General features: G+C 70.7%; 57 protein-coding genes (2 of these 57 only partly in view). 39 read left to right on the top strand and 18 right to left on the bottom strand.

Annotated features, from left to right (window positions below; translation table 11 throughout):
• From ACTOWY_RS06630 to ACTOWY_RS06620, 3 genes are all read left to right on the top strand, one after another.
• On the top strand, positions 1–845 hold the 3' portion of the coding sequence (locus ACTOWY_RS06630; RefSeq protein ID WP_441308706.1) for an amidohydrolase family protein. Its footprint begins 289 nt before the window's first position; 845 of the gene's 1134 nt are visible here — the last part of the coding sequence; its start codon lies off the left edge, out of view; its stop codon occupies positions 843–845.
• A 91-nt stretch (positions 846–936) separates the two neighbouring features.
• On the top strand, positions 937–2817 hold the full coding sequence (locus ACTOWY_RS06625) for a Xaa-Pro dipeptidyl-peptidase (RefSeq protein ID WP_441308705.1): 1881 nt from the start codon (positions 937–939) through the stop codon (positions 2815–2817).
• 226 nt (positions 2818–3043) lie between these two features.
• The gene (locus ACTOWY_RS06620; protein ID WP_441308704.1) at positions 3044–4813 is read left to right on the top strand and encodes a Xaa-Pro dipeptidyl-peptidase; all 1770 of its coding nucleotides are present in this window, start codon (positions 3044–3046) and stop codon (positions 4811–4813) included.
• Positions 4814–5142: 329 nt separating this feature from the next.
• Here the strand turns inward: ACTOWY_RS06620 and ACTOWY_RS06615 are convergent, their stop codons facing one another.
• The 5 genes from ACTOWY_RS06615 to ACTOWY_RS06595 form a co-directional block, all read right to left on the bottom strand.
• Complete coding sequence (locus ACTOWY_RS06615) at positions 5143–5838, bottom strand: HAD family hydrolase (protein ID WP_441308703.1); 696 nt, start codon at positions 5836–5838, stop codon at positions 5143–5145.
• Complete coding sequence (locus ACTOWY_RS06610; RefSeq protein WP_441308702.1) at positions 5838–6584, bottom strand: hypothetical protein; 747 nt, start codon at positions 6582–6584, stop codon at positions 5838–5840. Before ACTOWY_RS06610 ends, ACTOWY_RS06615 begins: the two co-directional genes overlap by 1 nt.
• A 213-nt stretch (positions 6585–6797) precedes the next feature.
• The gene (locus ACTOWY_RS06605) at positions 6798–7481 is read right to left on the bottom strand and encodes a hypothetical protein (RefSeq protein ID WP_441308701.1); all 684 of its coding nucleotides are present in this window, start codon (positions 7479–7481) and stop codon (positions 6798–6800) included.
• Positions 7482–7610: 129 nt separating this feature from the next.
• On the bottom strand, positions 7611–8915 hold the full coding sequence (locus ACTOWY_RS06600) for an MFS transporter (RefSeq protein ID WP_441308700.1): 1305 nt from the start codon (positions 8913–8915) through the stop codon (positions 7611–7613).
• Positions 8916–9028: 113 nt separating this feature from the next.
• Positions 9029–9439: a secondary thiamine-phosphate synthase enzyme YjbQ gene (locus tag ACTOWY_RS06595; RefSeq protein ID WP_441308699.1), complete on the bottom strand. Its 411-nt coding sequence runs from the start codon at positions 9437–9439 to the stop codon at positions 9029–9031.
• 38 nt (positions 9440–9477) lie between these two features.
• On the opposite strand from ACTOWY_RS06595, the gene ACTOWY_RS06590 reads away from it, so the two are divergent.
• Complete coding sequence (locus ACTOWY_RS06590; RefSeq protein WP_441308698.1) at positions 9478–10509, top strand: aminotransferase class V-fold PLP-dependent enzyme; 1032 nt, start codon at positions 9478–9480, stop codon at positions 10507–10509.
• Here ACTOWY_RS06590 and ACTOWY_RS06585 read toward each other — a convergent pair.
• Entirely contained in the window at positions 10502–11443 is a 942-nt protein-coding gene (locus tag ACTOWY_RS06585) for a DUF222 domain-containing protein (protein ID WP_441308697.1), read from the bottom strand. The genes ACTOWY_RS06590 and ACTOWY_RS06585 overlap by 8 nt on opposite strands.
• A 132-nt stretch (positions 11444–11575) precedes the next feature.
• Here ACTOWY_RS06585 and ACTOWY_RS06580 point away from each other — a divergent pair, with 132 nt between their 5' ends.
• Together ACTOWY_RS06580 and ACTOWY_RS06575 are read left to right on the top strand one after the other, a co-directional pair.
• Positions 11576–12640, top strand: a complete 1065-nt coding sequence (locus ACTOWY_RS06580; protein ID WP_441308696.1) for a DNRLRE domain-containing protein — start codon at positions 11576–11578, stop codon at positions 12638–12640.
• A gap of 137 nt (positions 12641–12777) precedes the next feature.
• Positions 12778–13398: a hypothetical protein gene (locus ACTOWY_RS06575; RefSeq protein ID WP_441308695.1), complete on the top strand. Its 621-nt coding sequence runs from the start codon at positions 12778–12780 to the stop codon at positions 13396–13398.
• A 294-nt stretch (positions 13399–13692) separates the two neighbouring features.
• On the opposite strand, the gene ACTOWY_RS06570 is transcribed toward ACTOWY_RS06575, so the two are convergent.
• A complete protein-coding gene (locus ACTOWY_RS06570; RefSeq protein ID WP_441308694.1) occupies positions 13693–14163 on the bottom strand; it encodes a ferritin-like domain-containing protein in 471 nt (156 codons plus the stop codon).
• Positions 14160–14657 carry a hypothetical protein gene (locus tag ACTOWY_RS06565; protein ID WP_441308693.1) on the bottom strand — a complete coding sequence of 166 codons (498 nt, stop codon included), beginning with the start codon at positions 14655–14657 and terminating at the stop codon, positions 14160–14162. The genes ACTOWY_RS06570 and ACTOWY_RS06565 overlap by 4 nt, the downstream gene beginning before the upstream one ends.
• A gap of 214 nt (positions 14658–14871) precedes the next feature.
• Between ACTOWY_RS06565 and rimP the strand changes: the two genes are divergently transcribed.
• The 7 genes from rimP (at position 14872) to ACTOWY_RS06530 (ending at position 22067) form a co-directional block, all read left to right on the top strand.
• Positions 14872–15417 (top strand): ribosome maturation factor RimP, encoded by a 546-nt coding sequence (gene rimP, locus ACTOWY_RS06560; protein WP_441308692.1) that lies wholly within the window; start codon positions 14872–14874, stop codon positions 15415–15417.
• Positions 15414–16448, top strand: coding sequence for a transcription termination factor NusA (nusA, locus tag ACTOWY_RS06555; protein WP_441308691.1), 1035 nt, complete (start codon positions 15414–15416; stop codon positions 16446–16448). The genes rimP and nusA overlap by 4 nt, the downstream gene beginning before the upstream one ends.
• Positions 16375–16755: a YlxR family protein gene (locus ACTOWY_RS06550; RefSeq protein ID WP_441308690.1), complete on the top strand. Its 381-nt coding sequence runs from the start codon at positions 16375–16377 to the stop codon at positions 16753–16755. Before nusA ends, ACTOWY_RS06550 begins: the two co-directional genes overlap by 74 nt.
• A gap of 156 nt (positions 16756–16911) precedes the next feature.
• The gene (gene infB / locus ACTOWY_RS06545; RefSeq protein WP_441308689.1) at positions 16912–20025 is read left to right on the top strand and encodes a translation initiation factor IF-2; all 3114 of its coding nucleotides are present in this window, start codon (positions 16912–16914) and stop codon (positions 20023–20025) included.
• A 74-nt stretch (positions 20026–20099) separates the two neighbouring features.
• A complete protein-coding gene (locus ACTOWY_RS06540; protein WP_247760428.1) occupies positions 20100–20399 on the top strand; it encodes a DUF503 domain-containing protein in 300 nt (99 codons plus the stop codon).
• Between the two features lie 36 nt (positions 20400–20435).
• Positions 20436–20945, top strand: coding sequence for a 30S ribosome-binding factor RbfA (rbfA, locus tag ACTOWY_RS06535; protein ID WP_441308688.1), 510 nt, complete (start codon positions 20436–20438; stop codon positions 20943–20945).
• 126 nt (positions 20946–21071) lie between these two features.
• The gene (locus ACTOWY_RS06530; protein ID WP_441308687.1) at positions 21072–22067 is read left to right on the top strand and encodes a DHH family phosphoesterase; all 996 of its coding nucleotides are present in this window, start codon (positions 21072–21074) and stop codon (positions 22065–22067) included.
• 550 nt (positions 22068–22617) lie between these two features.
• Here ACTOWY_RS06530 and ACTOWY_RS06525 read toward each other — a convergent pair.
• Entirely contained in the window at positions 22618–23142 is a 525-nt protein-coding gene (locus ACTOWY_RS06525; protein WP_441308686.1) for a CGNR zinc finger domain-containing protein, read from the bottom strand.
• 72 nt (positions 23143–23214) lie between these two features.
• Here ACTOWY_RS06525 and ACTOWY_RS06520 point away from each other — a divergent pair, with 72 nt between their 5' ends.
• From ACTOWY_RS06520 to ACTOWY_RS06470, 11 genes are all read left to right on the top strand, one after another.
• On the top strand, positions 23215–24528 hold the full coding sequence (locus ACTOWY_RS06520) for an MATE family efflux transporter (protein WP_441308685.1): 1314 nt from the start codon (positions 23215–23217) through the stop codon (positions 24526–24528).
• Between the two features lie 179 nt (positions 24529–24707).
• The gene (locus tag ACTOWY_RS06515) at positions 24708–26045 is read left to right on the top strand and encodes an MFS transporter (protein ID WP_441308684.1); all 1338 of its coding nucleotides are present in this window, start codon (positions 24708–24710) and stop codon (positions 26043–26045) included.
• An 11-nt stretch (positions 26046–26056) separates the two neighbouring features.
• Positions 26057–26965, top strand: a complete 909-nt coding sequence (gene truB / locus ACTOWY_RS06510) for a tRNA pseudouridine(55) synthase TruB (protein ID WP_441308683.1) — start codon at positions 26057–26059, stop codon at positions 26963–26965.
• 48 nt (positions 26966–27013) lie between these two features.
• Positions 27014–27973 (top strand): bifunctional riboflavin kinase/FAD synthetase, encoded by a 960-nt coding sequence (locus ACTOWY_RS06505; protein ID WP_441308682.1) that lies wholly within the window; start codon positions 27014–27016, stop codon positions 27971–27973.
• Between the two features lie 125 nt (positions 27974–28098).
• The gene (locus ACTOWY_RS06500; RefSeq protein ID WP_247760421.1) at positions 28099–28578 is read left to right on the top strand and encodes a helix-turn-helix transcriptional regulator; all 480 of its coding nucleotides are present in this window, start codon (positions 28099–28101) and stop codon (positions 28576–28578) included.
• Between the two features lie 41 nt (positions 28579–28619).
• On the top strand, positions 28620–29099 hold the full coding sequence (locus ACTOWY_RS06495) for a 2'-5' RNA ligase family protein (RefSeq protein ID WP_441308681.1): 480 nt from the start codon (positions 28620–28622) through the stop codon (positions 29097–29099).
• Positions 29100–29232: 133 nt separating this feature from the next.
• Positions 29233–29502, top strand: coding sequence for a 30S ribosomal protein S15 (gene rpsO / locus ACTOWY_RS06490; RefSeq protein WP_185008807.1), 270 nt, complete (start codon positions 29233–29235; stop codon positions 29500–29502).
• A gap of 284 nt (positions 29503–29786) precedes the next feature.
• Positions 29787–32042, top strand: coding sequence for a polyribonucleotide nucleotidyltransferase (locus ACTOWY_RS06485; protein ID WP_441308680.1), 2256 nt, complete (start codon positions 29787–29789; stop codon positions 32040–32042).
• Positions 32043–32155: 113 nt separating this feature from the next.
• Entirely contained in the window at positions 32156–33418 is a 1263-nt protein-coding gene (locus tag ACTOWY_RS06480) for a M16 family metallopeptidase (protein ID WP_441308838.1), read from the top strand.
• Positions 33415–34200, top strand: a complete 786-nt coding sequence (dapB, locus tag ACTOWY_RS06475) for a 4-hydroxy-tetrahydrodipicolinate reductase (protein WP_441308679.1) — start codon at positions 33415–33417, stop codon at positions 34198–34200. The genes ACTOWY_RS06480 and dapB overlap by 4 nt, the downstream gene beginning before the upstream one ends.
• Complete coding sequence (locus ACTOWY_RS06470; protein ID WP_441308678.1) at positions 34197–34637, top strand: hypothetical protein; 441 nt, start codon at positions 34197–34199, stop codon at positions 34635–34637. The genes dapB and ACTOWY_RS06470 overlap by 4 nt, the downstream gene beginning before the upstream one ends.
• A gap of 136 nt (positions 34638–34773) precedes the next feature.
• Here ACTOWY_RS06470 and ACTOWY_RS06465 read toward each other — a convergent pair whose 3' ends face one another.
• Positions 34774–35253, bottom strand: a complete 480-nt coding sequence (locus tag ACTOWY_RS06465; RefSeq protein WP_441308837.1) for a VTT domain-containing protein — start codon at positions 35251–35253, stop codon at positions 34774–34776.
• A 56-nt stretch (positions 35254–35309) separates the two neighbouring features.
• Complete coding sequence (locus tag ACTOWY_RS06460; RefSeq protein ID WP_441308677.1) at positions 35310–35870, bottom strand: GNAT family N-acetyltransferase; 561 nt, start codon at positions 35868–35870, stop codon at positions 35310–35312.
• A gap of 91 nt (positions 35871–35961) precedes the next feature.
• On the opposite strand from ACTOWY_RS06460, the gene ACTOWY_RS06455 reads away from it, so the two are divergent.
• A complete protein-coding gene (locus tag ACTOWY_RS06455; RefSeq protein WP_441308836.1) occupies positions 35962–37005 on the top strand; it encodes a methyltransferase in 1044 nt (347 codons plus the stop codon).
• A gap of 67 nt (positions 37006–37072) precedes the next feature.
• Here ACTOWY_RS06455 and ACTOWY_RS06450 read toward each other — a convergent pair whose 3' ends face one another.
• Positions 37073–37951, bottom strand: coding sequence for a S1 family peptidase (locus tag ACTOWY_RS06450; protein WP_441308676.1), 879 nt, complete (start codon positions 37949–37951; stop codon positions 37073–37075).
• Between the two features lie 250 nt (positions 37952–38201).
• Positions 38202–38963, bottom strand: coding sequence for a S1 family peptidase (locus ACTOWY_RS06445; protein ID WP_441308675.1), 762 nt, complete (start codon positions 38961–38963; stop codon positions 38202–38204).
• 181 nt (positions 38964–39144) lie between these two features.
• Here ACTOWY_RS06445 and ACTOWY_RS06440 point away from each other — a divergent pair, with 181 nt between their 5' ends.
• Positions 39145–40380 carry a winged helix-turn-helix domain-containing protein gene (locus ACTOWY_RS06440; protein WP_441308674.1) on the top strand — a complete coding sequence of 412 codons (1236 nt, stop codon included), beginning with the start codon at positions 39145–39147 and terminating at the stop codon, positions 40378–40380.
• 45 nt (positions 40381–40425) lie between these two features.
• Here the strand turns inward: ACTOWY_RS06440 and ACTOWY_RS06435 are convergent, their stop codons facing one another.
• Together ACTOWY_RS06435 and ACTOWY_RS06430 are read right to left on the bottom strand one after the other, a co-directional pair.
• Complete coding sequence (locus ACTOWY_RS06435; RefSeq protein ID WP_441308673.1) at positions 40426–41334, bottom strand: DUF4097 family beta strand repeat-containing protein; 909 nt, start codon at positions 41332–41334, stop codon at positions 40426–40428.
• A 22-nt stretch (positions 41335–41356) separates the two neighbouring features.
• Entirely contained in the window at positions 41357–41917 is a 561-nt protein-coding gene (locus tag ACTOWY_RS06430) for a toxin-antitoxin system HicB family antitoxin (protein ID WP_441308672.1), read from the bottom strand.
• A gap of 109 nt (positions 41918–42026) precedes the next feature.
• Here ACTOWY_RS06430 and thyX point away from each other — a divergent pair, with 109 nt between their 5' ends.
• The 5 genes from thyX to ACTOWY_RS06405 all read left to right on the top strand — a co-directional run bounded on the left by thyX (position 42027) and on the right by ACTOWY_RS06405 (position 46686).
• Positions 42027–42779: an FAD-dependent thymidylate synthase gene (gene thyX, locus ACTOWY_RS06425; RefSeq protein WP_441308671.1), complete on the top strand. Its 753-nt coding sequence runs from the start codon at positions 42027–42029 to the stop codon at positions 42777–42779.
• Positions 42780–42789: 10 nt separating this feature from the next.
• Positions 42790–43338 carry a hypothetical protein gene (locus ACTOWY_RS06420; protein WP_441308670.1) on the top strand — a complete coding sequence of 183 codons (549 nt, stop codon included), beginning with the start codon at positions 42790–42792 and terminating at the stop codon, positions 43336–43338.
• A 31-nt stretch (positions 43339–43369) separates the two neighbouring features.
• Positions 43370–43987 carry a TIGR03085 family metal-binding protein gene (locus ACTOWY_RS06415; protein ID WP_441308669.1) on the top strand — a complete coding sequence of 206 codons (618 nt, stop codon included), beginning with the start codon at positions 43370–43372 and terminating at the stop codon, positions 43985–43987.
• Positions 43988–44080: 93 nt separating this feature from the next.
• Positions 44081–44992, top strand: a complete 912-nt coding sequence (dapA, locus tag ACTOWY_RS06410) for a 4-hydroxy-tetrahydrodipicolinate synthase (protein WP_441308668.1) — start codon at positions 44081–44083, stop codon at positions 44990–44992.
• On the top strand, positions 44992–46686 hold the full coding sequence (locus ACTOWY_RS06405; RefSeq protein ID WP_441308667.1) for a ribonuclease J: 1695 nt from the start codon (positions 44992–44994) through the stop codon (positions 46684–46686). Before dapA ends, ACTOWY_RS06405 begins: the two co-directional genes overlap by 1 nt.
• A gap of 241 nt (positions 46687–46927) precedes the next feature.
• Here ACTOWY_RS06405 and ACTOWY_RS06400 read toward each other — a convergent pair whose 3' ends face one another.
• The gene (locus ACTOWY_RS06400; RefSeq protein WP_441308666.1) at positions 46928–47758 is read right to left on the bottom strand and encodes a lysophospholipid acyltransferase family protein; all 831 of its coding nucleotides are present in this window, start codon (positions 47756–47758) and stop codon (positions 46928–46930) included.
• Between the two features lie 126 nt (positions 47759–47884).
• On the opposite strand from ACTOWY_RS06400, the gene ACTOWY_RS06395 reads away from it, so the two are divergent.
• Positions 47885–50377, top strand: a complete 2493-nt coding sequence (locus ACTOWY_RS06395; RefSeq protein ID WP_441308665.1) for a DNA translocase FtsK — start codon at positions 47885–47887, stop codon at positions 50375–50377.
• 112 nt (positions 50378–50489) lie between these two features.
• On the opposite strand, the gene ACTOWY_RS06390 is transcribed toward ACTOWY_RS06395, so the two are convergent.
• Positions 50490–50933, bottom strand: coding sequence for a phospholipase (locus ACTOWY_RS06390; protein WP_441308664.1), 444 nt, complete (start codon positions 50931–50933; stop codon positions 50490–50492).
• A 140-nt stretch (positions 50934–51073) separates the two neighbouring features.
• Positions 51074–51577, bottom strand: a complete 504-nt coding sequence (locus ACTOWY_RS06385) for an amino-acid N-acetyltransferase (protein ID WP_308301104.1) — start codon at positions 51575–51577, stop codon at positions 51074–51076.
• Positions 51578–51970: 393 nt separating this feature from the next.
• Here ACTOWY_RS06385 and rimO point away from each other — a divergent pair, with 393 nt between their 5' ends.
• The 7 genes from rimO to ACTOWY_RS06350 form a co-directional block, all read left to right on the top strand.
• A complete protein-coding gene (rimO, locus tag ACTOWY_RS06380; protein WP_441308663.1) occupies positions 51971–53416 on the top strand; it encodes a 30S ribosomal protein S12 methylthiotransferase RimO in 1446 nt (481 codons plus the stop codon).
• A complete protein-coding gene (gene pgsA, locus ACTOWY_RS06375) occupies positions 53413–54021 on the top strand; it encodes a CDP-diacylglycerol--glycerol-3-phosphate 3-phosphatidyltransferase (protein WP_441308662.1) in 609 nt (202 codons plus the stop codon). Before rimO ends, pgsA begins: the two co-directional genes overlap by 4 nt.
• The gene (locus ACTOWY_RS06370; RefSeq protein ID WP_441308661.1) at positions 54018–54509 is read left to right on the top strand and encodes a CinA family protein; all 492 of its coding nucleotides are present in this window, start codon (positions 54018–54020) and stop codon (positions 54507–54509) included. The genes pgsA and ACTOWY_RS06370 overlap by 4 nt, the downstream gene beginning before the upstream one ends.
• Before the next feature lie 111 nt (positions 54510–54620).
• Positions 54621–55076, top strand: coding sequence for a helix-turn-helix domain-containing protein (locus ACTOWY_RS06365; RefSeq protein ID WP_441308660.1), 456 nt, complete (start codon positions 54621–54623; stop codon positions 55074–55076).
• A 287-nt stretch (positions 55077–55363) separates the two neighbouring features.
• Complete coding sequence (locus ACTOWY_RS06360; RefSeq protein WP_283660888.1) at positions 55364–56185, top strand: PspA/IM30 family protein; 822 nt, start codon at positions 55364–55366, stop codon at positions 56183–56185.
• An 8-nt stretch (positions 56186–56193) separates the two neighbouring features.
• Positions 56194–56991, top strand: a complete 798-nt coding sequence (gene pspM, locus ACTOWY_RS06355; RefSeq protein ID WP_441308659.1) for a phage shock envelope stress response protein PspM — start codon at positions 56194–56196, stop codon at positions 56989–56991.
• A gap of 174 nt (positions 56992–57165) precedes the next feature.
• Positions 57166–57671, top strand: the 5' portion of a protein-coding gene (locus tag ACTOWY_RS06350; RefSeq protein WP_441308658.1) for a uracil-xanthine permease family protein. It continues 865 nt past the right edge of the window; only the first 506 of its 1371 coding nucleotides appear in the window; the start codon lies at positions 57166–57168; its stop codon lies off the right edge, out of view.

Here is a 57671-nt window from a genome sequence, read left to right as displayed (position 1 = left end):
TCGACACCGGCTACAGCTCGGTATCGCTGACCACCCCCGCTGAGCTGGCCGAACTCGGCGGCGGCGTGGCACACGAGATCCTGCGGCTGGAACAGGTCTTCGAGGAGGTCTCCCGCACCGCCGACGCGGCCGGACTCGCCGCGGCGGTGGAGGCGGCGGTGCGCACGCGTGGCGCGCACGCGGTCGGTCTGAAGAGCATCGTCGCCTACCGCACCGGCCTCGAACTGCCCGCCCAGCCACCCACCGCGGCCGAGTTCACTCGCGCCGCGGACACCTGGCTGCGTGAGGGCGACGGCCGGCTCGCCGACCCCGTGCTGCTCGGCTGGCTGGCGCACCTGGGCGTGCGGGTCGGCGCCGAACTGGGCCTGCCGCTGCAACTGCACACCGGCTTCGGCTACCCCGACCTGCGGCTGCAGCGCGCCGACCCGCTGCTGCTCAGCGACTTCCTGTCCGCGACCCGGCACGGCAGCGCCACGGTGATGCTGCTGCACTGCTGGCCGTTCCACCGCAACGCCGGCTTCCTCGCGCACGTCTACGGGCAGGTCCGGGTTGACGTCGGACTCGCCGTGCCTTACGTGGGCGAGCGCGCGCACGAGGTGCTCGCCGAACTGCTGGAGCTGGCCCCGTTCAGCTCGGTCTGCTACTCCTCCGACGGCTACGGCCTGCCTGAGCTGCTGTTCCTGGGCGCCAAGCTGTGGCGGCGCGGACTGGGCAGGCTGGTGGACACCTGGGTCGCCGACGACGCGCTGCCGGTCCGCGCCGCCGAACGCCTGGTGCACGGCATCGCCGCGGGCAACGCCGCCAAGGTCTACATCCGCGCTCGGCCGAATGGACCAACCGGTTAGGCGGAACCGCCCACGTCGCTTATGTATCTGTTGAAACGCACCTCCTTTAGTTCGTATCTGCTGGTCACAGCGATCTTGTGTGCTGGACCACATGCGCCCTGCACGCACCACCCTGACCCTGCTGACCGCGGTGACCGCCGCGTTCGCGGGCACTCTGGCCGTCCTGCCGGCCAATGCCGCCCCCGCGCCGGCGGGGATGTCCGTCGTCGCCGACGAGACCCAGCCGATCTACTCCCACGCCGAGGCCATCCGCGAGACCGTCTACATCGAGTCCAAGATCGACAGTGACGGTGACGGCAAGCTCGACCGCATCGCCGCCGACGTCATGCGCCCCAAGGAGACCAACACCGCGGGCCTGAAGTCGCCGGTGGTCATGGAGGCTAGCCCGTACTACCGCGGCACCACCGCGCGCGAACGCGCCGTCGACGCCGACCGCCAGATCCCCGGCACCGCGCCGCGTGGCTTCGGCCGCTGGTACGACGAGTTCTTCGTGCCGCGCGGGTACGCCGTGGTCGAGGTGGAGATGCAGGGCACTTCCCGCTCGGCGGGCTGCCCGACCACCGGCGGCAAGGAGGACACCGCCTCGATCGTGGCCTCCATCGACTGGCTCAACGGTCGCACCAAGGCCTACTACGCCGACGGCAAGCCCGCGGTCGCCTCCTGGAGCACCGGCAAGGTCGGCATGCTCGGCGTCTCCTACAACGGCACCCTGCCCAACGCGGTGGCCACCGCCGGCATCGAGGGCCTCAAGACCATCGTGCCGATCGCGGCCATCTCCAGCTGGTACGACTACACCCGCGACCAGGGCATCGGCTACAGCGGCGGCTGGGACCGGCGCTACCCGGAGTACCTGGCCAACTACGTGATCAGCGCCGACGCCAAGACCAAGTGCGCGGCCAAGGTGAAGGCCCTCGGCGACAACGCGGGTGACGACACCTTCGACTACACCCCGTTCTGGCAGGAACGCGACTACCGCCCCAGCGCCGCCAACATCAAGGCGTCGGTGTTCGTCGTGCACGGCCAAGAGGACTGGAATGTCAAGCCCGGCCACTACTCCAAGCTCTGGTACGAGCTGGTCAAGAACAACACCCCGCGCAAGATCTGGCTGCACCGCGGCGCCCACCTCGACCCGATCGGCTTCCGCCAGGCCGAGTGGCAGCGCGTCATGCACAAGTGGATGGACCACTGGCTGGTCGGCCTGCAGAACGGGATCATGAACGAGCCGCAGGCTGACATCCAGCGCCCCAACGGCGCCTGGGAGACCCACTCCAGCTGGCCGCAGGCCGGCACCGCCAACGCCAAGCTGTACTTCGGCCCGGCCACCTCCGGCGCGGTCGGCTCGCTGAACAAGACCGCGGCCACCGGCACCCAGTCCTTCACCAACAACAGCAGCCAGACCGAGACCACCGCGGTGTCCACCCCGGAAACCGCCAAGGCCAACCGGCTCGCCTACCTGACCCCGCCGCTGGCCAAGAACACCACGCTGTCGGGCACCACCAAGCTCGACGTCTCGGTCACCCCGGACAGCGCCAGCACCCCGCTGACCGCGGTCCTGGTCGACTACGGCCCGGCGACCACCACCACGCTGTCCGACAAGACCCCTGAGCAGCTGCTCACCGAGTCCTGTGAGGCCGCAGACCTGGCCCTGCGCACCGGTTGCGCGGCCCCGCCGCTGGAAAGCCAGGCCGCGGTCACCTACCAGGTGGTCACCAAGGGCTCGATCGACGTCAAGAACCACGCGTCGCTGCAGCGCGGCACCCCGCTGACGCCGGGCACCGCCTACCGGGTCCGTTTCGAGCTGCACCCGAAGGACTACGTGTTCCCGGCCGGGCACCGCATCGGCGTGGTGCTCGTGGCCAACCTGAGCAGCTACGCCTCGGTGGACGCCGCCGCCCGCGGTCTGCGGGTGTCGCTGGCCGCCAGCAGCGTGGACCTGCCGCTGGTCGGCGGCAGCACCGCGCTCGGCGGCTGACAACTCGACCGCCCTACCGAACAACACCGGTTATAGCGGTGGTCCCGCCCGGCAGCACCCCGGGCGGGACCACCGCTCGTTTCGGCCCGAACGGCCTGGTTTCAAGCATTCGAAGCAGGTCAGAGCGCACAAGGTTGCGCCATTAGGTCGATCCGCCAGGCCCATTCGTCCTGTGAGCTGTCAGCGGTCGCGCCTCGGTGAGGCAGGCGCGACCGGAGGAGGATTCATGGAACACGCGCGCAGACCAGTCGCGCTGCTCGCCGGTCTGGTGGCTGTGGTCACCGGCTCGGCGTTGCTCATGCCGCTTTCCGCCGCGGCGACCCCGCAGGGGCCGGTGGTCGGCAACGAGACCAAGCCGATCTACTCCCACGCCGACGCGGTGAAGGAAACCGTCTACATCGAGTCCAAGATCGACAGTGACTCGGACGGCAAGCTCGACCGGATCGCCGCGGACGTCATGCGTCCCAAGGAGACCAACTCCGGCCTGAAGGTCCCGATCGTGATGGAGTCCAGCCCGTACTACCAGCTGGCCCCGCTGCTGACCCGCGATCGCCTGGACCGGCAGATCCCGATGCTGCCGAAGGACTTCCGTCGCTGGTACGACGAGTTCTTCGTGCCGCGTGGCTACGCCGTGGTCGAGGTCGAGATGCAGGGCACCGCCCGCTCCGACGGCTGCCCGACCACCGGCGGCAAGGAGGACACCAGGTCCATCGCCGCCTCCATCGACTGGCTCAACGGTCGCGCGAAGGCCTTCTACGCCGACGGCACCCCCGCCATCGCCTCCTGGAGCACCGGCGCCGTGGGCATGCTCGGCGGCTCCTACAACGGCACCCTGCCGACCGCGGTCGCCGCGACCGGCATCAAGGGCCTCAAGACGATCGTGCCCATGTCGGCGATCTCCAGCTGGTACGACTACACCCGCGACCAGGGCATCGGCTACAGCAACGGCTGGGACGAGCGCTACGCCGAGTGGCTTGCCAGCTACGTCGCCAGCCCCGCCGCACGCGAGCGGTGCAAGGAGCAGCTCAAGGCGCTGGGTGACAACTCCGGCGACGACACGTTCAACTACACCTCGTTCTGGCGGGAACGCGACTACAAGCCGGACGTGGACAACATCCGCGCCTCGGTGTTCGTCGTGCACGGCCAGGAGGACTGGAACGTCAAGCCGGCCCACTACTCCAAGCTGTGGGACCTGCTGGCCAAGAACCACGTCCCGCGCAAGCTGTGGCTGCTGCGCGGCGGGCACATCGACCCGAACGGCGTGCGCCAGGCCGAGTGGCAGGCCGCGATGCACCGGTGGATGGACCACTGGCTGTACGGCCTGGACAACGGCGTGATGAAGGAGCCGATCGCCGACATCCAGCGCCCGGACGGCAAGTGGGAGACCCAGACCAGCTGGCCGGACAAGAAGGCGGAGGACACCCGCCTGTTCTTCGGCCCGGCCACCGACGGCGTCGCGGGCACCCTGCGCTCGCTGCCGAGCTGGCCCGCCGGGAACCAGTCGTTCACCGACGACCCGCAGCAGACCGAGGTCAACGCGATCGGCGGCCCGGAAGCGGCCAAGGCCAACCGCCTCGCCTACCTGACCCCCGAGCTGAAGCAGCCCACCAGGATCTCGGGCACCTCCGAGGTCACCGTCCGGGTCACCCCGGAGACCACCAGCACCCCGCTGACCGGTCTCCTGGTCGACTACGGCCCGGCCAGCGACCCGGCCTTCCGCCCGGTCGTGGTCACCCGTGGCGCGATCGATGTGAAGAACCACCTGTCGCTGAGCTGGGAACACGATCTCAAGCCCGGCCAGTCCTACTACGTGCGCTGGAAGTTGCACCCGAAGGACTACATCTTCGCCGCCGGTCACCGCATCGGCCTGGTGGTCGTGGCCAACGACGCGAGCTACGTCTCGGTCGACGCCAAGGCAGGCAAGAACTCGATCTCGCTGCTGACCAGCCACATCGAGCTTCCGGTCGTCGGCGGCCGCAAGGCCCTCGGCTTCTGACCGGCTGCCAGGGCCCACTCAGCTCCCAGAAGCCGAGCACCCCTGACAGCCCGCACCACCAGCACTGACCACAGCGCCCCGGCGACCAACCGCCGGGGCGCTGTCACGTCCGCAGCAGCTCACCCGGTCACCAGCGCGAGACAGCGGCAATTAGCCGATCCGCACACCAGCCCCGCTGACAAGCCCGCACCCGGCCCCGCTGACAAGACCATCGTCAGCCAGCCGAATCCGCCAAACCCACCCAGCCACGACGCGCCGCACTCCGGCCCCCGCCGCAGCTCAGCGCACGAGCACCGCAGCGCACCATCGCAGCTCGCCAGCACCGCAGCTCAGCGCACCAGCGCCGCCAACACCCCCGCCGTATCCGCCAGATCCGGCAACACCACATGCGCCCCCGCCGCCCGCAACTCGGCCGCGTCACACCGCCCAGTCGCCACCCCGACCGCGGTCGCCCCGTGGTGCAACGCCGCCGCCACGTCATGTGGCGTGTCGCCCACCACGACCACTCGCTCAGCCGGGAACGTCACCCCGTACTTGCGTCCGGCCAGCGTCACCGCCGTACCCACCAGCGGATGCCGCTCCACCGACTCGTGCCCGTACCCGCCGACCTCGAAGTCCACGTGCTCATCCAGCCCGAACGCGTCCAGCTTGAACCGCGCGACCTCCGGCAGATTCCCGGTGACCAGGCTCTGCACCACCCCCGGCGTGTCCGCCAGCGCCCGCAGCACCGCCGCCGCCCCCGGTAACGCGCTGCCACGTTCGTGCAGTACCTCCCGGTCCTCGGCCACCACGTCGACCAGCGCGGCGAACACCCGCCGCACCTCGTCCTCGGTGTCCGGGATGCCGTGCCGGTTCAGCAGCTCGGTGGTGATCGCCCGCTCAGTCCGCCCCTGCATCGACGGCACATGCCGGATCGCCTGCCCAGCCAGCCGCCGCAGCACGGTCCCGTACCAGTCAGCGCCGGTTCCGCGCAGGTCAACAAGGGTCAGGTCGATATCCCACAGCACCAGCGTGTGCGGCGTCATCACTCCACCACGCGCAAGCTGGAGATCATCTTCTCCATGTCGGCCGCGCTCAACGAGTCCGGCGTGTCCTGGTCGGCCTGGATGACGAACACCGTCCCCGTCTCCACCGTCGCACCCTTCACCGCCACCACGTGCACCACACCCGCGGGCGGATCGCACTCGTGCTTGGCGGACACCTTCACCTTCGCCGTGACCCGCGAAGCTTCCCGGGCGCCCACCATCATCGGTGTCGCCTTGCCCAGCTCAACCTGCGGCTGCACGCCCTCCGCCTCGCCGTACCGGCCATCGGCCCACAGCTTCGCCCCTTCCCCCGCGGTGCTCGCCGCGTCCGACACCTTCGCGCCACCGATCCCGACCAGCGCACGTCGCGCGGTGCGCCGCTTCGGATCAGCGGTGCAGTAGCCCTCCTTGAAAGTGGACACGCCGCTCATCGCGACCTTCGGCCCGTTCGCGTCCTCGAACCCGACGATCGTGGCCGGACTCAGCACCTTCCACTCGCGCGGCACGTCATAGGCCAGCCCACGCTTTGTCCAGACCGCCTGCCATCCCGTAACCTGCGGCGTCACCGATTTGCTTGGCAGCGTCGTGGTCGGCGCGGGAGTGCGCGAGGTGGTGCCGCGCGTGGTCCGCCCGGTAGTGCCCGAGGCGGCCGCCGCGCTCGTCTCACTCGGCCCGGACCCGCCCGAACCGCTGACCAGGAACACGATCGACACCAGCCCGATGAGGATCACCGCGCTCAGCGCCACCACGGCGATCCGGCGACCACGCTGCTGCGGCGGAGGGGGCGGCTGTGGCGGAACCGGACCGTCGGTCCGATACACCCCCAGCCCGCCGTACTCCGGACCCGAGCCGTAGAACTCGGTGTTCTGATACCGCTCCCAGTAGGCCGGATCCTGTCCGTTGCCGGGTCCTGACGATGTCACCCCGCGACCGTACCGGTCCTGGCCCGGCGAGTTCGGTCACTTGGCCAGCCGCACCGAGTCGAGGATCTGTTTCATCTCGTCCTCGGTCGGCGTGAACTGCGCGTTCTTGCCCTCGTACGACACGTCGAGCATGAACACCGAGGTGCCTTTCGCCCCCTTGACCGCCAGCCCAATCACCTGTCCACGCGGCGCGTTGCACTCACTGGTCTTGCCCGCCGTGGCGTTCGCGACCACCAGCACCCCGGTCGTCCCGCTGTTGTCGAAGGTCTTCGGCTCGTTCAGCACCACCTTCGGCTCGACCTTGTCGACCGTGTAGCCCTGGGTGGCCACGTATTTGGCCAGGTCACTGGCCGCGCGAGTGAGGTTGGTGTCATCGGTGCGACCGGAGCCGACCTCGGCGCGAGTGAACTGCCCGGTGCCGCAGTCGTACGGGTAGCGCGCCGCCATGCCCTTCAGGATCGGCCCGGCCGTCGTGCGCGACATCCCGTCACCGCCCTTCTGCCAGGACGCGGGCACCTTGTAGGTCAGCCCGGACTCGGTGTTGGTGATGGTCTGCGCTGCCGCCGACTTCGTGCTGCTCGAACTGCTGCCCGCCGCGGCCGACGAGGTCGGGGGAGTGCTCTGCGCCGCGGGAGGCGGTGTCTCATCCCGGACCAACAACACGACCACCAACACCAGACCAACCACGATGACCAGGCTCAACGCGGCGATGATCGCCATCCGCCAGCGGTTCTTCGGCGGCTCGGGCTGACCTTCGCCGAACACGCCCAGGCCCCCGTAAGCCCCGGTGAACTCGCCGCCGCCCCTGTTGCCCTGATCCCCAGACCACGTCACGGCTGGACACCGTACCTAACGCAGCTGAGACCGTCGGGTCTCCGGCACGATCAACATGCCGACCACCGTCAAACCCAGGCACACCGCGAGCAACCACGCCACCGGCGCCGCCGACCCGGTGCTCCGCAACAGCTGCGTCCCGACCAGCGGCGCCGCCGCGCCAGCCAGCATCGTCGCCGCCTGGTATCCAACTGAAACTCCGGAGTACCGCACCGTCGTGTCGAACAGCTCCGCGTAGAAGGCGGCCTGTGCCCCGGTGAGCAACCCGTGCAGGAGCAACCCCACCCCCACCGCGAGCAACACCCACACCTGGTCTTTGGTCGCGACCAGCGGAAAGAACGCCGCCGTCCACCCAGCGGCCAGCACCGCGGCGACCACCGCCACCGGCCGCCGCCCGAACCGGTCCGACAACGCCCCACCAGCAAGCATCGCCAGCACCTGCACCACAGAGCCCGCCGTCACCGCTACCGTGGCCGCTCCCGCGGGCAACCCGATGTGGTTCGCGTAGACGAGTAAGAAGATCGTGAAGACGTAGAACGCCGCGTTCTCCCCAACCCGTGCCGCGAACACGCTGAACAACTCCCGCGGATGCCGCCGAAACGCTGTCACCAGCGGTGCCCGCTCCGGCCGAGCCTCCCGCTTCACCTCGGCGAACAACGGCGACTCGGCCACCCGCAACCGAACCCACAACCCGACCAGCACCAGCACCACGGACGCCAGGAATGGAATCCGCCAACCCCAGGAGGTGTAGTCAGCGCTGCTCATCGAGTACGCGGTCGCCGCCAGGGCGGCCGTGGCCAGCAGGTTTCCCAACGGCCCACCAGTCTGTGGCGTAGCTGTCCAGAACCCCCGCTGCCGAGCCGGCCCATGCTCGGCGACAAGCAGCACGGCCCCACCGAACTCGCCACCCAGCGCGAACCCCTGCACCAGCCGCAGCAACGTCAGCAGCACCGGCGCCACGACCCCGATCTCGGCATACCCGGGCAGCACCCCGATCAGGAACGAGGACACCCCCATGAGCAGCAGGCTGACCGCGAGCAGTTTCTTCCGTCCAACCCGGTCGCCGAAGTGCCCGAACACCACGCCGCCCAATGGTCGCGCGACAAACCCAACGGCATAGGTGACCAGCGCGAGCAACACCCCGACCAGGCCGTCGGCCTGCGGAAAGAACACCGGCCCGAAGATCGTCGCCGCAGCCGCGCCGTACAGGAAGAAGTCGTAGAACTCGACCGTGGTGCCAATGACGCCCGCACTCACCACCCGGATGAGCGGCCCACGCCCCGCCGCGCCGCCAGACCCCTCCCGAACCCCGTCACCCATGCGCCGCAGCCTCACTCGCACCCAGCGCGGAGTCAAGATTTTCGGACGATTTCGTCCGCTATCCGGACATCAACCCGAGATTCGCCTAGCCAACCAAACCAAACGTCCTCAACTCACCCCACCAGCAAGCTGAGCCGCACCTTCCGCACCGGATTGTCCACATTGGTGTCCACCAAACACACCGACTGCCACGTCCCGAGCGCCATCCGCCCACCAATCACCGGCACCGTCGCATAGGGCGGCAACAACGCTGGCAGCACGTGATCCCGACCATGCCCACGTGAACCATGCCGATGCCGCCACCGATCATCCTTCGGCAACAGATCCCGCAACGCGGCCAACAGGTCGTCATCGCTGCCCGCGCCGGTCTCCAGCACCGCAAGTCCCGCCGTCGCGTGGGGCACCCACACATGCAGCAGCCCATCGCGCCCACCCGCATCCGCCAGGAATCGTTCACACTCGGCCGTGAGGTCATAGACCACCTCGACCGACCCGGTCCGGACCTCGATCTCCTCGGTCAACACCTCACGCACGGTACCGATCCCAACCTAGGGTCGTACTCGTGCGCCTCACCCACGGACACAACTTCGATGCCCCAATCGGCTACCTGAACACCGCCAGCATCGGCATTCCGCCTGCCTTCGTGGCCGACACCCTCACGGACTCAATCGCCCGCTGGCGAACCGGCGCTGACACCGCCCCAGACTTCGACGCACAGGTCGCCCGTGCCCGAGCAGGCTTCGCTGCCCTGGTCGGCGTACCACCGGGGCAGGTCGCCAGCGGTGCCAGTGTGTCCCAGCTGATAGCGCTAGTCGCAGGCAGCATCCCAGATGGCACCCGCGTCCTCACCCTGTCTGACGACTTCACCAGCGTGACATTTCCCTTTGCAGCCCAAGCACATCGCGGCATCACAGTCACCGAGGTCGAAGCAGACAAGCTCCTGTCCACTGTGGAGCAGGCCGACCTGGTCGCGGTCAGTCTCGTGCAGTCGGCCACTGGCTTCGTGCTCGACGCGGACGCGCTCCGCGAGGCAACCACGGCCGCAGGCGTCCCAGTACTGCTCGACGTCAGCCAAACGGCCGGGTGGATGCCGCTCTCGCTCGGCTGGGCCGACTGGGTCGTCGGCGCCGCCTACAAATGGCTGCTGTCACCGCGTGGCGCCGCCTGGCTCGCTGTCCGGCCAGACGTGCTCGAGCGCACGCTCCCACTCGCCGCCAACTGGTACGCCGGAGAGGACCCCTGGGCCTCGATCTACGGCCTGCCGTTGCGGTTGGCGAACGATGCTCGACGCCTTGACCTGTCACCGGCGTGGTTTGCACAAGTGGGTGCCGCGGCAGCGATTCCGTGGCTGGCAGGGCTGGACCTGGGGGCGGTTCGCGACCACTGCGTGGGGCTGGTCGACGCTGTGCGCAGGGGACTTGGACTTCAGGGGAACGGGTCAGCGATCACCTCTCTCGAATTGACCACAGAACAGATCGGGCGACTGCGGGCCACGGGGGTCCGGTTCAGCATGCGGGCAGGAAGAGCGCGCTTGTCCTTCCATCTCTACAACACCGCCGCAGACGTCGACCTTGTGTTGGGTGCACTCACGTAGTCGTGGCACCAGACATGCTGACGCCCAGACGTCTTTCGACGCCGGACAGGACAGGTGTGAATCTGCGGTCGTGGGTCGTGCGAAGGCCGGATGCGTGGCCCTGGCGTGGCAAGGGGATGGGGCTGGCGGCGTTGATGGCAGGGATGTGGGCGGCCGCCGCATGAACCGGCAGGAGATTGGGCGGGGACACCGTGGTGCTGGCTGGGCGGTGCTTGCCAGCGGGGTGGCGATAGGGATGGCGGGGGCGCATGCGGGCAACTGACCAGCTCGGGATCCGACGTGGCGTGTTCTGCCGCAACGAAGTGAGTTGGCGCTTGCACAAGGCGATCAGTGCCTCGGCGCGGCGTTCGGACTTCGGGGTTGGGGCTTCACCGGCCGGGGTGGGCAGGACTGTGTTCAGTGCCTCGTGCAGGGTCGCGCCGCCAGCCTGATCCAGTCGACCATGCAGGGTGACTGTGCCGTCCTCGTGGGTTCGGATGGCCAGTCGACCGTGGCCTGACTGGTCTGTCGCTGTGCCGCGCCGGGGAGCGGTGTGTTCCTGACGGACCTGTCTGACGTGCTCGCGGAAGCGGGCCGCGTCGAGGGCTTTGGCTGTGGCCAGGAGGTCTGGCAGGGCCGCGGTGAACGCGGTGGCGCCGATGCCGACGCGAGTGCGGGCGAGCAGGCTGACATGTGGGTAGGGGAGTTCGCCGCCAGTGAACAATGCGGCCACCTTGGGCAGTTCGCGGAGTTGCCGGGCGACGCAAACCCGTTGGGACGCTTCGGATCCGGTCATGTGCAGTTCGCGGACCAGCCAGGCTCGCATCGAGGTGTGCCGGTCCAGTTTGTAGTCGCCGCGCGCGTCGGCTTCGCCGATGGTTCGGCTGAACTCGGCCTGGAGTCTGGTGAGATTCCGCCATTGGTCGCGGAGGCGTTTCCGCTGGTCGTTCGACATGCCATCGACGCTAGGCGGAGGGACTGACATTTTTCGAGCCGGGGAGTTGTCGGGTTTCTGGGAATCACCCGGGACGGTGAACGTTGAGGCGGTGGCTTTCGGTTGGCCGTGGTCGACCACAATGGTGGGGGCATGTCCGTGCGCCGTGTCGCCGTTGTCCTTGCCCTTGTCAGTGCTCTTGTTCCGGTCGGATCCGCGCAGGCACAGCAACAACCTGTCGAACTTGTCGATGCGCGGACCGAGTACTCCTCGACGTTCGCCAATCCGGATGGCTCCCGCACCTTGATGCTGCACACCGGGCCGGTGCACGTGCGGGACGGTAGCGGCTGGCGGCCGGTTGATCTCACGTTGCGGATGGTCGCGAGCGGGCGGATCGAGCCAGTTGCCCATCCTCGGGCGTTGAGCCTTGGTGGGGCGGGAAGCACGGAGTTGGCACGGATGATGGACGGGGCCGCTCGGGTCAGCCGGCAGTGGCCGACGCCGTTGCCCGCGCCGGTACTGGCGGGCAATCGTGCGACCTATCCGGAGGCACGGCCTGGGCGGGACCTGGTGGTCACGGTGACGCGCAATGGGTTCGCACAGCGGCTGGTGCCCAGTGGCGGTGGGGTCGGGGTGCCGATGGCTGGGAACGGGGTTGACTGGAGTAGTGGGTCGGATCTTGTGGCTGAGCCGGTGAGTGTGTCGCTGGGGCCGGTGCTGGACACCTACGTGCAGAGCAACATCCTGACCGCGCCGATGGGAGATCAGCCGGACGTTCGGGTCGGGACATTCGACGGAGCGATCGTCGCGCGGTCGTTTCTTGGCTGGCAGCTGGCAGGGTTGCGGGGGAAGCAAGTCCGGCGGGCTGAGTTGGAGCTGTGGAACTGGCATTCGTGGTCTTGTCAGCCGAGGGGCTGGCAGGTGTGGGAGACCGGGGTGGCTGACGGGAAGACCGCCTGGAGCCTGCAGCCTGCGTGGTTGCGACAGGTGGCCGGATCGACGAAGACGCTGGGGTACTCGGCGAACTGCCCGGACAGCACGGTCGGGGTGGAGTTGACCGGGCTGGTGCGGGAGTGGGCTGGCGGCGGCGCCGTGTTGGGCGGGCTGGGGTTGCGGGCTGCGGACGAGGGTGATGTGTTCGCGTGGAAGAAGTGGTCGGCCAGTGAAGGTGCCGAGGGGCATCCGCCGCGGCTGGAAGTGACCTACCAGGAGGGATAATCACAATTGACCACTCGGTTCGTGGTCCTGGCCGGATGCGATTACGGTGAGAGACCGTGTCGGAGCATCTTTCATCCGGACCGGTGAGGGAACTGTCGGATCCCTGGCGCGGGAGTGGCACCTCGCAGTTGCCGGCTGTGTCCATCGGGGTGGGCGAGGGTCACCCGGTCGCGGGGGAGCCCTCACTGGTCGAGCGGCCGGCGGTCAACTACGCGGTCAAGGGTTTGGGGCTGGTGGGGGTGGCCATCCTGTCCGGGTTGTTGTGGGTCGCTTTCCAGCCTTCGCTGGTGGTGGGCACGCCGACGACTCCGCCGGGGGTTCCGGCCTACCAGTTCCAAGCGCATGCCGAGCATCGGGACACGGACTGCCGGAAGCGGGCCTACGGGGTCGTCGCCGAGTTCTTGTCGAGTTCGTCGTGCCAGCAGGTGGTGCGTTCGCTGCACACCACGAGCACCGCGGACGGGGCGAAGGTGGTCGTGTCCATCTCGGTGGTGCGGATGGCGGACAGCAAGAGCGCCGCTGAGCTGAACCAACTGGCTTCGCGGGACAAGACCGGCAACGTCACCGATCTGCTCCGCGACGGCTACACCGTGCCGGATGGGCCACGGAAGTTGACCGGGGCGGGGTATGCCTCCACGGTCACCGGGTCCGTGGTCACCATCGTCGAGTCTGACTTCTTCACCGAGGGGCGGGCGGATCTGGACTTGCTCAAGGCGATCAGCACCGACGCGTTGCGGTTCGGCGCGATTATGAGCTGAGCGACGAGGTGGCTGGTCCCGGCTGCGGAGGCGAGTTCGGGTCGCGTTGCGTGTACGTCGCGTTGCATGGACTGGACCGGGCAGGTCGTGGGGCTGGGTGTAGGGCAAGACCGGTGTGGACCATGGTGGCTGGACTAGCTTGCGTGCGCCCTTTGCACACATCCCGGAGTCGTGTCATCGGCTGCGGACGCCGGTTCGTGCATCGTCTGGTTGGCGGCGATGTGGATGACTGTGCGGGCGTCCACGGACCTGCCGGGCGCCCGCCGGCCGTGTGTCAGGTTCCTCCGTCGGCCATCAGGGCTGGCCGGGGAATGGCACCGTGAGCGGTGTCGCGCCTGCTGCCTTGCGCCACCGGGTCGCGCGGACCGCGGCCGAGGTCAGGGCGTCCAGGCTGGATCTGCGCAGGTTCGCGTCCGCGGTGCGTTCCAGCACCGCGCGCCAGGCGGCCGCGGCATCGGTTTCCGCGGTGACCAGCAGGGTGATCGCTGTCGGCTGGTCGGTGACCGGCTGTGGTGGGGCGTAGCCGGGTTCGGCGGCGACCGGAGTGGCGCCCGCGTCGCGGAGCAGGCGTTCGGTGCTGTCGCGGCGGGCCCGGTGCAGGGTGGCGCCCTCGCGGAGCGCGTTTTGCAGCGAGTCCTTCACGAACGCCGTGGCCAGGCCGTATGCCCAGTCCGCGGCGTGTTCGGCGGCCAGGGCGCGTTGCACGGCGGCGAGGGCTTCCGGCTCCATCGTGGCGGTCGTGGCGCTGGGCTGGGGTGAGGTCATGCCAGCACCTCCCGCAGGCTCGCGCAGCAGGCGGCGACCGAGCCGACCAGGCCGGCGCGGTACGTCGGGAGGCCCGCTACCAGGCCTGTCGCCTCCTTCTCCGCGGCGGCCATGGCCTCGCGCAGCGCGGTCAGCGCGGCGGTCTGCTGACCGACGACCGGCGGCGGGGCGGGGTCGCCGGTCGGTGCGCCCGAAGCCGAGGTCGAGAGGCGGGCGGGGCGGACCCGGTCGATCTCCTTCCGCAGGGCCTCGGCGTGCTGCTGACGGTCACCGGCGACGGCACCAGCCTGGGCGGCCAGGCCCTGGTGCGTGGTCGCGGTGGCCTTGGCCAGGGCGATGTCCGTCCTGGCCCGGCTGAGCAGCGCCTCCAGGGGATCGGCTTGCTCAGGGGCCGGTTCGGGAGTGCACGCGCTGGCCAGCGGCAGCGCCGTCACGGCGAGTGCGCCGGCGACGAGCACCCGGCGGCGGCCGATACGCGGGAGGACGGTGGTCACACCGAGTCATCCTGCCAGGCCGCCCGGCGGGCCCGCCGAACCGCACAGTCGGCGACTCAACCGAACGAGCGGTGATCGTCGGGGCCCGGGCACCTCCTCCGACGAGATACGCTGAGCAACCTCGGCCGGTGAAGTGCAGCACCGGACGCGGGACGGCCCTTGCCATCTGCGGGCGCCGCCGCAACCCCCTGCACCGCAGACAAGGAGTGACCACGTGTCCAGCGCGCCGCGCGACGAGCTCGTCGCCCAGCTCGAACCTCTACTGCGGGAGACCGTGCAGCAGGAGGGTTTCGAGCTGGAGGAGCTCGACATCCGGCAGGCGGGACGGCGTCGGCTGGTCAGGGTGGTCGTCGACTCCGACGACGGCATCGGACTGGACGAGATCGCCAAGGTGTCCCGCTCGGTGTCGGCCACTCTCGACGCCAACGACGCGATCCTGGCTAGCGCCTACACCCTCGAGGTCACCTCGCCGGGCATCGACCGGCCGCTCACCCACCCCCGCCACTGGCGGCGCAACCGGCTCCGGCTGGTGAAGGTGCGGCCGATCGAGGGCGCCGAGTACATCGGCCGGGTCGGCCCGGCCGATGAGCACGAGACCGGCGGCGTGGTGCTGCTGGTGAACGACGAGTTGCGCACGGTCGCCTACCGCGAGATGGCCAAGGCCGTCGTCGAGGTGGAGTTCCGCCAGCCGCCCGCCGAAGAACTGATCAAGCTGGACCGTTGCCAGGGCACGGACGGATCGAAGGAGGAGTCGAAGTGAACGTCGATATCGCCGCACTCCGGGCAATCGAACGGGACAAGGACATCCCTTTCGAGACTGTCCTGGACGCCATCGAGACCGCGCTGCTCACCGCGTACAAGCACACCGAGGGCCACGCCCCGCACGCCAGGGTCGACATCGACCGCAAGTCCGGCCTGGTCCGGGTGCTGGCACAGGACCTCGCGCACGACGGGGCCATCGCCCAGGAGTGGGACGACACCCCGGAGGGCTTCGGCCGGATCGCGGCGACCACCGCGCGCCAGGTCATCCTGCAGCGGCTGCGTGACGCCGAGCACGAGAAGACCTTCGGCGAGTTCGCGGCCAAGGAGAACGAACTCGTCGCCGGGGTGGTGCAGCGCGACGCGCGGGCCAACTCCCGCGGCATGGTCGTGGTGCAGATCGGCGACACCGAGGGCGTGCTGCCCCCGGCCGAGCAGGTGCCCGGCGAGGACTACCAGCACGGCAACCGGATCAAGTGCTACGTGGTCGGCGTCTCCCGCGGCATGCGCGGACCGCAGATCACCCTCTCCCGCACCCACCCGCACCTGGTGCGGCGGCTGTTCGCGCTGGAGGTCCCGGAGATCGCCGACGGCACCGTCGAGATCGCCGCGGTCGCCCGCGAGGCCGGTCACCGTTCCAAGATCGCGGTGCGCTCCACCGTGCCCGGGGTCAACGCCAAGGGCGCGTGCATCGGGCCGATGGGCGCCCGGGTGCGCAACGTGATGAGCGAGCTGTTCGGCGAGAAGATCGACATCGTCGACTACTCCGAGGACCCGGCCACCTTCGTCGGCAACGCGCTCTCGCCGGCCAAGGTCGTCGCGGTGCACGTGGTCGACGAACGGGCGAAGACCGCCCGGGTGATCGTGCCGGACTTCCAGCTCTCGCTGGCCATCGGCAAGGAAGGCCAGAACGCCAGACTGGCCGCCCGGCTCACCGGCTGGCGGATCGACATCCGCAGTGACGCGGACCCCGCTGGACCTGGGGCGGGAGCGGCGGCGGCCGGTGCTACGGCATCCGGTTCGGCTGACTGAGCTGGAAGCGTTAGACTCTAACTTGGCGCAACGCTGGGGAGCGGTTTTCGTGCACGAAGGTCCGGTACGGACGTGTGTCGGATGCCGGTCCCGGGCGTTGGCCACTGAGCTGCTGCGATTGGTGGTCGAGGACGATTCGCTCGTTCTCGATCTTCGCCGTAGGTTGCCCGGTAGGGGTGCCTGGTTGCACCCTGATCCGGAATGCCTGCGCCTGGCCGAGCGGCGTCGGGCGTTTCCGCGAGCGTTGCGCGTTCCGGGACCGTTGGACGCGGTCAAGGTCAGGGATCACCTTGACCAGCGAGCTTGAGAATCTTCACCGATGCGAGGACCTCTCGCGTCATGTCCGGAACAAGGAAGCAGGTCGACCCGTCATGAGTCAGCCGTGAAGCTGAAGCCATGAGCGCGTTTCGACGGTAGGCGAGGTCGAGCGGGACTGCCGCTTGGCCTCCAGATAAGGAGACCAGTGCCAGGCAAGGCCCGCGTGCACGAGCTCGCCAAGGAGCTCGGAGTCACCAGCAAGGAAGTACTGAACAAGCTCAAGGAGCTTGGCGAGTTCGTCAAGTCCGCGTCGTCCACCGTGGAAGCCCCCGTCGCCCGCAGGCTTCGGGACTCCCTGGGCGCCACCGACTCCCCGAAGCGCTCCGCTCCGCGACCCACGCCGCCCGCTTCCCGTCCGTCGCCGGCCGAGGGGCAGCCCAAGGCCGCCGGCGAGCAGGCCCGGCCGTCCGCGCCGGTGCCCGGCCCGGCCGCGATGCCGGGTCGTCCCGGCCCAGGCCCCAAGCCCGGCCCGCGTCCGCCGGCCCCCAAGCCGGTCGAGCAGGCTCCGGCCCCCGCGGCGGCGGCCGCACCGGCAGCGGCTCCCGCCCCCGCGGCCCCCAAGCCCCCGCAGCCCAAGCCGGCCCCCAAGGTCGAGCAGCTGCGGGTGGAACAGCCCAAGGTCGAGCAGCCGAAGGCCGACGCGCCCCGGACCGAGCAGCCCAAGGCCGACCGGCCCGCCGCGACTCGTCCCGGCCCGCGCCCCGGCCCCAAGCCGGCGCCGGACGCCGGTGTCGTGCCGCCGAAGCCGCAGTCCCCGAAGCCCGGTCCGCGCGCGCCGCGTCCCGGCAACAACCCGTTCGGTGTCGGCGCCGGTGCGCCGCCCGCACGTCCTTCCAGCCCGCGTCCCGGCTCGCCGGGCGCCATGCCGCCCCGGCCGAGCGACTCGCGGCCCGGCGACGGGCGTCCGTCGCCCGCGCCGCGCGGTGACCGGCCCGCGCCGGGCAGCGGTGGACCGCGTCCGACCCCGGGCAACATGCCGCCTCGGCCCAACCCGGGCATGATGCCGCCCCGGCCGGCTCGTCCGGCAGGTCCCGGCGGCGGTGGCCGTGGTGGCCAGGGCGGTCCCGGTGGCGGCCGTGGCGGCCCCGGTGGCGGCGCTGGTCGTCCCGGTGGTGGCGGCGGTGCCGGTGGCGGCTTCCGTGGCGGCCCCGGCGGTGGCGGTGGCGGCACTGGTCGTCCCGGTGGTGGCGGCGGTGGCGGTGGCTTCCGTGGCGGCCCCGGTGGTGGCGGTGGCGGCGGCGGTTTCCGCGGCGGTCCCGGTGGCGCCCCTGGTGGCGCGCCCGCCGGTGGTGGCGGTGGCTTCCGCGGCCGTCCGGGTGGTCCCGGTGGCCGTGGCGGTGCCGCGGGGGCCTTCGGCCGTCCCGGTGGCCCGGCTCGCCGTGGTCGCAAGTCCAAGCGCCAGAAGCGCCAGGAATTCGACAACATGCAGGCCCCGTCCATCGGCGGCGTGCGTCTGCCGAAGGGCAGCGGCGAGGCCATCCGGCTTCCCCGCGGCGCCTCGCTGACGGACTTCGCCGAGAAGATCGGCGCCAACCCGGCCGCGCTGGTGCAGGTGCTCTTCCACCTCGGTGAGATGGTCACCGCGACTCAGTCCGTCTCCGACGAGGTGCTCGAGCTCCTCGGCTCGGAGATGAACTACCAGGTCCAGGTCGTCAGCCCGGAGGAAGAGGACCGCGAACTGCTGTCCTCCTTCGCGATCACCTACGGCGAGAACGCCGGTGACGAGGAAGACCTCGTCATCCGTCCGCCGGTGGTGACCGTCATGGGTCACGTCGACCACGGTAAGACCCGGCTGCTGGACACGATCCGCAAGACCAACGTCCACGAGGGCGAGGCCGGCGGCATCACCCAGCACATCGGCGCCTACCAGGTGATGACGCAGCTGGACGGCAACGAGCGGCTCATCACCTTCATCGACACCCCTGGTCACGAGGCGTTCACCGCCATGCGTGCCCGTGGTGCGAACTCCACCGACATCGCGGTGATCGTGGTCGCCGCCGACGACGGTGTGATGCCGCAGACGGTGGAGGCGATCAACCACGCCCAGGCGGCCAACGCGCCGATCGTGGTCGCGGTGAACAAGATCGACAAGGAGGGGGCGAACCCCGACAAGATCCGCCAGCAGCTCACCGAATACGGGCTGGTCGCCGAGGAGTATGGCGGCGAGACCATGTTCGTGGACATCTCGGCGCGGCAGGGCATCAACATCGACGGTCTGCTCGAGGCGATCCTGCTCACCGCGGACGCCTCGCTGGACCTGCGGGCCAACCCGGCCATGGAGGCCCAGGGTGTCGCGATCGAGGCGCACCTCGACCGCGGTCGAGGCCCGGTGGCCACGGTCCTCGTCCAGCGCGGCACGCTGCGCGTGGGTGACTCGATCGTCGCCGGTGACGCCTACGGCCGAGTGCGCCGCATGGTGGACGAGCACAACGAGGACGTCACCGAGGCGACTCCGTCGCGTCCGGTGCTGGTCATCGGTCTGACCTCGGTGCCAGGTGCGGGTGACACCTTCTTGGTGGTCGACGAGGACCGCGTCGCCCGGCAGATCGCCGAGCGTCGCCAGGCCCGGATCCGCAACGCGCAGAACGCGGCGAAGCGGAAGCGGATCAGCCTGGAGGACCTGGACTCCGCGCTGAAGGAGACCAACCAGCTCAACCTGATCATCAAGGGCGACAACTCCGGTACCGTCGAGGCGCTGGAAGCCGCTCTGATGAAGATCGAGGTCGGCGACGACGTCCAGCTGCACGTGGTGCACCGCGGCGTCGGTGGTGTCACCGAGAGCGACATCAACCTCGCCACGGCGGAGAACACCATCGTCCTGGGCTTCAACGTCCGGGCCGAGGGCCGCGCCACCGAGCTGGCCAACCGCGAGGGCGTGGAGATCCGGTACTACACCGTGATCTACCAGGCGATCGATGAGATCGAGCAGGCCCTCAAGGGCATGCTCAAGCCGGAGTACGAAGAGGTCCAGCTCGGCCGCGCCGAGATCCGCGACGTCTTCAAGTCCTCCAAGGTCGGCACCATCGCGGGTTGCATGGTGCTCTCCGGTGAGATCAAGCGGAACACCAAGGCCCGGCTCCTCCGCGACAACAACGTCATCGCGGAGAACCTGCCGATCTCGACGCTGCGCCGGTTCAAGGACGACGTCACCGAGGTCCGCGAGGGCTTCGAGTGTGGTCTGACGCTCGGCAACTACTCCGACCTCAAGGTCGAGGACATCATCGAGACCTACGAGATGCGGGAGAAGCCGCGCAACTGAGGTTGTGGCGGGCCCGGACCGACCCCAAGTCGGTCCGGGCTCGCGCCCATCGACTTACCCACTGGTGATGCCATTTGTACGTCGGGTCGCTGGAACTCGACATCCTGCTCGGCGACGTGCAGTCGCTGAAGCAGAAGCGGTCGCTGGTCCGTCCGGTGATCGCGGAGATCCGCCGCAAGTTCGAGGTGTCCGCCGCTGAGGCCGGACATCTGGACCTGCATCGCCGTGCCCTCGTCGGGGTGGCCGTGGTGGCCGCGGACGCGGGGCACATCCGGGATGTGCTCGACGCCTGTGAACGGATGGTCGCCGGGCGCCCCGAGCTGGAGCTGTTGTCGGCGCGCCGGCGCGTGCACGGACCGGACGACGACGAGTAACAAGACAGGCAAGACCCGAGAAAGGGAGTGAGCGCCGTGGCCGACCAGGCCCGCGCCCGCAGGCTGGCCAAGCGGATCGCCCAGATCGTGGCCTCCGCGATCGAGCACCAGATCAAGGATCCGCGACTGGCGAAGGTGACCATCACCGACGCCAAGGTGACCGGAGACCTGCGCGACGCCACCGTGTACTACACCGTCCTCGGCGACACCGTGGACGCACCGCCGGACCTCGCCGGTGCGGCGGCCGCCCTGGCCAGCGCGACCGGTGTGCTCCGGTCGCTGGTCGGGCAAGGCACCGGGGTGCGGTTCACCCCGACCCTGGCCTTCATCGCCGACACCGTGCCGGACACCGCACGGCAGATGGACGAGCTGCTGACCAAGGCCAGGGAAGCCGATGCCGAGGTCGCCCGCCTCGCCTCCGGCGCCAGCCCCGCCGGTGACGCCGACCCGTACCGCGCACCGCGCGAGGCGGACGAGGACGAAGCCGAGGGCCCGGCCGAGGCGACTGCCGCCGAGCCGGCCGACGGTGAGCTTCGCCACCGCTGACCAGCCCGGATATCGCCGGAAGGTATGGACGTGACCTGGGGTTGTGGGCGAGGCTGACCCCTTGAGGTCAGCTACAACAGCAGGATTGTCGCGGAGGTGAGCGCCCTGGCCGGCGAACGTGGAGCGGTGGCCCCACTCGAGTTCGAGGTGGCGGCGGCCGCCCGGCTGCTGGCCGACGCCACCGACGTCACCCTGCTCGGACATGTCAACCCGGACGCCGACGCCCTGGGCAGCGCCCTGGCCCTCGGTCTTGCCCTGCACCGCCTGGGCAAGACCGTCCGGGTGTCCTTCTCCACGCCGGACCGCGCACCAGACGCGTTGGTCGCACTGGACACCGAGCACCTGCTGGTCCCGCCGTCGCAGGTGCCCGAGTCGCCACCGGTGCTGGTCGCCATGGACACCGGCAGCCTCGCCCGCCTCGGCTGGCTGGGCGAACGCGTTCCGAAGATCATCGCCGCAGGCGGCCAGGTCGTGGTCATCGACCACCACGCCTCCAACACCCGCTACGGCACCCACCACATCGTCGACGACCGAGCCGAGTCCACCACCGTCCTGGTCCTGCGCCTCCTGGACGAAATGGGCATCACCCCGGACCCCGACATCGCCCGCTGCCTCTACGCCGGCCTGGTGACCGACACCAGCTCCTTCCGCCGCGCCCGCCCCCACACCCACGAGCTGGCCGCCCGCCTGCTCGCGGCGGGCGTGGACGCCGAAGCCACAGCCCGCCCGTTGATGGACAACCACCCTTTCGCCTGGCTGGGCATGCTCTCGACGGTCCTGGGCGGCGCCCGGCTGGAACCCGACGGCGCCCGCGGGTTCGGGCTGGTGCACGCGGCGGTGCGGTTGCGCGACGTGGCCGGCCTGCGCAGCGAGGACGTGGACAGCGTCGTCGACGTGGTGCGCAGCACCGCGGAAGCCGAGGTGGCGGTCGTGTTCAAGGAGATCGGCGACCACGAGTGGTCGCTGTCCATGCGCGCGGTCGGCCGGGTCAATGTGGGCGCGGCGGCCCAGGCACTGGGTGGCGGCGGACACCGGCTGGCGGCCGGCTGCACGATGCGAGGCGCACTGGACGAGGTGCTCGACGAGGTGCGCGCGGCACTCAACGCGGCCCCGCTGCTGTAGCCGGACCAAGCACGACCAGTTCAGCGGCGACGAGGCCCAGCCACGACCGAGACGGACGCAACCGAGACGGACGCAACCGAGACGGACGCAACCGAGACGGACGCAACCGAGACGGGCGCGGCGAGCGAGAAGGCCGGGATCTGGCTGCTGCCGTGGTTTGTGAGCCGAACGTGAGAACGCCACCGTGGGACGCAGCGTGTCGTGTGGACGGGCGGAAGGCAGGAATCACGCCGGGCTAAGGCAGGTTGCCTCCGGTCGGTGCGCGGTGCGCGGTGCGCGGTGCGCGGTGCGCGGTGCGCGGTGCGCGGTGCGCGGTGCGCGGTGCGCGATGGCGGAGTGCGCTCGAATGTGGTTGCGACGGTGGCGCAGACGTGGATCGCACACTTGATGGCCGTCGCTTCGACCTCGTTGCCGCCATACGCCCGCTGTTGATGCTCCCTGGATCGCTGGATGTGGGTGCGAGCAGTACTCAACTTGGCGCGATTGTTCAGCCGAAATCCGATTGGACGAGACGGCTCACTGATTAACCGCGTCTAGGTGTCACCGCTGTTCAGGTGCGCTGTCGAGCGCGGAACGCGGCCACATGAACCCGATTGGCACAGCGAGCCGAGCAGAAGCGTTTGGCGCGATTCGTCGACGTGTCCACGAAGTACGTGGCGCAGTCCTGGGCGGCGCAGTGGCCCCACCGATCCAGACCATGGCGGACGACTGCTTGGGCCAGGCCCCAGGCTGCGGCCGCGGCTACTTCCTGAGCAGGTGGGGCGTCGGGTTCGGCTACGTGGATGTGCCAGTTGGGGGCTTCGCCGCTGCTGTGGCCGGACAGGCGGGGGCGGGGCGGGTGGGTGGCCAGCAGGGTGTTCACGGTGGTCAGGACGGCGTCCGCGTCGTCGTTGACCGCGGCGTCCAGGGCCATGCGGAGGGTGGTGGCGACGGTGCGGAGGGCCTCCAGGTCCGTCTCGGTGGTGCGGTCGGCCCACCAGGGCTCGTCGTGCAGGGCGGCGCGGAGGTCGGCCAGATCGGCCAGGCTCGCGTTGGCGAGGCGGAGGGCTACGTCGAGGTAATCGGCGTTGTCCATTGTCGGTCCTTACGTCTACGCTGCCATGCGTCAGGGGTCAAATAGCTAACAGCACCTTACCGGGAGGTTGCCGTGGACCAGGTGCCGTTGCGGCGGGTGCTCTCGCTGGCGTTGCCCGCGTTGCTGGTGCTCGCCGCGGAACCGCTGTACCTCCTGGTCGACACGGCGGTGGTCGGGCGGCTTGGCGCGGTGCCGCTGGCCGCGCTCGCGGTGGGTGGCGTGGTGCTCGCGCAGGTCTCGACGCAGCTGACCTTCCTCTCCTACGGGACCACCGCTCGGGCCGCCCGGTTGCACGGCGCGGGGCGGCGGGCGGACGCGGTCGCGGAGGGTGTGCAGGCGACCTGGCTGGCGTTGTTGCTGGGTGCGGGGCTGGTGCTGGTCGGGCAGGTGTTCGCGGGGCCGGTGGCGCGGTTGCTCGCGGGGGAGGGGCCGGTCGCGGATTCGGCCGTCTCCTGGTTGCGGATCGCGTTGTTCGGGGCGCCGTTGATCCTGGTCACGATGTCCGGCAACGGATGGATGCGCGGGGTGCAGGAGACCGCGCGACCGATGCGGTACGTGCTGTTCGGCAACGCGCTCTCCGCCGTGATCTGCCCGGTGTTCGTGCACGGACTCGGTGAGTTCGACGGGTGGGGGCTGGAGGGCTCCGCGATCGCCAACGTGCTCGCCCAGGCCATCTCGGCCGTGCTGTTCCTGCGGGCGCTGGTGGTGGAGCGGGTGCCGTTGCGGCCGCACTGGCGGGGCATGCTCGCGCAGCTCGGGTTGGGACGTGACCTGGTGTTGCGCAGTCTCGCCTTCCAGGCGTGTTTCGTCTCCGCGGCGGCGGTGGCGGCGCGGACCTCGGCGGCGACCGCGGCGGCGCATCAGGTGGTGTTGCAGCTGTGGACGTTCCTGGCGCTGGTGCTGGACTCGCTGGCTATCGCGGCGCAGTCGCTGGTCGGGGCGGAGCTGGGTGCGGGGCGGGCGGAGCGGGCGAAGGCGCTGGCGGGGCAGATGATCCGCTACGGGCTGGTGTTCGGGATCGCGCTCGGGGTGCTGTTCGCGGCGTTGTCCGGGGTGCTGCCGGGGGTGTTCACGCCGGATGCCGGCGTGCTCGCCGAGGTGCCGCACGCGTGGTGGTTCTTCGTGCTGTTGCAGCCGGTGGCGGGCGTGGTGTTCGCGCTGGACGGGGTGCTGCTCGGGGCGGGGGACGCGGCGTTCCTGCGGACCGCGACCCTGTTGTCGGCGGCGCTCGGTTTCCTGCCGTTGGTGTGGGCGTCGATGGTCTTCGGCTGGGGGCTGCTCGGAATCTGGACCGGGCTCAGCGCGTTCATGGTGTTGCGGCTCGCCGCGGTGTTGTGGCGGGCCGGCAGCGGGCGCTGGGCAGTGGTGGGCGCCGTGCGGGACTGACACGGTGCTGACCTGCGACGGAGCCGTGCGGCGCCGGTTCGCGCACGCCTGTGGGCCAGGCCACGTCTCGGGTTGATAACGCTTACGGGTGATCATCCGATGTCTAAGGTGGGCCAGCGTCGGCCGCCCCCATTCCGACCTCTCACTCACTGTTCTTCGCTGTTCCCTGGAGGGTTTCCTTGTCGGCCGAGCGTGCCCGCCGTCAGGCGTGGCTGGTCTGGTCCATCGCGGTAGTCGTTTACGTGGCGGCGGTCTTCCACCGCACCTCGCTCGGGGTCGCCGGACCCCAGGCCGCCGAGCGCTTCGGCGTCGGTCCGGCCGCGCTCGGTGTCTTCACCGTGCTGCAGATCGGCGTCTACGCCGCCATGCAGATCCCCACCGGCCTGCTGGTCGACCGCTTCGGGCCGCGGCGGGTGCTCACCGCGGCCGCGGTGCTCATCGGCGCCGGACAGATGCTGTTCGCGCTCGCTGACTCCTACCCGCTCGCGCTCTCCGCCCGCGCCGTGCTCGGCTGCGGTGACGCGATGACCTGGGTCAGCCTGCTCCGCCTGATCGCCGGGCACTTCCCCGCGCGCAAGTACGCCGTGGTCGTCTCGATCTCCGCCGCGCTCGGCGGCGCGGGCAACCTGGCCTCGACCATGCCGCTGACCGTGCTGCTGGACAACGTCGGCTGGACCCTGACCTTCCTCATCGGCGGCGGTCTGACCACCGCCTACGCCGCGCTGGCCGGCACCAGGCTGCGGGATGTGCCCGAGGGCACGCCCGCCCCGGCCACCGACCCGGTGCCGCTGCGCTCGGTCGGTCGTTCGGTGGCCGCGGCCTGGCGGATCCCGGGCACCCGGCTCGGGTTCTGGGTGCACTTCTCTACCATGTTCGCCCCGGCCGTGCTCGGCCTGCTCTGGGGTTTCCCGTACCTGACCGAGGCGCAGGGACTGAGCCCGCACGTGGCCAGCGCGATGCTCGGGGTGCTGGTGATCGGCGCGATCGTCGGCGGGCCGTTGTTCGGCGCGCTCATCGGCCGCCGGCCCGAACTGCGCATGCCGCTGGTCGTCGGCTTTCTCGCCGCCGCCGTGCTGACCTGGGTGGTGCTGCTGGGCTGGCCCGGCGGACAACCGCCGATCGCGCTGGTCGTGATCGCGCTGGTGGTGCTCTCGCTGGGCGGACCGGCCTCCACGGTCGCCTTCGCGCTGGCCCGCGACTACAACTCGCTGCGCACCGTCGGCACCGCGACCGGGCTGGTCAACGTGGGCGGCTTCAGCGCGACCACGGTCGCCGCGCTCAGCGTCGGGCTGCTGCTGGAGGTGGCCGCGCCACTGGGCCCGGCGGCCAAGTTCCAGGTCGCGTTGTCGGCGATTCTGCTGGTGCTGCTCTTCGGCACCTGGCGGACCGCGGTGTGGTGGCGACGTGCTCGCGCGGTCGTGCTCGCCGCCGCGGCCAGGGGCGAGGAGGTGCCGGTCCAGCTGCGCGCGCGGCGCTGGGACGACCTCGCCGCCGTGCCCGTGCCCGCCGCTGCCTAGGATCGCGCCTCGTGACCCGAGCTGAACGCGCCTCACGTCCCCCCGTGCCACCCGGTCTCGTCGTGGTGGACAAGCCGAGCGGGATGACCTCCCACGACGTCGTCGCGCGGGTGCGCCGGATCATGGGCACCCGCAAGGTCGGGCATGCGGGCACGCTGGACCCGATGGCCACCGGCGTGCTCGTGCTCGGCATCGAACGCGCCACCAAACTGCTCGGCCACCTGGCCCTGGACACCAAGGCCTACCTCGCCTGCATCCGCCTCGGCGCCGCCACCACCACCGACGACGCCGAGGGCGAGGTGACCTCCGCCGCCGACGCGTCCGAGGTGGCCGAGGACGCGGTGCGCGCGGAGATCGCCAAGCTCACCGGCGACATCCTGCAGGTGCCCAGCTCGGTCAGCGCGGTCAAGATCGACGGCCAGCGGGCCTACGCGCGGGTGCGCGCGGGCGAGGAGGTCGTGCTGGAGCCGCGGCCGGTCACCGTGGCCCGCTTCGACCTGCTCAACCTGCGCCGCGAGGGCGAGTTCACCGACCTGGACGTGCTGGTCGAGTGCTCCTCCGGCACCTACGTGCGTGCGCTGGCCCGCGACATCGGCCGCGAACTCGGCGTCGGCGGCCACCTCAACGCGTTGCGCCGCACCCGGGTCGGCCCGTTCGGCCTGGCCGTGGCGCGCACGCTGGCGCAGCTGGAGGAGGAACCGCAGCTCAGCCTGGACCTGGACGCCGCGGTCGCCGCCGCCTTCCCGCGCTGCGACGTCGACGCCACCGCGGCCTCCGCGCTCGCGCATGGCGGCGCGCTGCCCGCGGCGGGCATCGACGGCACCTACGGGGTGTTCGCGCCCTCCGGGAAGGTGATCGCGCTCGCCAAGGACAACGCCGGCCGGGCCAAGCCGCTCGTGGTGCTCGCGCCCTCCGGCTGAACATCGCCCAGTCCGGCTGACGATCACCGGGCCCCGTAGGCTCGCCTCGTGCAACGCTGGCGCGGACTGGACAACCTGCCTGGAGGCTGGGGACGTTGTGTGCTGACCGTCGGGGTCTTCGACGGGGTGCACCGCGGTCACCAGCAACTCATCGCCCGAGCCGTGGAACTGGCCAAGCAACGTGGCCTGCCGAGCGTGGTGATGACCTTCGACCCGCACCCGTCCGAGGTGGTCCGGGCCGGTAGTCATCCGGCCCAGCTGACCACCCTCGCGCGGCGGGCCGACCTGGTCGAGCAGCTCGGCGTGGACGTGTTCTGCGTGCTGCCGTTCAGCCCGGACATCTCCCGGGTGCCCGCGGATGAGTTCGTGCACGAACTGCTGGTCGAGCGGCTGCACGTGGCCGCGGTGGTGGTCGGAGAGAACTTCCGCTTCGGCCACCGCGCGGCCGGGGACGTCGAGCTGCTGCGCTCGCTGGGCGCGCGGTTCGGGTTCGTCGCCGAGGGCGTGCGGTTGCTCGCCGAGGACTCGGTCACCTTCTCCTCCACCTACATCCGGGCCTGCATCGACGCTGGTGACGTCGACGCCGCGGCCGCCGCGCTGGGCAGGCCGCACCGGCTGGAGGGCATCGTGGTGCGCGGTGACCAGCGTGGCCGGCTGCTCGGTTTCCCGACCGCCAACCTCTCCAGTCAACTGCATTCCGCAGTGCCTGCCGACGGTGTGTACGCGGGGCGGCTGGTGCACGTGGGCCACGTCAGCCACGGGGTGCCCGGACAGGTGCGCTCGCTGCCCGCGGCCATCTCGGTGGGCACCAATCCGACCTTCTCCGGGCGGGAGCGCCGGGTGGAGGCCTACGTGCTCGACATCAACGAGGACCTCTACGGCGAACGCGTCGCGCTCGACTTCGTGCACCGGCTGCGCGCCACCGAACGCTACGACAACGTCGACGCGCTCATCGCGCAAATGCACCTGGACGTCGCGGAGACGCGGAAGCTGCTCACGAACGAGTGAACCCACCGCGGGTGCACTTGCGAACGCCTCGGCGGTTCGTGCCGGTCCCGGCCGTCCGACCTGGCAGGATTCAAGCCGCTGAACGCAGGTCGCCGGGGACCGAGCCAACTGGGAGTGCAATAGCAGTGGAGGAACAGAAGATCGTCCAGCGTAACCTCGCGCTGCAGCGCGAGTGGTACGGCGAACCGCTGGGAGACCGGGTCCGGCGGCTCGTGGTGGCCTACGACATCTCCCAGGCGCAGCTGGCCGACGTGCTCGGCATCAGCGCGCCCATGCTCAGCCAGGTCATGAGCGGACGACGGGCGAAGATCGGCAACCCCTCGGTGCTCGCCCGGATGGTCATGCTGGAGCGGCGGGTGCTGACCCCCGGTGTCGCCGCCGGTGAGAAGGCCGCCATCGACGAGGCGCTGGTGCAGGTCCGCGACTCCCGGCCCAAGGTGAGCATGGACACCCTGCCGGTGGACGAGGGCCGCGCCGAGCAGACCGCGCTCAACCGGCTGCGCGATCTGGCGGTGGCCGAGGAACTCAGCGGCGCGGCCGATCTGCTGGCCGGTCGCTACCCGGCGCTGGCCGATCTGCTGCGGCGGGCCGCGGAGGAGTCCTGAGCCAGGCCAGGCTGTTCACCGCGCTCTGGCCGCCGGCGGAGGTGCTCGGTCATCTCGCCGAGGGGATCGGCCCGCTCGACGGGGTCGGTCCGGGGGTGCGTGCCGAGCCCGTCGAACGGTGGCACCTCACGCTGTGCTTCCACGGCCCGGACTCGATCGAGGATCGGACCAGCGCGCTAACTGGACAGTTACGCGGACTGCGCGCGCCGCGACTGCGGATCGGCGGCTGGGGCGAGTTCCGCGGCGTGCTCTGGGCCGGGATCCAGTACGCGAGCCCGGCCGACGAAGCGGCGCTGCGCGCGCTCGCGCTGGCCGCGGGCGCCGACCCGGAGCGGTACACCCCGCACCTGACCTTGCTGCGCTTCGCCGGGGACCGCCCGGAAATGCGTTCGCTGACCACCCGGTTGGCCGACTACACTGGGCCGTGGTGGACGCCAGCGGAGGTAGATCTGGTCCGCAGTGACCGGACCCCGCGTGGTCCCAGCTATCACTCTGTGGCGCGGCTCGCCCTGACCGGCTGAGACGCACTGCGCCGAACGGCTGCTACCCTCAATCTTTGGGTCCGGCTGCGTTCCGTGGCGGCCGGTACCGTCCAACCCCCGCCGGATGGGCGAGGGGTCCGCACGGAACGAGCGAAGTACAGGAGTAACACGCGTGGCACTGTCCACTGACCAGAAGAAGACCATCCTCGGCGAGTACGGCACCCACGAGTCGGACACCGGCTCGCCGGAGGCGCAGGTCGCCCTGCTGAGCAAGCGCATCAGCGGGCTCACCGAGCACCTCAAGACCCACAAGCACGACCACCACTCGCGTCGCGGGCTGCTGCTGATGGTCGGCCGCCGTCGTCGCCTGCTCGACTACTTGAAGAAGAGCGACATCGAGCGCTACCGAGCGCTGATCGCTCGCCTCGGCCTGCGCCGATGAGTTGACACCGAGGGGGAGCGGCCGAGCCGCTCCCCCTCGGTTCATCCCGATCGCGTCCCGCAGACCGGGCGCGAACAGGCTGGATGCAGTAGAAAGCCAGCCAGACCCCACAGGGGCCCGCGCCGTCCCAGGCAGCGGAAGTGCGGACGCCGGTCCTCGGTAGTGGTTCCCGGGCAGGATGCCCGGGAGCTTCGATCGAAGACCGGCAGACATTCGTCGCGACACTTCCGCCGGGACAGCCGCGTGGTGGCCCTACACAGAGAGAACCAAAGAGGAGTAACCACGTGACCGATGTCGAGATCTACGAATCGACCGCTGTTCTGGACAACGGGAAGTTCGGCTCCAGGACCGTTCGGTTCGAGACCGGCCGCCTGGCCCGTCAGGCCGCGGGCAGCGTCGTCGCCTACCTGGACGACGACACCATGCTGCTCTCCGCCACGACGGCGTCCAAGCACCCCAAGGACCACCTCGACTTCTTCCCGCTGACGGTGGACGTCGAGGAGCGCATGTACGCCGCGGGCCGCATCCCCGGCTCGTTCTTCCGCCGCGAGGGCCGTCCCTCCACCGACGCGGTGCTCACCTGCCGGCTGATCGACCGCCCGCTGCGCCCGTCCTTCGTGGACGGTCTGCGCAACGAGATCCAGGTCGTCGTCACCGTGATGAGCCTGGCCCCGACCGACCTGTACGACGTGCTGGCGATCAACGCCGCCTCCGCGTCCACCCAGCTCGCGGGCCTGCCCTTCTCCGGGCCGATCGGTGGCACCCGGGTCGCCCTGATCGAGGGCCAGTGGGTCGCCTTCCCGACCTACGAGCAGCTCGAGAACGCCGTGTTCGACATGGTCGTCGCGGGCCGCATCGTCGGTGACGACGTCGCGATCATGATGGTCGAGGCCGAGGCCACCGAGAAGACCATCGAGCTGGTCGCCGGTGGCGCCGCCGCGCCGACCGAGGAGATCGTCGCGGCCGGCCTGGAGGCCGCCAAGCCGTTCATCCGGGCGCTGTGCGAGGCCCAGCAGGAGCTGGCCGCCGACGCCGCCAAGGCCACCGCCGACTACCCGGTCTTCCTCGCCTACGAGGCCGACGTCTTCGCCGCGGTCGAGGGCGTTGTCGCCGCCGACCTGACCCAGGCGCTGACCATCGCGGACAAGCAGGAGCGCGAGGCCCGCCTGGACGAGCTGAAGGCCAAGGTGCTCGACTCGCTCGTGCCCGACGCCGACGCCGAGTTCGCCGGCCGGGAGAAGGAGATCGGCGCGGCCTTCCGCTCGCTGACCAAGAAGTCGGTGCGCCAGCGCATCCTGCGCGATCAGGTCCGCATCGACGGCCGTGGCGTCAGTGACATCCGCAGCCTCGGCGCCGAGGTCGCGGTCATCCCGCGTACCCACGGCTCCGCGCTGTTCGAGCGCGGCGAGACCCAGATCCTGGGTGTCACCACGCTGAACATGCTGCGCCTTGAGCAGCAGATCGACTCGCTCTCGCCCGAGACGCACAAGCGCTACATGCACCACTACAACTTCCCGCCGTACTCCACCGGTGAGACCGGCCGGGTGGGCTCGCCCAAGCGGCGCGAGATCGGTCACGGCGCGCTGGCCGAGCGGGCGCTGATGCCCGTGCTGCCCACCCGCGAGGAGTTCCCCTACGCGATCCGCCAGGTCTCCGAGGCGCTGGGCTCCAACGGCTCCACCTCGATGGGCTCGGTCTGCGCCTCCACCATGTCGCTGTTCAACGCCGGTGTGCCGCTGAAGGCGCCGGTCGCGGGCATCGCCATGGGCCTGGTCTCCGATGAGGTCGACGGCAAGACGCGCTACGTCGCGCTGACCGACATCCTCGGCGCCGAGGACGCCTTCGGCGACATGGACTTCAAGGTCGCGGGCACCAAGGAGTTCATCACCGCGCTCCAGCTGGACACCAAGCTCGACGGCATCCCCTCCGACGTGCTCGCCGGCGCGCTCGACCAGGCCCGCGACGCGCGGCTCACCCTGCTGGAGGTCATGGCCGAGGCCATCGACCGCCCGGACGAGATGAGCCCGTACGCCCCGCGGGTGACCTCGGTGACCATCCCGGTCGACAAGATCGGCGAGGTGATCGGGCCGAAGGGCAAGATGATCAACTCGATCACCGACCAGACCGGCGCCGACATCTCCATCGAGGACAACGGCACCATCTACGTCGGGGCCGCGGACGGTCCGTCCGCCCAGGCCGCGATCGACATGATCAACGCCATCGCCAACCCGCAGCTGCCGAAGGTCGGCGAGCGCTTCCTGGGCACCGTGGTCAAGACCGCGGCCTTCGGCGCGTTCGTCTCGCTGCTGCCGGGCAAGGACGGCCTGGTGCACATCTCCAAGCTGGGCAACGGCAAGCGGATCAACAAGGTCGAGGACGTGGTCAAGGTCGGTGACAAGCTCCGGGTGGAGATCGCCGACATCGACCAGCGCGGCAAGATCAGCCTCGTCGTGGTGAACGAGGAGGACGCCGCCAAGGCCGACACCGGGGCCGAGGCAGGCGCCGAGGGTGCCGCCACCCCGGAGCCGGCTGACGCGTGACGTCGCGGAACAACAGGGCAGGGGGCGCTTCCGGCGCCCCCTGCGCCGTATCGGAGGGCTTTGTGACCGAGGTGTTGGAGCGCACCTCGGAGGACTGCGCAGTGCAGCGCACCATGCTGCCGGGCGGCCTCCGGGTGATCACCGAACAACTGCCCGGCGTGCGTTCGGCGTCCGTGGGGATCTGGGTGGCCATCGGCTCCCGGGACGAGCCGCAGGAGGTCGCGGGAGCCGCGCACTACCTGGAGCACCTGCTGTTCAAGGGCACCAAGCGGCGCAACGCGGTGCAGATCGCCGAGGAGATCGACGCGGTCGGCGGCGAGCTGAACGCGTTCACCGCCAAAGAGCACACCTGCTACTACGCGCACGTGCTCGACGCGGATCTGCCGCTGGCGGTGGACCTGGTCGGTGACGTGGTCTTCGACGCGGTGTGCGCCGACGCGGACATGGAACTCGAGCGCGGCGTGGTCCTGGAAGAGATCGCCATGCGCGATGACGATCCCGAGGACCTGCTGCACGAGGCGTTCTGCACGGCCATGCTCGGCGACCACCCGCTGGGGCGGCCGGTGCTCGGCTCCGAGGAGTCGATCACCGCGATGAGCCGGGACGCGCTCTACGGCTTCTACCGGGACAACTACACGCTGCCCCGGATGGTGCTGGCCGCGGCCGGCAACGTGCGGCACGAGCAGGTGCTGGAGCTGGCGCAGACCGCGCTCGGCGACCGGCTCACCGGCAACCCGGCGCCGCTGCCGCCGCGGGTCGGCACCGCGGAGATCATCCGTGGGCAGAAGCTGGTGCTGTGCGAGGACGACACCGAGCAGGCGCACCTGATGCTCGGCGTGCCCGCGCTGGACCGGCATGACGACCGGCGCTTCGCCCTGGGCGTGCTCAACGCGGCACTGGGCGGCGGGATGAGTTCCCGGCTGTTCCAGGAGGTCCGGGAGCGGCGCGGGCTGGCGTACTCGGTGTACTCCTCGGTCGCTGCCTACGCCGACACCGGGCACCTCGCGGTGTACGCGGGGTGCCAGCCGGAGCGGCTCGGCGCGGTCGCGGGCGTGGTGCGTTCGGTGCTGACCGGCATCGCCAAGGACGGGCTGCGGCCCGCCGAGGTGGCCAGGGGCAAGGGGCAGCTGCGCGGCGGGCTGGTGCTGGGGCTGGAGGACACCAGTTCCCGGATGTCCCGCATCGGCAAGGGCGAGCTGAACTACGGCGATCACCTGACTGTGGAGGAGACCCTCGCGCGGATCGACTCGGTGACCGCCGAGCAGGTGGCCGAACTCGCACGTGAATTGCTGGCCCGCCCGCTCAGCGCCGCGGTGGTGGGGCCGTACGCTTCTGCCGACGATTTGCCCACCGAAGTGCACGAGGTGATCGCATGACGGCCCCTGCCCAGCCAGCGGGACGCGGCGCCGAGGAGCCGATTCGCGTCGGGGTGCTCGGCGCACGCGGCCGGATGGGCGCCGAGGTGTGCCGCGCGGTGGACGCCGCGCGGGACATGGAACTGGTCGCCATGGTCGACGAGGGCGACTGGCTGGCCGGTGTCGGCGACGCTGGCGCCGAGGTGGTGGTGGACTTCACCCACCCCAGCGCGGTGATGGACAACGTCCGCTTCTGCGTTGAACGCGGCATCCACTGCGTGGTGGGCACCAGCGGCTTCAGCGATCAGCGGCTGGAGGAGATCCGCGGCTGGCTGCGGGAGAAGCCGGAGCTGGGCGTGCTGGTGGCGGCGAACTTCGCCATCGGCGCGATCCTGTCGATGCGCTTCGCCGAACTGGCCGCGAAGTACTACGAGTCGGTGGAGATCGTCGAGCTGCACCACGCGCGCAAGGCCGACGCGCCCTCCGGCACCGCGCACCGCACCGCCCAGCTCATCGCCGCGGCCCGGGTCAAAGCGGGCATGGGGGCTATTCCGGACGCCACCACGCAGGAGCAGGACGGCGCGCGCGGCGCGGAGGTCGACGGCATCCGGGTGCACTCCCTGCGGCTGTCCGGCCTGGTCGCGCACCAGGAGGTGCTCTTCGGCACGGCGGGGGAGACGCTGACGATCCGGCACGATTCGCTGGACCGCAGCTCCTTCATGCCGGGTGTCCTGCTGGGCATCCGCTCAGTGCGCACCCGCCCCGGCCTGACCCTCGGCCTGGAATCCCTGCTCGACCTGTGAACGCCCGCAGAGTCGCCTACATCCTCACCGCGGTGCTCGCGGTGTACCTGGTGCTACTGGCCGAACGCGCCTACACCCTGGTCACCTCGGGCACCGCCGTGGCCTTCATCCTGGGCCTGGCCATCCTGATCCTGCCGATCCTGGGTGCCTGGATGGTCCTGGCCGAGCTGCGTTTTGGCAGCCGCACGGAGGCGCTGGCCCGTCGACTGGACGAGGCCGGTGAGCTGCCCGACATCAGCGACCTGCCGCGACGACCGTCGGGCCGGGTGGAACGAGACGCGGCGGACGCCTGGTTCGCCGAGCGCAAGGCCGAGGTGGACGCGGCGCCCACGGATTGGCGCGGCTGGTTCAAGCTCGCGCAGGCCTATGACATCGCCGGGGATCGGCGGCGGGCGCGTGAGTCGATGCGCAAGGCCATCGAGCTGGGCAACACCTGACCGCTGGGCAACACCTGACCGCTGGATAACGCCCGGCTGCTGGGCTATGTCCGGCCGCTTGTGCGCGCCCGACCGGACGTGATCGTTCGACGGCTGGTGATCGTCCGACCCCTCGGGGCTTACGCGCCCTCCGGCCTCAGAACAGCCAGCCGCTGACCAGAGCCGGTGCCGCAGCCAGCGCCGCGAAGCGGGCGAAGCGGCCGATCAGGCAGGCCGAGACGAAGTTCAGCAGGGACACCCTGGCGACCCCGGCGATCACCGCGATCGCGGCGTAGGGCGGCACACTCGCGGTCGCGCTCAGCAGCATCACCGAGTACGACCAGCCCGGTCGGCGGGCGCACACTTCGCGGAAGCGGTCCACGTGCGCGCTCCACTTGCCCTTGGGGCGGTCCGGATCGCGTTCGCGGCGCAGGAACTTCGGCAGGGTGATGTCGCCGCGGCCCGCGTAGAAGTACAGCAGTTTGCCCGCCACCTGGCCGACGGCCACCACCAGACCCATCGCCCACCAGGGCAGTTGCGGCTGGGCCAGCACCACGGCGAGCACGTACGCCTCGAGCACGATGATGGGGATCAGCGCCGAGGCGATGCCCATGCCCAGGCTCAGCGCCAACCACATCAGCACACCGCGCTCCCGCCTCGTCGGGCGCCAGCGTACCCGTGAGCTGCGGCGACTTACTCCACCAGGGACAACTCCAGAGAACCCGTCAGCCGGAGTTCACGCAGCGGCCTGCCGCCGGCGTCCAGGGTGCGGATGGTGCCGTCGGTGTCCCAGCCCGCGGAGCGGAAGAACTTCAGCGACGCCTGGTCCGCCTCGGCCACCCAGGTCACCCCGCGCTGGGCGCCCTGCTCCCGGAGCCGGGCGGCGGCCGTGGCCAGCAGGCGGCCGGCATGGCCACGGCGGCCCCAGCGGGGCTCCACCAGCAGCACGCTGACCAACGCGGTCGAATCGGCGTCCACCGGCAGCGCGCCGTCTGCGGCGGCGATCTCCTCGGTGGGGGCCGGACCGGCGGCGCAGAAGCCGACCACCCACTCGCCCTCGGTGGCCACCAGCACCGTGGCCGGGCCCGCGGTGACCGCCTCCAGCCACAGCCGTTCGGTCTCCTCGGCATCCAGCCCGGCCAGCACCTCGGCGGGCAGGATCGCCGCGTAGGCGGTCTGCCAGGTGACCTGTTGGATGCGGGCGATCTCGGCGGCGTCAGTGGGGAGTGCGGGCCGGACGGCGGCGTCTGCCATGCGAGACAACCTAGCCGGTTGCCTGCCGCGATATAACTTAGGCAAGGCTAGCCAAAGCAAGATCACACTCCTGGGGGTTGTCTTGACCGAGGTGCCCGACACCGAGAACTCCGCCGTCGCGCCGCGTTCGCCCGGCGAGCTGCTGCCGATCGCCTACGGCTTCGCCTACACGCACGTGCTGCGCGTGGCACTCGAACTGCGGCTGCCCGAACTGCTCGCCGAGCGCCCCCGCGAGATCGCCGAACTCGCGACCGCGACGAGATCGCACGAGCCGTCGCTGTACCGCCTGAGCCGGTTGCTGATCGCCTTCGGGCTGATCGAGGAGCACGACGGCCTGCTGCGGCTCAGCGAACTCGGCCAGTACCTGCGCGCCGACGTGCCCGGCTCGGCCCGCGGCGCCGTCGACCTCGCCCTCGATCCGGTGCTCAGCCACGCCTGGACCGAACTCGGTCACACCGTGCGCACCGGCGAGACCGCCTTCGACCACGTGCACGGCCACGGGCTGTTCCGGCACCTGGACGCGGATCCGGCCGCCGCGGCCGCCTTCCACCGGGTGATGGCGGGCTCGACCCGGGTGGTCGTGCCCGCCGTGGTCAGCGCCTACGACTTCGGGCCGCTGCGCACCTTGATCGACGTCGGCGGCGGGGACGGCACCCTGCTTGCCGCGCTGCTGTCGGCCTACCCGGCACTGCGCGGCACCGTCTTCGACACCGCGGCCGCGGTCGGCGCCGCGACCGGCGTGTTCGCCGCGGCGGCGGTGGCCGACCGCGCCGACACCCAGGCCGGGGACTTCTTCGTCTCGGTGCCCGAGGGCGCGGGCGGGTACCTGCTCAAGAGCATCCTGCACGACTGGTCGGACGCGGACTCAGTGCGGATCCTGCGCAACTGCCGCGCCGCGATGCGCCCGGACGGACGGGTGCTCGTGGTCGAACCGGTGGTCGCCGAGGATCCGGCCGGGGCGGGCGGGTTGCACGCGGCGATGAGCGATATCCAGATGCTCGTGCTCACTCCCGGCCGGGAGCGCACGCTGGCCGAGTTCGCCCGGGTGTTCGCCGACAGCGGGCTGGTCCTCGTCGGGGTGCACCCGCTGCCGGGCTCGCCCGCGCTGCGCCTGTTGGAGGCGCAGGCCGCCTGAGCCGGGGGTGGTGACGGACGCGGGCCCGCGCGCCCGCGTCCGTCACCGTGACGAAAAGTCGTGCGGGTCACACTCCGGAGATCTGCTTGATCCAGGTGCGGAGGCCGGTGATGTCGGCGTAGCCGCCGAACCCGTCGTTCTGGGTAGGCTTGTGGCCGATCGAGCACACGCCGACCTGCACCCCGTTGACGATGATCGGACCGCCGGAGTCACCGCCGGCGACCTCGCCGTTGTTGCGCACGCAGATCAGCGTGTTGTCCCCGGCGCAGCCCAGCGAGGCGACGCTGCCGGTGGCGAACTTGAGGTTCTCCGGCAGCGGGCCGGACCAGTCGGACTTGTCCGCACCCCAGCCGTAGATGGTGTCGGCGGATCCGACCCGCACCGAGCCTGCCGCGCCGAGCCGCGAGTAGGTGGTGTTGATGTCCCGGTCGAGCTGCACCAGGCTCACGTCGTTGCGGCCGCTGTAGTTGACCAGGCGGGTGGCCTTGGCGGTCTGGCCGCCACTGCTGCGCTTGAGCGAGCCGACCCGGACGGTGAAGTTGGCGACCGGGCGCTGGGTGCAGTGCCGCGCGGTGAGCACCCAGCGCGGCGCGATGATCGAGGCGGTGCAGGTGTGGCTGCCGTTGTAGGCCAGCGAGACGATCCAGGGGATGTTCTGGGTGACGGTGCCGCCGCGGACGATGAACGGCTCGGCGTCGCCGGCGGCCGGCGGGGCGGCGGCGGTGTCGGGGGCCAGGGGGTGGGCGATGGTGGGGTTGTCAGCGGCGGCCGTGGTGGAGCCGGTGGTGGTGGAGTCAGCGGTGGTGGACTCGGTGGTGGCGGCGGAGTTGGTGGCGTCGGCGGTCGTGCCAGGGGTGGCGGTGGCGGCTGGACTGGCGGTGGCCGCGGTCGCGCAGATGAACAGGGCGAGCACGGCGGCGCGCAGGAGCTTGGTCGTTCCTCGCATGGTGGGTCCTTCGCAGGGATGGTCACGCACAGGGATGCGGCGGCGGTAGCCTGGCCGCAGGGCCGAGTGTGCGAGCCCGGCGCGAGGAGCGGATCCCTTCGGAGGGACCGTGGAAATCGTCGAAAACACGGTTCTCCAGGTAACCGTTCTTCTGGACGGGCGGAGCCGGCCGGGACAAGCGGAGTGGCCGGGACAGGCAGAAGGGCGCCACCCGGCAGGATGACGCCCTTCCTTGCTGCCCCTCGGTCGGTCAGACGCCCGCGTAGGAGCGGATCCAGGTGCGGAACAACGCGACGTTGGTGTAGCCGGCCCAGCCGCTGCCGGCCGGCTTGTGGCCGATGGCGCACACGCCGCCCTGGATCATCTGGCCGGTGCGCGGGCTGCGCACGTACACCGGGCCGCCGGAGTCGCCGCCGGCGATGCTGCCGTTGGTCTGGGTGCACAGCACCCTCGGGTTCGCCGAGGCGCAGTTGGCGTCGGAGACCTTGCCGTCGGCGTACTTCAGGCGCTCGGGCAGCGGGCCGGACCAGTCCGCCTTCTCCGAGCCCCAGCCGTAGGCGGTGGCCGCCTGGTTGGTGGCGATGTCCGCGCTGGTCGCAAGCACCGAGTAGGTGGTGTTGATGCTGCGGTCCAGCTCGACCAGGGCGATGTCGGCGTTGGGCCAGGAGTAGCTCGGGTGCTTGATCACCCGGGTGGCGTTGGCCGTGGTGCCGCCGCTGCTGCGGGTCAGCGAGCCGACCCGCACCGAGTAGGTGCCGGCTGCCTCGACGCAGTGCGCCGCGGTGAGCACCCAGCGGGCCGCGATGATGCTGGAGGTGCAGGTGAAACCGCCGTTGCGGTGCAGGGCGGAGATCCACGGCTTGGCGGAGCTGACGAATCCGCCGCCGACGATGAGCGGGTCCACGTCCTGGGTGGTCGTGGGCGCGGCGGCGGCGGGCAGAGCGCCGAGCAGCAGGGAACCGCTCACCGCGATGGTGGCCAGGATGGAACGCAGGGTCTTCTTCCCTCGCATGGTCAAACCCCTCGATCGGCGAACCGGCGCGCGAGAGCAGGGGAGCGCGGCGGTTCGGAATGGTGAAACCGGACAGAGTGTGGGTGCCGTCACACTTTCGGCTGAACCCCTCTAACGGCGGGTGTGGCACGGAGTTTTGAACAAACGTTGGTGGCGGGCGGTCTTGTCAGGGGTGGCTGCGATGATCCGCCGGGTGCAGACCATGAGCCCGGCCGCTGCCCGGCGGACCGCCCTGGCCGCCCAGGGATTCGCCGAACCCCGCCCCACCGCGACCCCGACCCGGCGGCACCTGCAACGGGTGCTGGACCGGACCCAGCTCATCCAGCTGGACTCGGTCAACGTCGCGGTGCGCGCGCACTACGCGCCGCTGTTCAGCAGGCTCGGCGCGTACCCGACCGAGCTGCTCGACGAGGCCGCCTGGTCGCACAGCGCGCGCCGGCCGCGGCTGCTGGTGGAGTACTGGGCGCATGAGGCGAGCGTGGTCCCGGTGGCCGACTGGCCGCTGTTCCGGTGGCGGATGCGGCACTACGAATCGCTGCGCGGCAGGCACTGGAAGGCCGCGGTGGACACGCCCGCGCTGGTCGAGGACGTGCTGGCCGCGGTCAAGGAGCTGGGGCCGGTCGGCGCGGGCGCGCTGGAGAAGGCGCTGGGCGGGCAGGGGCGCGGGCCGGGAGCCTGGTGGGAGCGCTCGGAGGTGAAGATGGTCTGCGAGTACCTCTTCGCCGTCGGCGGGCTGACCACCGGTACCCGGCGTTCCTTCGAGCGGCTCTACGACCTGCCGGAACGGGTGATTCCGGCGGAGTACCTCAGCCAGGCGGAGCTGCCGGCGGCGGACGCGCACCGGGAGCTGATCCGGCGGTCCGCGGTGGCGCTGGGCGTGGCCACCGAGACTGATCTGCGCGACTACTACCGGCTGCCGGTGGCCGGTGCGCGGCAGGCGGTGGCCGAGCTGGTCGAGGAGGGGGAGCTGGAACCGGTCGAGGTGCTCGGCTGGGGCAGGCAGGCCTATCGGCACGTGCGGGCGCGGACTCCGCGCACGGTCGCCGCGCGGGCGCTGCTGTGCCCGTTCGACCCGCTGATCTGGGAGCGGGCCCGCACCGAGCGGCTGTTCGACTTCCACTACCGGATCGAGATCTACGTGCCCGCGCCCAAGCGAGTGCACGGCTACTACGTGTTCCCGCTCCTGCTGGAGGAGCGGTTGTCCGCGCGGGTGGACCTCAAGGCGGACCGGGCCGCCGGGCTGCTGCGGGTGCCAGGGGCGTTCCTGGAGGACGGGCCGGACAAGCCGCCGCGGGCGCGGGTGATCGCCGAACTGGCCGACGAGCTGACGCTGATGGCGGACTGGCTGGGGCTTTCCGGTGTGGCGGTCGGCGGGCGCGGCGACCTGGCCAAGGACCTGGCCGCCGCGCTCCGCTGATCCCCCGACTGCCACCACCCCCGGGGCAGCCCGAACGGTGGCGACCTACCAGGAGGAGGTCGTCACCACGACGTTGCCGTAGCCGGTGCGGCCGGTGATGCGCAGCGGCAGGTCCTCCGGCGGGGTGTCGCCGCGGACCTCCAGTTCGCTGCGCGCCTGCCCGTAGCTGGACTCCAGGTCCAGCTCGGCGGCCACGCCCGGCCGGATCGCGATGCGCAGCTCACCCGAGCCGGTGCGCAGTTCCAGCTTGCCTTCGGCGGCGTCGGCCACGGTCAGGTCGCCGGTGCCGGTGCGCACCCGCACATCGGCCTGCACCGCGCCCAGCCACACGCTGCCGCGGCTGGTGGTCAGTTCGCTCGGACCGCCGACCGAGGAGACCTCCAGGTCGCCGCTGCCGCTGCGGGCGCGCAGCCCGCCGAGCATCGGACCGAGCCGGACGCCGCCGGAACCGGCGTTGACCGAGGCGGCGCCGTCGGCCCGATCCACCGAGATCTGCCCGGTGCCGGTGTTGACGTCGAGCCGGTTCGCGGCGCCGGTGACGGTGACATCGCCGGAGCCGCTGTGCGCGGTCAGGTGCGAGCCGTTGGGCGCCTGCACCTCGACCTTCACCGGCACCAGGCGCAACGGCAGGTCCGACGGGGTGCGCACGCGCAGCCGGTTGCCGGTGAACTCCACCGTGGTGCGGCGCAGCACCTCGGCGCCGACATCGGCCGGGTCGCGGGTCGCGCCCGCCGAGCCGAACTGGTCGGTTACCCAGCTGAGCAGGCCGGTGAGCTGGTTGCCGAAGCCGGTGGCCGCGGACGGGTCGTGCGTGAGCCGCACGTGCACCCCGGGTTGGTCGGTCAGTCGCACCTCGATCCGGCCGGAGCCGATCTCCACGTGCACTTCGGCCGGTCCCTCGGCGGCGAACTCCTCGACCCTGGTCGCGGCGGGACCGGTGCTGGCCTCAGTCATGATCACATCCACCCCTCTGTCCTCAGCCCTGGACCCAGCCGCGCAACCGGCTGTTGGTCGCCTCGCCCCGCTGTTCGCTGCGCCGCTGCTGACGCCACTCGTGACGTCGCGACCGATCGTCCGTGCCCTGCCCGTGCAGAGCGCCCTGCACCGCCTGGGACAACCAGGAGTTCAGCGACACGCCCTGGGCGTTGGCCGCCTTCTCCGCCTTGCCCTTGAGTTCCTCGAACAGCCGCAGCGTGATCCGGCTGATGTCGCCGCCCTCGCCGAGCGGGGAGAACGGCGGTGGCGGCGGAGGCGGTGGCGGCACCGAATCCGCGGCGGGAGACCGGCGCTGACCAGCCGCGGGAGTGACCACGACGCGCACGTCCCTGCCGTCCAGGCGCACGTCCACCAGCTGCCCGTCCAGTGTCGCGGTGACCTCGGCGGCCAGGTCGGAGAGCGCGTTCATGATGGCCAGCCGAGCCGCCGGCTCCAGCGCGGCGGCCAGCAGGGCCGCGGTGCGCCGGGTCTGCTCGTCCCCGGCCGAGGCGGCGGTGGTCAGGTCCTCCCGCAGTCCGTTGACGTAGCTCGTGAGATCCATGACGCCACTATGGCGTCACGAGTGATGTCAGTCAAGGAGGTCGTGACGGCGAGGTGCTGTCAGCGGGGTCTGCTGCGCGCCGCTGACAAGGCGAACTACTGTGTTCGCCGTGACTCAGACGGTGCAGCCGAAGGTTCAGCTCATTGGGAAGACCGAGTTCTTCCCGCCGGCCGACGTGCCGTGGTCCACCGACGCCGACGGCGGCGAGGCGCTCGCGGAGTTCGCCGGCCGCGCCTGCTACCAGTCCTGGAGCAAGCCGAACCCGGCCACCGCCTCCAACGCCGGCTACCTGCGGCACATCCTGGAGGTCGGCCACCTGTCCGTGCTCGAGCACGGCTCGGTCAGCTTCTACTTCACCGGCCTGTCCCGCTCGCTCACCCACGAGCTGATCCGGCACCGGCACTTCTCCTACTCCCAGCTCTCCCAGCGCTACGTGCCCGAGCGGGACGCCGCGATGGTCGAGCCGGACGTCATCGCCGAGGACCCCGAGCTGCACCGGATGTTCCTGGCCGCCGCCGAGGCCAGCGTGGCCGCCTACAACGAGCTGCTCGAGGGCCTGGAGCGCAAGTTCGCCGACGTCAAGAACGCCACCCTGCGCCGCAAGCAGGCGCGGCAGGCGGCGCGGGCGATCCTGCCCAACGCCACCGAGACCCGCATCGTGGTCACCGGCAACTACCGCGCCTGGCGGCACTTCATCGCGATGCGCGCCACCGAGCACGCCGACGTGGAGATCCGCGCGCTGGCCGTGGAGTGCCTGCGCCAGCTGCACAAGGTCGCGGCGAACGTCTTCAGCGACTTCGAGATCTCCACGCTGGCCGACGGCACCGAGGTCGCCTCCAGCCCGCTGGTCACCGAGGGCTGAGTCCGCGCGGATGCGGCTGGAACCGCTGACCGGGGCCGCGCTGGCCGGGCTGGCACCGCGAGTGGCCACGGCCTACGCGGCCGCGTTCGCGACGGCGCCGTACTCCTACGACCTGGCCAAGGTCGACCGCGCGCTGAACACGCTGGGCTTCGCCGCGGCCCAGCCCGGCGCGACCGCGGTGCTGGCCCTCGACGCGGACGACACCGTGCTCGGCGCGGGCTGGGGCTGGGTGACCCCGCCCGGTCTGCACGTGCCGGACAGTCCGTTCGCGCGGCTCTACGCCACGGTGGCCGAGGCCATCGGCGGCGAGCCGGTCGCGCACGAGCTGCTGCCCGGCCGGTTCGAGCTGATCGAGTTGTTCGTGCACCCGGACCGGCAGGGCGAGGGGCTGGGGCGGGCGATCGCGCGTGCGGTGCTCGACGGCCGCGGTGGCTGGCTGCTGGCCTGGCCATCCGCGCCCGCGCACGCCGCCTACCTGCGCTGGGGCTGGACAGAACGCGGCCGCTTCGGCAACCGGCACGGCGAGCAGGTGGCGGTGCTCACCGTCGAGCCGACGTAGCGGACCGGCGGTCCGGTTGTAGGGTGGCGGCATGGGCATCGCGCGGACGGAACGCCGGGAACTGGTCGAGCTGTTCACCGCGGTCGGGCCGGACGTGCCGACCCTGTGCGGGGAGTGGACCACCCGGGACCTGGCCGCGCACCTGGTGCTGCGGGAGCGTCGCCTGGACGCGGCCCCCGGCATCGCGCTGAGCGCCTTCGCCGGGCACACCCAGCGGGTGCAGGAGGCCTTCGCCGCCAAACCGTGGGCCGAGCTGGTCGACCTGGTCCGCACCGGCCCGCCCTGGTACTCCCCCTACGGCCTGCCCGGCCTGGAAGACCTGGTCAACGGCGCCGAGTACTTCATCCACCACGAGGACGTCCGGCGGGCCCAGCCCGACTGGGAGCCGCGGGAGCTGGACCAGGAACCGCTGTGGCGCACGGTCCGGATGTCGGCCCGGCTGACCTACCGCAAGAGCCCGGTCGGCCTGGCGCTGGCCCGCCCGGACGGGCAGCGCGCGGTGATCAAGAACGGGCCGAGCCCGGTGACCATCGTGGGCGAGCCCGCCGAGCTGCTGCTGCACTCTTTCGGGCGGGAACAGGCCAGGGTGGAACTGCGGGGTGACCCGCGCGCGGTGGCCGTGGTGGAGAATCTCGACCGCAGCATGTGACTCGCCGGAGCATTCGCGGCGTGGCATGTGAACTGCGGCAAACGGGGGCCGCGCGGTCAGGGCGGGATCGAAAGCGTTGTAGCGTTCCAGACCATGACCGCATGCCCCACCGCACAACCTGGCCGGCCGTTCGGCCAGGTGCTTGTCGCCATGGTGACGCCCTTCGACGCCGCAGGAGCTCTCGACCTCGACGCGGCCCAGAAACTGGCCGCCCACCTGGTCGCCAAGGGTTGCGACGGCCTGGTCCTCAACGGCACCACCGGCGAATCCCCGACGACCTCCGACACCGAGAAGGCCGAACTGGTCCGGGCCGTGGCCGATGTCGTGGGCGACCGCGCCGCGGTGATCACCGGCGTCGGCACCTATGACACCGCGCACAGCGTGCACCTGGCCATGGAGGCGGCCAAGTCGGGCGCGCACGGCGTGCTCGTGGTGACCCCGTACTACTCGCGCCCGCCGCAGTCCGGCCTGTTCGCGCACTTCAGCGCGGTGGCCGACGCGACCGAGCTGCCGGTGATGCTCTACGACATCCCGCCGCGCAGCATCGTGCCGATCGAGGTGGACACCTTCCGCAAGCTCGCCGAGCACCCGCGGATCGTCGCGGTCAAGGACGCCAAGGGCGATCTGACCGCGGGCACCCAGGTGATGGCCGAGACCGGGCTGGCCTACTACTCCGGTGACGACGTGCTCAACCTGCCCTGGCTCTCCGTCGGCGGGGTCGGGTTCGCCAGCGTCATCGGCCACGTCGTGCCGGACAAGCTGGTGCGCATGCTGCGCGCCTACGAGTCGGGCGATGTGGCCGGGGCACGCGCGGTGCACACCGCGCTGTTGCCGATCTATGCCGCGTTCGCCAAGCTCGGCGGCGTGATCTTCAGCAAGGCCGCGCTGCGGTTGCAGGGCATCGAAGTGGGCAACCCCAGGTTGCCGCTGCCGCCCGCCACCCCGGAGCAGGTCGAGCTGGTTGCGGCGGCTCTGCGCGCCGCGGATGTGGAGGTTTCCCGCTAGTGATCGACATCGCGGCAGTGCTGCCCACCAACAAGCCGGGCCCGCTGCCCGACGGCGGACTTCGAGTGGTCGCCCTCGGCGGCATCGGCGAAGTCGGCCGCAACATGACCGTCTTCGAGCACGCCGGGCGGATGCTCGTCGTGGACTGCGGCGTGCTCTTCCCCGAGGACGACGCGCCCGGCGTGGACCTGATCCTGCCGGATTTCCGCGCGCTGGAATCCCGGCTGGACGACATCGACGCGCTGGTGCTCACCCACGGGCACGAGGACCACATCGGCGCGGTGCCGTTCCTGCTGCGGTTGCGGCCGGACCTGCCGGTGGTCGGCTCCCGGTTCACCCTCGCGCTGCTGGCCGCCAAGTGCAAGGAGCACCGGCAGAACCCGGTGCTGATCGAGGTGGTGGAGGGCGAGCACCGCAGCTTCGGGCCGTTCGAGCTGCAGTTCCTCGCGGTCAACCACTCCATCCCGGACGCGCTCGCGGTGGCCATCCGCACCGAGGCCGGGCTGGTCCTGCACACCGGTGACATCAAGCTGGACCAGCTCCCACTGGACGGCAGGCTCACCGACCTGGCCGGTTTCCACCGGCTCGGCGACGAGGGCGTGGACCTGTTCCTGGTCGACTCGACCAACGCCGAGGTGCCCGGGTTCGTCACGCCGGAACGCCAGATCGGGCCGGTGCTCGACGGGGTGATCGGCAAGGCCAAGCAGCGGGTCATCGTGGCCTGTTTCGCCAGCCACGTGCACCGGGTGCAGCAGGTGCTGGACGTGGCCGCCGCGCATGGGCGCCGGGTGACTTTCGTCGGCCGCTCGATGGTCCGCAACATGGGCATCGCCGCCGACCTGGGCCTGCTCACCGTGCCAGAGGGGCTGCTGGCGGACTTGGACGAGGCCATGCAGCTGCCCGAGGACCAGGTGGTGTTCGTCTCCACTGGGTCGCAGGGCGAGCCGCTGTCCGCGCTGTCCCGGATGGCCCGCGGCGAGCACCGGCAGATCAGCATCCGCGCCGGGGACATGGTCGTGCTGGCCAGCTCGCTCATCCCTGGCAACGAGACCGCGGTGTTCGGCGTGGTCAACGGCCTGGTCCGGCTCGGTGCGCAGGTCGTGCACCAGGGCACGGCCAAGGTGCACGTCTCCGGGCACGCCTCCGCGGGCGAGTTGCTGTACCTGTACAACGCGGTCCGGCCGAGCAACGTCATGCCGGTGCACGGTGAGTGGCGGCACCTGCGCGCCAACGCCGAACTGGCCACGCTGACCGGGGTGCCCCCGGAGCGGGTGGTCATCGCCGAGGACGGTGTCGTCGTGGACCTCATCGACGGCGCGGCGAGCATCGTCGGGCGGGTCGAGGTCGGGCACGTCTACGTGGACGGTCTCTCCGTTGGCGACGTCGGCGAGTCCACCCTGTCCGACCGGCTGGTGCTCGGTGAGGGCGGGTTCATCGCGATCGTCGTCGCCGTCGAGTCCGCCACCGGCCGGGCGGTCACCCCGCCGACGGTGTCCGGGCGCGGCTTCTCCGACGACCCGAAGGCACTGGACCAGGTGGTCCCGCTGGTGGAGATGGAGCTGGCGCGCACCGAGGCGGAGAACATCACCGATCCGCACCGCATCGCCCAGTCGGTGCGCCGGGTGGTCGGGCGGTGGGTCGCCGAGACCTATCGTCGTCGTCCGATGATCGTGCCCACCGTCATTCCGGTCTGAGCGACGGGGGTCCGGCGCAGAGCCAGGACCGCCGCATGACGTTCGTCGAGGGCCGCTGGTAATCACCAGCGGCCCTCGACGCGTCGAGCGGGCGGTGCGAACGGTTCTCCAGGTAACCCGTTTTCCGGGTCTGCGACCGAATCCACAGCGCACACCGGCCGCACTCCGGGAGGGAGGGCGGCCGGACGCGTGACTGCGGTCAGCGGGTGTCGGTGAGCGGGTGTCGGTCAGCGCGGGTGGGTCAGAGCTGGTCCGGCGTCCACGGACTGCGGGACTCGGTGGGCCGGGTCGCGTCGTGGAACTTCAGCTTCTCCAGCTCGCCGGGGCGGATGCCGATCATGCCCTTGGCGATCTCGCGCATGATCCGGTCCCGGGCGCGGGCGGCGTCGCCCGGCTTGGCCGGGGACAGGTCCGACAGGTCCGGTGGGGCGCCGAAGTGCACGCGGAAGGTCGGGCGGTTCCGCACCGCGCGGAACCAGGACATCATCAGCGGCTTGAAGTCAGCCCAGTTGCTGACCACCAACGTGCCCCAGATCACCGCCTCGTGCGCGCCGAACTGGCTCACCGGCACCACCGGCACGCCGGCGGCGAGCGCGATCCGGGCCGCGCCGGTCTTGCCGCGTTCCGGCCACAGGCCGGGGTCACGGGTGACCCGGCCTTCGGGGTAGATGAGCAGCGAATGGCCGTCGCCGAGTGCCTGGACCGCGCTGTCCATGGCCTGGGTGACCGTGCGCTTGCCGCGGTCCACCCGGACATGTCCGCAGCGCCGCCACACCCAGCCGGCGATCGGGGCGTCGAAGATGCCGCCGGTGGACATCAGCGACGGCGCGAGCCCGGCCTTGTGGCAGGCCGCGACCAGCACGAAGCCGTCGAAGACGCCGATGTGGTTGGAGGCCAGCAACACCGGGCGTCCGCGCAGCTCAGCCGGGACTTCCCCGGTGACCACGAGTTTTCCGGTGAGGGCGACGAGGGCGCGATCCGCGGCCATCAAGGCCCGCCAGAGCCTGGAGGACCGACGGGCCGGAGCCGACCGGCGTGTCGGCTCGTCTGGAACCGAATGCAGAGCAACCATGACAGGTGCAGCATCGCATGCCGCCCAACCTCGCGACCCCACCACTTCCTAATTCGTCATGACTGAGGCTCCTGTGACGGGAGTGACGACTGTGACGGAAGGGGCGAGCCGACTACCGTGTGGAGCATGGCGAACCGAACAGCGGCCTCGAAGAGGGGAGGCGGCGGCTCCTCCCGTGCCCGTGCGAGTTCGTCCAGGTCACGTGGGAAATCCACGGCCAAGGCGCCCGCCAAGCGTGCTGCGGCCAAGGGCAGGCCCAAGGCGAAACCGAAGCCCAGTGGCGGCGGCGCGATCACTCGCGGTGTGCGCGGCGGCTGGGGACTGATCGCCAAGGGCGTCGGCGGCATGGCCCGCGCGATGGGCCGCACCAAGGAACTCGACCCCGGTCACCGCCGGGACGGACTGGCGCTGGTCTTCATCGCCGCCGCGGTGATCGTGGCCGCCGGGGCCTACTGGCACGCGGGCGGACCGGTCGGGCGCTGGGTGGAGATCGGCGTGCGCACCGTGGTCGGCGCGGGCGTGGTGGTGCTGCCGCTGGTGCTGACCGTGGTCGCGGTGGTGCTGATGCGCTCGGACCCGCAGCCCGAACGCCGCCCCAGCCTAGTGGTCGGTGCGCTGCTGGTCACACTGCCCGTGCTCGGCCTGCTGCACATCTTCTCCGGCCGCCCGGAGACCCTGGAATCGCGCTGGTGGGCCGGTGGCGAACTCGGTTACCTGGCGGGCGATCCGCTCGCCCGCGGGCTGAGCGGCTGGGTCGCGGTGCCGCTGCTGATGCTGATCGCGGTCTACGGCGTGCTGGTGCTCGACGGCACCCCGGTGCGCGAGGTGCCCAACCGGCTGCGTGAGCTGACCGGCCTGCGCGAGGACGACGAGGACGAAGCCGCCGAGGACGAGCCCGATCTGGACGCGGCCGAGGCGGCCAAGGTGCGCTTGCGCCGGCCCTCCCGCCGTCGTCAGGCCACCATGAGCGAGGACGCCGAGGCGCCCGACTCCGGCCTGGACCTGGTCGCGCCCACGCCGGCCAAACCGGCCCGGCCGAGCAAGGTCGCCGCCGCGGCCGCCGCCGAGCCGCCGCCCCCGGCGAAACCCCAGCAGACCCGGCTGGACCTGGTCCGCGAGGTCGAGGGCGACTACCAGTTGCCGCCGACCACGCTGCTCAAGGACGGCGACCCGCCCAAGGCGCGCAGCAAGGCCAACGACTCGATGATCGAGGCGATCACCGGAGTGCTGGAGCAGTTCTCCATCGACGCCCAGGTCGCCGGGTTCACCCGGGGGCCGACGGTGACCCGGTACGAGGTCGAACTCGGTCCGGGGGTGAAGGTCGAGAAGATCACCGCGCTGACCAAGACCATCGCCTACGCGGTGGCCACGGACAACGTGCGGCTGCTCGCGCCGATCCCCGGCAAGTCCGCGGTCGGCATCGAGGTGCCCAACAGCGACCGCGAGATGGTGCGGCTGGCCGATGTGCTCAAGTCCACCACCGCGGTCTCCGACCAGCACCCGCTGGTGATCGGCCTTGGCAAGGACATCGAGGGCCACATGGTCACCGCGAACCTGGCCAAGATGCCGCACCTGCTGGTCGCGGGCTCCACCGGCTCCGGTAAGTCCAGCTTCGTCAACTCGATGCTGGTCTCGCTGCTGGCCAGGGCCACCCCGGAGGAGGTCAGGATGATCCTGATCGACCCGAAGATGGTGGAACTGACCCCGTACGAGGGCATCCCGCACCTGATCACGCCCATCATCACCCAGCCCAAGAAGGCCGCCGCGGCGCTGGCCTGGCTGGTCGAGGAGATGGAGCAGCGCTACCAGGACATGCAGGTCAACCGGGTCCGGCACATCGACGACTTCAACGCCAAGGTGCGCACCGGCGAGATCACCGCGCCGCTGGGCAGCGAACGCGTGTACCGGCCCTATCCGTACATCCTGGCCATCGTCGACGAGCTGGCCGACCTGATGATGACCGCGCCGCGCGATGTCGAGGACGCGATCGTGCGGATCACCCAGAAGGCCCGCGCGGCAGGCATCCACCTGGTGCTGGCCACCCAGCGGCCCTCGGTGGACGTGGTCACCGGCCTGATCAAGACGAACGTGCCGTCCCGGCTGGCCTTCGCGACCTCCTCGCTGACCGACTCCCGGGTCATCCTGGACCAGCCCGGCGCGGAGAAGCTGATCGGCATGGGCGATGGCCTGTACCTGCCGATGGGCGCCTCCCGGCCGGTGCGGGTGCAGGGCGCCTACGTCGGCGACGACGAGATCACCGCGATCGTCAACTACACCAAGGACCAGGCCCAGCCCGACTACGCCGACAACGTCACCGCGGCCAAGCCGGGCGAGGCCAAGGAGATCGACCCGGACATCGGCGACGACCTCGAACTGCTGGTGCAGGCCACCGAGCTGATCGTAACCAGTCAGTTCGGCTCCACCTCGATGCTGCAGCGCAAGCTGCGGGTCGGCTTCGCCAAGGCGGGCAGGCTGATGGACCTGCTGGAGACCCGCGGCGTGGTCGGCCCGTCCGAGGGCTCCAAGGCCCGCGAGGTGCTGATCAAGCCGGACGAGCTGGACTCGGTGCTGTACCTGCTCCGCGGTGGCGGCGGCAGCGCCCCGGCGGAGCAGGACTGAGCCAGGCGAGACGAGAACCGAGAGCAGATGAGAACGGACCCGGGCCACGCAGGGAATGCGGCCCGGGTCCGTTCTCGTCAGCGGTTCAGCTCAGCGGTGCGTTGCGCGGGGCTCACGTGCCCCAGCGGCGGACGGCCGCGTAGTACAGGTCGGCGATGCGGTTGCAGGCCCAGTTGCCCTTGCAGATGCCGTAGAGGTCGGACTTGAACTTGTTGTCCACCCGCAGCTTCGCGTCGGCGTTCCAGCGGCCCTGCTTCTTGAAGTTCCGGTAGCCGAAGTCGTGCCGGTGGCAGGCCGGGGTGAAGTTGAAGCCGACCGGTTTGTCCGGCGACCAGGAACAGGCGTCCGAGGACCAGTCGAGCTGGCCGTTGTACGGCCGCTGGTTGCGGATCGTGGAGAACTCGCCGAGCGACTTGCTGAACATGTAGCTGTCGGTGACCGCCCTGATGTCGACGGCCTGCGCCACACCCGACCCGGCGAGCAGGCCGAAGGTGGCGGCGATCGCGACCAGTGCGCTGGTGAGAACCTTGCGGATCCCGGCAGGGGAATTGTTCACGGTGAACCCCAGTTCTGTGGTGTGAACTACACGTGAGGTTCCTACCGGGCGGTAGCGGCCGCTGGCTGCACTCCGTTCGAAGATTGAGTGAAGGCTTGACTACGTTGTGACCTGGCTCACTTCATGATCACTTTCGCCGATCACAGCTCCAGCAGCATGCGGGTGTTGCCCAGGGTGTTGGGCTTGACGTAGGGCAGGTCCAGGAACTCGGCCACGCCGGCGTCCGGGGAACGCCGGATCTCCTCATAGATCTCCGCGGTCACCGGGGTGCCCTGGATCTCGACGAAGCCGTGCCGCTGGAAGAAATGCGCCTCGAAGGTCAGCACGAAGATCCGCATCAGCCCCAGCTGGTTGGCCACGTCCACCAGCTGGCGCACGATCGCGCCACCGACGCCCTTGCCGCGGGCGCTGGGATCCACCGCCACCGTGCGGATCTCGGCCAGGTCCTCCCACAGCACGTGCAGGGCGCCGCAGCCCACGAGCGACCCCTCCAGTTCCGCGACCCAGAACTCCTGCACCGACTCATACAGGGTCACCAGGTCCTTCTCGAGCAGGATGTCCTTGCTCGCGTACAGGTCCACGAGGGCCTTCATGGACCGCACGTCCCGCGTCCGCGCGCGTCGCACGGTGATCGCGTCACTCACGACAGATCAACGTAATCGCTTCGGCACGGAAAGGCTCCGTTCCGTTCCCCTCAAGTCTTCTTCCTCTCACTACTTTGCTTTCCGCGCCGCCCCGCGCTTCGCCCTCGACGGTAGGTCCGGAGCAGGTCCGGGCCAACTTGGAGATCAACAACGCCGATCGGGCGGTGACCGAGCGCGACTAGGTAAGGCGCGGCTACTTCTTCCGCCCGGCCGGAGCCGGGGGCGCGCGACGGAACCGGACACCCAGGTTCAGTCAGACCGGTGGTGTTCGCTGGTTTCGCCACCCGATCGAGGCAACCTCGGCACCGGCTCGAACTCCGGCCCCGCCGCCCGCGCCGCCACGGGGTGACGCCGCGGACTTGATCATGGTGGACGACGGTTACCCTGATCGACGTGTCTTCACCGTCCACCTCCCGCCGGGTCGCGTTGCTCACCCTCGGCTGCGCGCGCAACGAAGTCGACTCCGAGGAACTCGCCGGCCGGCTGACCTCGGGCGGCTGGGACCTGGTCGACACCGGCGCCGAGGCCGACGGCGGGGCCGAGGACGCCGACGTGATCGTGGTGAACACCTGCGGTTTCGTCGAGGGCGCCAAGAAGGACTCCATCGACATGCTGCTGGCCGCCTCCGACACCGGGGCCAAGGTCGTGGCGGTGGGCTGCTTCGCCGAGCGCTACGGCAAGGAGCTGGCCGACCAGCTGCCCGAGGCCAGCGCGGTGCTGGGCTTCGACCACTACCCGGACCTGGCCGCGCGGCTGGACGACGTGGTCGCCGGGCGCAGCGTCGAATCGCACACCCCGGTGGACCGGCGCACGCTGCTGCCGATCACCCCCGTGCAGCGCCCGCAGGCCGCGGACAACCTGTCCGTGCCCGGCCACGGCTGGCTGCCCACCAACGTGCAGCGCCGCCGCCTGGACAACGCCCCGGTGGCCGCGCTCAAGATCGCCTCCGGCTGTGACCGGCGCTGCACCTTCTGCGCCATCCCGTCCTTCCGCGGCGCCTTCGTCTCCCGCACCGCCGAGGAGATCCTGGGCGAGGCCGCCTGGCTGGCCCAGCACGGCGCCCGCGAGGTCTTCCTGGTCAGCGAGAACTCCACCTCCTACGGCAAGGACCTCGGCGACGTGCGCGCGCTGGAGGCGCTGCTGCCGCGACTGGCAGCGGTGCCCGGCATCGACCGGGTGCGGGTGTCCTACCTGCAGCCAGCCGAGACCCGGCCCGGCCTGGTCAAGGCCATCGCCACCACCCCGGGGGTGGCCGACTACTTCGACCTCTCCTTCCAGCACTCCAGCGAGTCCGTGCTGCGCCGGATGCGGCGCTTCGGCAGCACCGAGTCCTTCCTCGACCTGGTCAAGCAGATCCGGGCGCTGTCCCCGTCCGCGGGCATCCGCACCAACGTCATCGTCGGCTTCCCCGGCGAGACCGAGGCGGACCTGGCCGAGCTGGAGCGCTTCCTCACCGAGGCGCGGCTGGACGCGGTCGGCGTGTTCGGCTACTCCGACGAGGACGGCACCGAGGCCGAGAACCTGCCGGACAAGGTCGATCCGGACGTGGTCGGCGAGCGGGTGCACCGGGTCTCCCAGCTGGTCGACGAGCTGATCGCGCAGCGCGCGGAGGACCGGGTCGGCGACGAGGTCGTGGTGCTCATCGAGCACGAGGAGACCGAGGAGATGCACTGCTCCGGCCGGGCCGCGCACCAGGCGCCGGAGGTCGACGGCGAGTGTGTGGTGCACGAACCCGAGGGGCTCAGGATCGGCGACCTGGTGCGGTGCCGGGTCATCGCGGCCGAGGGGGTGGACCTGGTGGTCGAGCAGATCGAGGTCCTGCCGCGGAGCGGGACGTGAGCTCTGCCGGTCAGGAAGCTGACCGTGGGGATCACCTGGCGGACCGGGCACTGCCCGCCGTCCCGATCCTCAACATCGCCAACCTGCTGACCATCTCCCGGCTGGTGCTGGTCCCGGTGTTCGTGGTCGCCCTCTTCGCCGGGGGCGGGCACGAGGCGGGCTGGCGCTGGGTGGCCTGGGGGATCTTCGCGCTGGCCGCCATCACCGACCGCATCGACGGGGTGCTGGCCCGCAAGCACGGCCTGGTCACCGACTTCGGCAAGATCGCCGACCCGATCGCGGACAAGACGCTCACCGGCGCCGCGCTGATCGGGCTGAGCGTGCTCGGCGACCTGCCCTGGTGGGTCACCATCGTCATCCTGGCCAGGGAACTGGGCATCACCGTGCTGCGGTTCTGGGTGATCCGCTTCGGCGTCATCCCGGCCAGCCGCGGCGGCAAGGCCAAGACGCTGGCCCAGGTGGTGGCGATCGGGCTGTACGTGCTGCCGCTGCCCGAGGTGTTCGGGCCGCTGCTGTGGACCATGATGGGCCTGGCGCTGGTGCTGACCGTGGGCACCGCGGTCGACTACGTGGTGCAGGCGGTCCGGCTCCGGGCCGGTCGGTGAGCGGCGCGGAGGACCTGGCGTTCGCGCTGGTCGGCGCGTTGCGGGCGCGCGGGCAGACCGTGGCCACCGCCGAATCGCTGACCGCTGGGCTGGTCAGCGCGACCCTCGCCACCGTGCCGGGCGCCAGCGCGGTGCTGCGCGGCGGGCTGGTGGTCTACGCGACCGATCTCAAGCACACCCTGGCCGGGGTCTCCTCGGGGCTGCTGGCCGCACGCGGCGCGGTGCACCCGGAGGTGGCCGTCCAGCTGGCCGTGGGCGCCCGCGAGCGCTGTGCGGCGACCTGGGGGCTGGGGCTGACCGGTGTGGCCGGGCCGGACCCGCAGGACGGGATCGAGCCGGGCGTCGTGCACCTCGGACTGGCCGGCCCGGCCGATGTGACGATGCGCACGCTCGCCCTGACCGGGGACCGGGCCGCGGTACGCGCGGGCGCTGTGCTGGGTGCCCTGGAGTTACTCCAGGATGCGCTCGGCCCCCTCGTCCGGGAATGATCGGGGAAGGAACTCCGTTCGCTCTTGGCGAAGTATCCCTGTGATCGCCACTGAGCGACCGTCGCGCTCGGTACCGTGGGCCTCACGGGCCTGGCCGAAAGGAGGCACGCGATGACCGTGCTGCTGCGTGAGGCGATCGGCGAGCGGCTGCGCCGTACCCGCACCGCCCAACGTCGGACGCTTCGCGAGGTGTCCCGGCTCGCGCGGGTGAGCCTCGGCTACCTCTCCGAAGTGGAACGCGGGCGCAAGGAAGCGTCCAGCGAGCTGCTCGCCTCGATCTGCGAGGCACTCGACTTACCCCTGTCCGCCCTGCTGGGTGAGGTCGCCGCGGATGTCCGCCTCGGCGAGTTCACCGTGCCCGACACGGTGCCCGACACCGTCGAGGCCGCCACCCGCACGCCCAGCCGGGCGGGTGCGGGCGAGTCCGGCTTCGGTGGTGGCCGGCTGGTGGCCCCCGCCCTCGGCGAGGACCTGGCCGAGCTGCGGCTGCAACCGCTGCTGCGGCATCAGCTCAACAGCCCGATCACCGGGCCGCACGCCACGGCCGGGGTGGTGGTCGCGGCCTGAGAACGCCGGCCGAGTCATCCGCCAGGCTGAGATTCGTCTCAGCCTGGCGGTCTCATTTGCGCTGAGTCGGACCGGCGCCCATTCGAACAAGGGTATAAAAGGCGTACGCCCCAGGTTCCGGGTCAGCTCCGGCGGACCCTTGACTTGATCAGGGAGGACCCTGACTTCCGCGGGGGTCAGTGGAACGGCGTGGCGGTACCTGACACGATGGGCACCAGCACTGGGTTGAGCGCCGGTCACCTCCTGTGTGTGGGGGACGGGTCGCACGGAGAAGGCAGGCGGAGGAGATGGCCAACGCGTTCGTGAAGTTCTGGAAGTACCTGATGGCGGCATTCTCGTCGAAGATCGACGAGCACGCCGACCCGAAGGTGCAGATTCAGCAGGCCATCGAGGAAGCGCAGCGTCAGCACCAGGCCCTGTCCCAGCAGGCCGCGGCGGTCATCGGCAACCAGCGTCAGCTGGAGATGAAGCTGAACCGCCAGTTGGGTGAGGTCGAGAAGCTGCAGGCTTCCGCGCGGCAGGCATTGGTCCTCGCGGACCAGGCCCGCGCCGCCGGTGACCTGAAGAAGGCACAGGAGTACGAGGACACCGCCCAGGCGTTCGCCACCCAGCTCGTCACCGCCGAGCAGTCGGTGGAGGACCTCAAGGGCATGCACGACCAGGCGATCGGCGCCGCGGGCCAGGCCAAGCAGGCCGTGGAGCGCAACGCCATGGTGCTCCAGCAGAAGATCGCCGAGCGCACCAAGCTGCTCAGCCAGCTGGAGCAGGCGAAGATGCAGGAGCAGGTGTCCAGTTCGCTCCGGCAGATGACCGAACTGGCCGCGCCGAGCAACACGCCGTCGCTGGAAGAGGTGCGCGAGAAGATCGAGCGCCGCTACGCGACCGCGCTGGGCTCGGCCGAGCTGGCGCAGAACTCCATCCAGGGCCGGATGCTGGAGGTGCAGCAGTCCACTGTGGACATGGCTGGCGCTTCCCGGCTGGAGCAGTTGCGGGCCTCCATGCGGGGCGGTCCGGTCGCGGGTGAGGTCACGTCGGGGCAGCAGGCGGCAGCGCCGGCGCCTGCCCCGCAGCAGACCGCCCCGTACCAGAACCCGCAGGGCCAGGCGTGAGGTAGCCGGTGACGTCGCCACGGGACGAGCTGCGCCGTCAGGTCGGGCAGCTGGTCAGCCAGCAGCTCAGTGGACCGATGGACAAGGTGCGGCGCAAGCTCGCCGCGTGGCAGGATCCGCGCGCCAAGCTGTTGCGGCGCCGGCGGCGGGCAACCCGCACGCTGACCGTCTCCAGCACCGCGGCGGCGATCACCGGCACGATCGCGTTCTTCATCGGCAGCAACCCTGCCGCGCTCGAGTGGACCGAGGCCGGTTTCGGCTCGGTGGCGGTGGTCTCGCTGGTCGGCGCGGTGAGTTCCGGGCTGCGGTCGATCCGGTTGTACCGGACGCCGTTGCCCGCGGCCGCCGCGCCGCCGCCACCGCGGCTGCCGCCGACCTCCTCGATGGCGCGGGAACCCATGCAGCGGCTGGCCGCGGCCGAGACCACCCTGGACGAGTTGCTGCGTCAGTTGTCCGCTCCGCACAACGGCCTGGCGCCGCTGTCGCTGGAGACGGTCGAGTACTCCAGGGCCACCGCGGCGGAGGCCGCCTCGGCGGTGCGCGCGGTGGGTCAGCAACTCCGGGCGGTGGAACTCGCGCGGGACACCGCGCCCGCGCTGGAGCGCGGCCAGCTCTCCGATGAGGTCCGCCGGCTGCGCACCGAACTGGACGAGGGAGTCGACGGCTACTGCGGGCTGGTCGCCACCGCGGGACGAGCGGTCGCGGCGAGCAGCACGGCCGCGCCGCGACAGGCCCTGGAAGATGCCACCGACCACCTCGCCGGACTGGCCGCCGCGTTACGCGAACTGGCGAGCGGCCGGTTCTGAGCCGGCGGCACGGACTCCCTCTGGACCTCACGGGGAGTAGCTTTGTTCCGCCGAAAAGCGGGACTGCTGAGAAATGTTTCGTGCAAACGTGTGATATCGGCGCGTCTGTTCGACCATTCCCTGTACGTCGCGTGGCAGTATCCCCCGCACGAACGGGAGCGCTGGGAGGGGATCGTGGCGCTGTGGGCCCTGCACGGCGATGGCCGTCGGGTACAAGACGGTGCCATGGTGGCGCCGGAGGAGCGGCTCAACTGGTTCCTGACCATCGGCTTTGGCGTGCAGCACGTCATGGTGATGTTCGCCGCGACCATGTTGGTGCCGTTGCTGACCGGTTTTCCGCCGACGACGACTTTGTTCTTCTCCGGGCTCGGCACGCTGCTGTTCCTGCTGATCACCCGTAATCGAATGCCCAGTTACCTGGGTTCCTCGTTCGCGTTCCTGGCGCCGTTGACCGCGGCGATGCAGCAGAACGTGTCGATGGCGGCGCGGGTGGGCGCGGTGCTGGTCGCCGGGGCGCTGATGCTGGTCATCGGCATCGCGGTCAAGGCGCTGGGCGCGCGGCTGCTGGAATCGCTGATGCCGCCGGTGGTGACCGGCGCGGTGGTGATCATCATCGGGCTGAACCTCGCCCGGAACGCGGTGCAGCAGTTCGAGAAGCAGTCCGGGCTGGCGGTGGTGAC

Source organism: Crossiella sp. CA198, from assembly GCF_052078295.1.
Taxonomy (GTDB): Bacteria; Actinomycetota; Actinomycetes; order Mycobacteriales; family Pseudonocardiaceae; genus Crossiella.
This window is presented reverse-complemented; position numbering and strand designations above follow the sequence as displayed.

Coding starts and splice junctions, on each gene's coding strand:
- ACTOWY_RS06525 (WP_441308686.1), bottom strand. CDS start 23,142: ATGGACAACGCCGATTACCTCGACGTAGCCCTCCGCCTCGCCAACGCG.
- ACTOWY_RS06600 (WP_441308700.1), bottom strand. CDS start 8,915: ATGGGTGACGGGGTTCGGGAGGGGTCTGGCGGCGCGGCGGGGCGTGGG.
- ACTOWY_RS06615 (WP_441308703.1), bottom strand. CDS start 5,838: ATGACGCCGCACACGCTGGTGCTGTGGGATATCGACCTGACCCTTGTT.
- ACTOWY_RS06620 (WP_441308704.1), top strand. CDS start 3,044: ATGGAACACGCGCGCAGACCAGTCGCGCTGCTCGCCGGTCTGGTGGCT.
- dapB (WP_441308679.1), top strand. CDS start 33,415: ATGACGGCCCCTGCCCAGCCAGCGGGACGCGGCGCCGAGGAGCCGATT.
- ACTOWY_RS06605 (WP_441308701.1), bottom strand. CDS start 7,481: ATGGCGATCATCGCCGCGTTGAGCCTGGTCATCGTGGTTGGTCTGGTG.
- ACTOWY_RS06440 (WP_441308674.1), top strand. CDS start 39,145: ATGATCCGCCGGGTGCAGACCATGAGCCCGGCCGCTGCCCGGCGGACC.
- ACTOWY_RS06570 (WP_441308694.1), bottom strand. CDS start 14,163: ATGACCTCACCCCAGCCCAGCGCCACGACCGCCACGATGGAGCCGGAA.
- ACTOWY_RS06580 (WP_441308696.1), top strand. CDS start 11,576: ATGTCCGTGCGCCGTGTCGCCGTTGTCCTTGCCCTTGTCAGTGCTCTT.
- ACTOWY_RS06365 (WP_441308660.1), top strand. CDS start 54,621: ATGACCGTGCTGCTGCGTGAGGCGATCGGCGAGCGGCTGCGCCGTACC.
- ACTOWY_RS06460 (WP_441308677.1), bottom strand. CDS start 35,870: ATGGCAGACGCCGCCGTCCGGCCCGCACTCCCCACTGACGCCGCCGAG.
- dapA (WP_441308668.1), top strand. CDS start 44,081: ATGACCGCATGCCCCACCGCACAACCTGGCCGGCCGTTCGGCCAGGTG.
- ACTOWY_RS06450 (WP_441308676.1), bottom strand. CDS start 37,951: ATGCGAGGAACGACCAAGCTCCTGCGCGCCGCCGTGCTCGCCCTGTTC.
- ACTOWY_RS06395 (WP_441308665.1), top strand. CDS start 47,885: ATGGCGAACCGAACAGCGGCCTCGAAGAGGGGAGGCGGCGGCTCCTCC.
- ACTOWY_RS06465 (WP_441308837.1), bottom strand. CDS start 35,253: ATGTGGTTGGCGCTGAGCCTGGGCATGGGCATCGCCTCGGCGCTGATC.
- ACTOWY_RS06445 (WP_441308675.1), bottom strand. CDS start 38,963: ATGCGAGGGAAGAAGACCCTGCGTTCCATCCTGGCCACCATCGCGGTG.
- ACTOWY_RS06480 (WP_441308838.1), top strand. CDS start 32,156: ATGCTGCCGGGCGGCCTCCGGGTGATCACCGAACAACTGCCCGGCGTG.
- ACTOWY_RS06400 (WP_441308666.1), bottom strand. CDS start 47,758: ATGGTTGCTCTGCATTCGGTTCCAGACGAGCCGACACGCCGGTCGGCT.
- ACTOWY_RS06625 (WP_441308705.1), top strand. CDS start 937: ATGCGCCCTGCACGCACCACCCTGACCCTGCTGACCGCGGTGACCGCC.
- ACTOWY_RS06360 (WP_283660888.1), top strand. CDS start 55,364: ATGGCCAACGCGTTCGTGAAGTTCTGGAAGTACCTGATGGCGGCATTC.
- ACTOWY_RS06420 (WP_441308670.1), top strand. CDS start 42,790: ATGCGGCTGGAACCGCTGACCGGGGCCGCGCTGGCCGGGCTGGCACCG.
- ACTOWY_RS06430 (WP_441308672.1), bottom strand. CDS start 41,917: ATGGATCTCACGAGCTACGTCAACGGACTGCGGGAGGACCTGACCACC.
- ACTOWY_RS06415 (WP_441308669.1), top strand. CDS start 43,370: ATGGGCATCGCGCGGACGGAACGCCGGGAACTGGTCGAGCTGTTCACC.
- ACTOWY_RS06435 (WP_441308673.1), bottom strand. CDS start 41,334: ATGACTGAGGCCAGCACCGGTCCCGCCGCGACCAGGGTCGAGGAGTTC.
- ACTOWY_RS06585 (WP_441308697.1), bottom strand. CDS start 11,443: ATGTCGAACGACCAGCGGAAACGCCTCCGCGACCAATGGCGGAATCTC.